Raw genomic sequence first — 57,671 nt, forward strand, 5'->3', positions numbered from 1 at the left:
ATCATTCTCCATCCTTTTCACTTGAAATTATTTTTTCTTAAAATACCAAATGCTCCCACCGATAACGACAATTACTGCAAGTGTTACACCTGTTGGTACTGCCCAACTACTGTTATTTTCTTTTTTAGTTGTGGTTGCTTTTGCAGTTACCTTTGCTTTTTTAGTCTTGTGGTTGCTTTTAGCTTCTTTTGTATCTTCAGAAGGTTGTTCTTCTTGCGAAACATCTTCTTTATTTTGTGTTGCTGATGCAGTTGCTTGTTTACTAGCTGCTTGCAGCGGCTTTGTTGCGACAACTTGATAAACATTATTTGTTGCTTGTGTATTTGTCTTGTTGTCTGTTCCTTTTGCAGGTTGTTTATTATCAATTGCTTGGTTGGAATTGTCTTGCGCTGCTTTTTTCACTAATTTTGCGATTGCATCTTGGATTAATGCTAATTGTTGCTTAATATCTTGTGCAGAACCATTTAGCAATAATTCTTTAGCCTTAGCAATTGCTGCTTGATATGCTTGATAAGATTGTGGCGTATACAAGTTAGCATCATATTTACCAAATTGCGCAATTGCATGTTGTAAGACACTAATATCAACCAAACCGTTATAACTAGTTTGTAATGCACTAATTAATTGATCGTAGCCTTGTGGTTGCATATCTTGAGCCGTAATGGCTTTTTGTAATGCTGCTAAGGCATTTTGATATGCTTGGTAAGAAGCTTGCGTATAGTTATCCTTGTTGATTTGCAAATCTGCTTGAACATCTAACAAGAGTTGTGCATCTTCTTTTAATAGACTTGAATACTTCAAGTTTGTCTTAGCTGTAGTCAAAGCGCTAATCAATGTTTGAGTTTGTGTGGCATCCAAGTTATCTTTATCTTGATATGCATTGTTTAAATCATCATAAGCATCTAAATAATCTTGATAAGAAGCTGCGGTATAATATCCCTTAGAATTATCAATCTTATTAGCTAACAACTCTGCAATCTCTTTTCCACTATATTTTTCAATATGTTGGTCGACTGCATTTTTTAAAGAATCATATGCTAAATCGATGGTTGCTTGTGAAGCATACTCATTAGCAACTACTTGTTTAGCCACACTTAACGCTGCGTTAAATGTACTTTGTGAATCTTTGGTCCATGAGCTCGTATCCGTTGTGCTTACTTGAGCTACATAAGCGCTTAATTTTTGATTATCTGGTTTTTGATAATCTTTGCCAGTGCTTATTTCTAAGATTTCTGGAATCGTGTCTTTCCATGAAACTTTAACTTGTTTTAACGTATAGTCTTCAGGTAAAACAAATTCCGTGATCGTTTGATTAAGCGTTCCTAAGTCAATTTCTTTAGTATCTTGGCTCTTAGCTTTTGTATAAACAACCGCACTCACTTGGGCGTTGCTGATTTGTCCCATCTGTACAATTCATAAGCTTCTTACTCCTGTTGGTTTAGACAGTGTATATACAAAGTTACTGTTAGTTGCAGAAGATTTATACGATGTCGTATAATCACCATCAATCATGTTTAATGGAATCTTGCTTGGTTCTTCAATATCTTTACTTTGAATATCTTGGTGACTTTCTGTAGATACGTATTCACCACCATTGATTTGAATTTCACCAAAGGTTACAAATCTAAAGTTGCAACTAGCGGTGAAGCGAACCCGTAAATAACGACCTTTAGCAGGCGTTGTAACACTACCTTCTTTGTACATATTGCCCGGATTCTTTTCATCATGTGTCAACTCACCATATTCTTTAGCAGTTGAATCATCCCAAGTATTCTTATCTTGACCATTACCAATTGTTAAGATTGGTGTCCATGTTTTGGCATCTGGACTATCTGCTACTTCAAAGACCGCATCACGAATGTAATTTTGATTGGTTTCATTGATGTAATATCTTAACTTATTGATAGTTCTTGTTTGCCCTAAATCAAATAAGATACAACTTCCCTTGGTTGGATATCCATTGATACTTGCCGTTGTAGTCAAATCACCATCAAAGGCAGCACCAGCATTATTCATGTTACGCATGTCACCACTAGCATAACTTGGATTAATTGCGATATCTGAATCTACTAAATCCGGACTGGTAATCTTTTCATAAGTTGCACTAAATTTATTTAGCGTTACTGTTGTCGCTTGTGAATTGGATATAATTCATATTTAGTTGTCTCTTTAGTTGCTTTGGCTTTTGCTTGAACTTGAGTTGGTCTACCTATCACAGAAGCCGTAGCTAGGATAGCGAACAAAATAAACATAGCCGTAAAAAACTTCTTAAACTCCATCAAATTTTCTCTCAATCTACATTTATTTTCTACAATACTCTCTTATTTTTGATAAACACTCTTACCATCCAAGTAAGTTTCATATAAGTTAACTTCATCATCGACAACCAAGAAATCAGCTGCATGTCCTGCAATGATTCCACCACAGCGATCGTCAATACCTACACTGACAGCTGGAACATAACTAGCCATCTTAAATGCATCATAAAGGCTAGCTTTACCCCATTTAATAATATTTTTAACCCCATCAATTAATTCCAAAATACTGCCGGCTAAACTACCTGAATCTTTCAAGCGAGCTGCACCATCTTTAACAACTACTGGGAACTCACCTAAGAAGTAATTATCACCTTCTGGCATTCCACCAGCCCGCATACAATCGGTAATCATGACGATTTTTTCCGATGATTTAGCTCTAATCAACGCATTTGCCGCTGCTGGTGCAACATGATGTCCATCACAAATTAACTCACCAAAAGTTTCTGGTGTATCCATCGCAGCTCCAACCATACCTGGTTCACGATGATTCAAACCACTCATTCCGTTATAGGTATGCACAAAGATGTCTGCTCCGGCAAAGACTACCTCACGTGCTTGATCATAAGTTGCAGAGCTATGTCCTAAAGCGACATGAACTCCTTCTTGTGTAACTTTTTGTGTAAATTCAACTGCACCATTTCTTTCTGGAGCAATCGCAATTTTCTTAATCAAGCCACCGGCTAATTTTTGCCAATTTTCAAAAGTATCATAGTTAGGATCGCCCATATAAATTGGGTTTTGTGCGCCTTTATGTTCTTCTGTAAAGAATGGACCTTCAAAGAAAATCCCTTGAATCTTAGCGCCTTTAACTTCTTGATAATGATCCCCAATCAATTTAGCCACATTGTTTAAAGATTCAGTACTTGATGTTAATGTTGTTGGTAAAAATGAAGTAACACCACAACTTAACAATCCTTGCGAAATAACTTTTAAGCCTTCCAAATCACAGTCCATCACATCATGATTTTTAAAACCATGAATATGTGTATCAACCAAACCAGGAGCAATCACTTTACCGCTGTAATCTAAGATTTCAACATCATCTGGTTTAGTCTTGGTATAACGTCCAAATTTACCATCGCAAACTTCTAAATAACCGCCATATTCGACACCAGACCGTAATAAAAATTTATCGGCATGAACATAATAATGCATTGTTTGTTCCTTCTTTCTGCTTTATGCCGGCAAAATTTCAACTCATTTTGTCGCAATTTTTGCTTAATCATCAAAAATAATAAAAAGCGGCTATAAATCAGCACTAACTGTTGAATTATAGCCGCTAAACTTGTTAACTTTTTTGACCGTCACTTTGTCGTTTTTGAGAAAATCTCAATTTTAGCAGCTAAAATCGTGAATGATAACCCCTTTAACAACACGGTTAACCGTTCCTGTTGGAGATGGTGTATCCGGTGTGTTGCCAATTTTAACCGCCGCTAGTAATGCGATTGTTTGGGCAAACATTACGTCTGCTAAAGCTAGATAGCCATCAGGTAACTTAGAGGCATCTTCACTAAAGAAGAATTTTTCACCACTAAAATCAGGCGTACCTGGTTGACCGATTGCTACAACATGTTTAGCTATTTGGTCACCCTTAATTTCTTCTAAAACATCAATATCGTATTGGCGGGTATATTCATCGTTGTTAACAAAATCAAAAACTAATGCCTTTTCATTGACAAAAGATTTTGGACCATGTCTAAAGCCCATTGATGAATCAAAGACCGTCGCAACTTTACCGGCAGTTAACTCTAAAACTTTAAGTTGTGCTTCACGTGTCAAGCCACCTAAACTGCCTGATCCTAGATAAATAATGCGTTCGAAATCATCGGCTACAAGCGTTTGAATTTCTGTTTCTCGTTCAATCACTTGTTGACCTAACTTGGCTGCTGTAGCAACATAACTTGCTTTTTGTTTAGCATCTGTACTATCAAAAATTAATAAAGCTGCTAAAGTCATGCATGAGAAACTACCAGTCATCGCAAAACCAGCATCATTAGAACGTGCAGGCATCAACAATACATAACTGTTTGCCTTATCCTTTTCGTTTTGTGCTAATTTTCCTTCTGGTGCACAGGTAATCACCAAGTGGTAGATGTTTTTAACCGCCTTGTTGGCAATCGCAATTGCCGCCACACTTTCAGGACTGTTACCACTACGCGCAAATGAAACAAGTAACGTTGGTTCATCTGGTTGTAAAAATTCTAATGGCCGTGAAACAATGTCGGTTGTTCCGAGACTTTCAAATTTATAGCGCTTAGAGTCACCATGAGCTCGCAAATAAGGTAAAATCGTATCTCCTACATATTGTGAGGTCCCTGCTCCAGTAAAGACTACACGTAATTTTTCATGTCCATCCAATTCAATTTTTGCCAAAAATTCAGCAATCTTTGTTTGATGTTGTTGCCAAATTTCCAAGGTTTCATGCCACAATTCAGGTTGTTGCTTGATTTCACGCGTTGTAATCTCAGCACCCATTTGTGTCAATTCTTCTTTTGTTAAACTAAACATCTTCTCATCCTCCAACTTAACGCTTCGTTTGACTATTCATCATCATCGTCATCGTCTTGATTCAACATGTCATTTACACATTGGATTCCTTTACGTCCACCGTCAATTAGGTTTGGTGTTGTGCCTAATAAACCTGAATTAAGATATTCGATGACCATTGCCATATTCATTCCAGCATAAAGTTCAAAATTTGCTTTACCTGCCACAAGTTGCTTAAACATCACATTGCAAGGTGTTCCACCATACAAATCTGCCAAGACCGTATAGTCAGCTAAATCTGCTACGGTTTCTTTGACCTTCGCTAAATATTCTTCTGGTCCTTCATTTGGTAACAAAGGTACAGCATAGATGTCATCTTGTGGTCCCATGATCATTTCGACACTTTTCTTTAGTTCTACACATAAGTTACCATGACTCACTAAAATCAACGGTTTCATTTAAACGACTCCTCTCGACTCACTCGATAAATTATTAGCCTTTAGCGATAACGCCTAATGCAGATAATACTACAGAAACAATTAATACGATGAAGATTGCCTTTGTAGATGTCATGTTCTTCTTACCTAACATCCAGTAAATTGCACCAACGATTGCTGCTGGAACTAGTTTTGGTAAGATCATGTCTAAACTGTTTTGGATACTTAAAGTAACTTCACCTAACTTAGGTACAAATGCGATATGAACACTAACCATGGTTGCTACTAAAGCCCCAACCATGAATGTACCCAATAAGGTAGCAGCATCTGTCAAAGCAGATAAGCGGTGTTGCATGGTTGTTACCAAGCTAACCCCTTCTTTGTAAGCCAATTCCAATTGACTCCAACGGAAGTACATAACAAAGATATTAGCTACAACCCAGATAAATACGCCGGCTGGGTTACCATTTGAAGCCATGTTTGCTGCCAAAGCCCCAAAGATTGTTGGTACTAAAGAACCAAAGATTGAGTCCCCGATTGCAGCGAAAGGTCCCATTAAACCTGTCTTCAAACCAGAAACAGTATCTTTGGAATCAACACCTTGTTCTTCTTCTAAGGCCAAATCAATCCCAGTAACGATGGTATTAAAGAAGTTAGAAGTATTGAAAAATTGTGTATGAACCTTCATCATTTCTTTTAATTCTGGTGTATCATCGCCATAAATCTTGCGTAATTGTGGCAAGATTGTGTATAAATAACCTGAAGCTTGCATTCTTTCATAGTTCCAACCTAATTGGAAACCAAATAAACTTCTACGGTTAATTTGTCTAAAATCTTCTTTGGTTAATTTATAATTAGAGTTCGTCATCGTCAACTTCCCCCTCATCATTGGATTGTGTTTGGTTATTTACTGGACCACGTGGTGCTTCGATTGTGCGCTTGTAGCTAATAACTGCAAAGCCTAAACCGATTAAAGCGATTGCAAGCATTGGTAATGAGTTAAATGTACCTGCAAAGTCTTTAGCCACACCTGCAACACCTGCACCTAATGTTTGGATATTTGTGAAGACAGTTGTCATCAAAGCTGTAATCACAAAACCTAAAATCAAGTATGGGAAATGTTTCTTGACTGGTAAGTAACGAAGTAAGATAGCAAAACCAACAGCAGGTAAAACTGCACCAGCAACTGTTAAGCCATCGCCCAACCATTTGAGCGGACCATTCAACCAATCAACAACCGTTGTTACGACACCGCTACCAAATGCAAGTGCTAAGAACACTGGAAGCATACGGGATAATGCCCAAGAAACGGAACCTAATAAGAAATGTCTTTCAATTGCTTTGTAGTTGAATTTTTCAATATCAGCATCGATACGATGCGCAAAGTAAGTGTTTGCAAAACGACCTAAAATATCTGTATAAATCATCAAAGCAGCTACAGGAACAGCGATGGCTGCGATAGCTTGTTCTGGATCCATACCAATAGCAACAGAAAAGGCAGTTGCTAAGATTGTCCCGGAGTTAGCATCGATACGAGAAGCTCCCCCGAAAGTACCAACACCTAAGATAGTTAACTGCATACTACCACCGATAATCAAACCAGCTTTCAAATCTCCCATGATTAAACCAGAGATAAAACCAGCGAAAACAGCGGAACCTGCACTAGAGTTGATTTGCAATTCATCTAAAATTTGATAACCTGAATACAATGTTAGTAGTAAAATTTGCCACCATGCGATATCCATGGAAAAAACCCCCTTTGGTTTATTTATTCAAAAGACTCATAAAGTCATCTGCTGTGTCACTTGGTGTCATTTGTGCGATTAAATGTACACCTTTAGCATTCAAAGCATTGAATTCTTCAACATCTTGGTCAACCACATTAATTGAGCGTGTGATTGAACGCGTTTGATCTGTTTGTGACATGTTTCCAACATTAATTTCTTTAATTGGAACACCAGCTTCAACTAATTTCAAAAGATAATGTGGTGTCTTAGCTACAATTAAAAGTCGTTGACTGTCATATTTACCAGCCAAAATATTAGCAGCCGCTTTTTCATAAGGTAATACACTTAATTTAACGCCTGCTGGTGTAGCAAGTTTCAAACCACTTTTTTCGATATCATTTTTGGAAACTTCATCATCAACAACCATAATACGTGAAATTTGCAACTTGGTTGTCCATAAGTTTGCAACTTGACCGTGGATTAAACGGCCATCAATTCTTACACCAATAATCATCTTCGTGCCTCCTATAATTACTCAATAACCTTGTGTCTAACTAAATTGATCTTGTCTTGATAAATTCCTTCTGTTTCAAAAATAATAATTTCATTTTCACCTAAATTAAATAATCCATGCGGAATATATAAAGACTTGATCGGCCCTTTGTTCCAAAAACGTCCAATATTAAACCCGTTTACAAATACAAGTCCTTTGCCAAAGCCACTTAAATCTAAGTTTGAATCTAAAGTTTCATTCAACTCGAATTTATATTTGTAAAAACCAGGTACACCCTCCTTCCATGCGTGATTAAATTCAATGGCTCCGATTCGTTCAAAATCAAGAGCATATTGACTCCAATTTAAAACAAAATGAATATCGCTCATCACACCGGTTCTAATCCCTTTTTCTTGTGTATCAGCTAAAAGTTTAGCCCCATAGTTTACACGACCCATGTTTTCCATTAAGATGGAAACTTCATTTGTTTCAAACGGTTGTTTAACCAAGATTTCCTCACCAATTTCTTCTTGATACTGCGTTGCTTGTAATTCTTGATTCAAGAAGAATTGTGCTCGGTCGCGACCGTCAATAATCCGATATTTTTCTTCGACGATATCGCGTTTAGTTGTCGTTTGATAAAGCATATAACCATAAGATTGTCCCGCTTTATCCATCGAAACAGGATATTTGAAAGTTTGCTTATCGGCGATTTGATCAATCACCTCAAATAAACTAACTTTATCGACTAACTCGATATCACTCACTTGCATGCTTTCTTTAATCCACGGTTGTTCTTGTTTGATTTCTGGGAATAAACGATGAATCATTGCTTGGATTTTGTAGTAGCCTTCAGTCGGATTTCCTTGCTCATCTAGTGGTGCTCCATAATCATATGAAGTAATCTGATGTAAATCATGCGTTCCTCGTGCAGAACAACCATTCATAAAACCAAAATTGGTACCGCCATGAAACATGTATAAGTTAACACTAGCTTGTTTAACAACTTCTTCTAGTGCTTCTACCATCTCATCTTGGTCCCGTGTCACTATCGGCTCACCCCAGCGGTTAAACCATCCATCCCAAAATTCCATACACATTAAAGGTTGACTAACACCCTTTTCTTTTTGGAATGCTAAGATGTTTTCAAAATTTTCAGTAGCTTTGGAACCAAAATTTCCGGTTTCAAGAATGCCTTCTTCAACTAAACTACCCGCTTCCAAAGTTGCATGCCATGCACCATCGGATGTAAAAAGCGCAACATCGACACCGTTGTCTTTCATCATCTTAGCTAATGCTTTTAGATAATCTTTATCTTCACCATATGATCCATATTCATTTTCGACTTGCATCATTAAAATCGGTCCGCCGTTAGTAATTTGTAGTGGACATAATAGTTTAAATAAATGCTGATAATAACGACTGACATATTCTAGATACCTAGGATCACTTGAACGAACCCGACAATCTTTTTGTAAAAGCCAAGCTGGAAGTCCACCTAATTCCCATTCCGCACAAATATAAGGGGAAGGTCTAACAATCACAAATAATCCTTCTTCTTGAGCTGTCTGGATGAACTTGACTACATCCAACCCTTCTCTAAAATTAAAATCGTTTTCAATTTTCTCGTGCATATTCCAGGGAATATAAGTTTCAACAGTATTGAATCCTAAAGCCTTAAGATTATGCAGTGAATGCCGCCAATCGGCTGGATGGATTCTGAAATAATGAACCGCTCCAGATAAGATTTTAAATGGCTTTTCATCCAAATAAAAATCCTTTTCTTTGACTGCAAAAGTGTGCATAATTTTTTGCTCCTTTCTTTTTTGCTTTTTACACTTATTATGTTAATATAATAACTGTTAGATGTCAACGTTTACAATACACTTTTTTGATTTTATTACACTCATTGTCTATACCAATATACTCTGTTTTGCTTTTTTGGTTGACTTTATTAAAGAAAATCGCTATCTTTTACTTTGTACGTCTTTTTACTTATAATATTTTTTTACTAGACCTATATGTAGAAAGGAGGAAAAAAATGAACCTACCTAAACATCAAATTGTCAAAAATGATTTGAAAAGTCGCATTACTTCGGGACAATTTTCAAGCGGTGACAAATTTTACAGTGAAGCCGAACTCGTTAAAATGTACAATGTTAGTTCTATTACTGTCATTCGGGCGGTGAAAGACTTAGTTAAAGAAGGATATTTAGTCCGTTATCAAGGTAAAGGGACGTTTGTTTCGCGTAAACGCGTCCAACGTCAAGTTAAATTTACCGATAAGGAAATTTTTTCTACTAGTGAGGATTTTGTTAAAGTTCTTTCTATTACTCGTGAAAATGATCCGCAGATTCTTAAAAAAATGCATCTCACAGAAGCTGATTTTTATTATGTAATTGTGCGGTTACGAACTGCTAAAGACGTTCCTTATATTTATCATCATTCCTATATTCCAGAACGCTTTATCAAGTATCCACAAAAACTAGACTACTACAATTCAATCTATCATCGCTTCCGTAGTGATTTTAATATCAATTTAAACGACGAACCTTCGCATGAAATAAATCGGATTGTCATGCCACCAAAGGATGTCGTTTCGGCTTTACAATTAGAACAAGGACAACCTGCTGTCTTCCAAGAAAAAACAACTTGGTTAGCCAATGATAATAGTGTTGCTGAATATATTATTACTTATAAGCGTTGGGAATTTTTCGAAATTGAAATTACCACAGATTAATCTTGACCTCACTTTATTTCAACGAATAAAGTGAGGTTTTTTAATTAAAAAAAGCCAGCAATCTTGATCATTCCACGCTTTTAGCAAATTATGGACGAGCAAGACAACTGCCTTTTCAAAAAAATAAACGCCCCTAACAAGTTAGGCGCGTTTATATACATTTTAATCTTCAGCAACGAATGGTAACAAGCCCATGATACGTGCACGCTTGATTGCAACAGTAATCTTACGTTGGTTCTTAGCACTTGTACCAGTTACACGACGAGGTAAAATCTTACCACGTTCGGAGATAAAACGTTTCAATAAATCTGTGTCTTTGTAATCGATGTATTCGATATGGTTAGCCGCGATAAAGTCAACTTTACGACGACGACGGCTACCTCTACGTTGTTGAGCCATGTAAATTCCCTCCTCGAATTAGAATGGTAAATCGTCATCTGAGATGTCGATTTTTTGCCCATTATCGGTAAATGGATCTGGCGTATTGCCCATAGCTGGACTTTCTGTACCAAAGTTTGGTGTGTCCACTGATCCTGCACCGTATGGATTTTGCATCTGTGCGTCAGGCATTGGATTTGCATTAAAGCCTGCGCTTGGAGCGGAAGGATGTTGTTGCCGATATTGTTCTGATTGTGAACGTGATTCAAGCAATGAGAAATTATCAACTACAATCTCGGTAACATATACACGTTGTCCTTGTTGATTATCATATGAGCGTGTTTGAATACGACCTTCGATTCCGACTAATGAACCTTTATGGGTAAAATTAGCGAAATTTTCTGCCGGCTTACGCCAAATCACACAATTAATGAAATCAGCCTCACGTTCACCTTGTTGATTCGTAAACTGACGGTTTACAGCTAGTGTAAAACTAGCCACTGCTGAACCTGATGAGGTGTAACGTAATTCGGGATCTCTTGTTAATCTACCGATCAAGATAGCTTTATTAATCATTTCCGCTCCTCCTTTGTTTTTTCTAAAAATTAAGCTTCACGTTTTACGATCATGTGACGCAAAATGCCGTCATTGATCTTTGCAAGACGATCAAATTCGTTGATTGCATCCGCGTTTGTAGCCTTAACGTTTACGATATGGTATACACCTTCTGTGAAACCACCGATTTCGTAAGCAAAACGACGCTTGGACCAATCCTTAGAATCTACAACTTCAGCACCATCATTTTTCAAAATGTTGTCGAAACGTTCTACTAATTCGTTTTTAGCAGCTTCGTCAAGAGCTGGGCTGATAATATAAGTAATTTCGTAGTTTGTCATGCTGTTTGCACCTCCTTATGGACTATTGGTTCCCCACCCCCATCGATGGGGAACAAGGATTACGTAAGTACCCACAGCTGGATACCCACAGATTAAAATTATATCACTTCATTTGGTAGATTGCAATAAGAAATCCCGCATTACGTTACGTTATTAAATACGTAATGTAGCGGGATTATTTTTTTATTTTATAATTTTATTCATTTTCTTCTTCAGGATCAACCTTAGCCATCGTTGAAACAAATGCATCTTCTTCAAGATTAATCAAATGAACACCTAGTGTTGCTCGACCCGTTTGCGAAACACCAGCAACATTGAAACGAATCAAGACACCCTTGTTGGTAATAACCATAATGTCTTCATCGCCATTAACCGTTGTTAAACCAGCTAATGCACCATTTTTCGCAGTAATATTAGAAGTTTTAACCCCTTTTCCACCACGACCTTTAATCGGATATTCACTAGCTAAAGTTTGCTTGCCATAACCTTTTTCAGAAATTACCAAGACTTTACTATCGGGTTCTAAAACATCGGCACCAACTACATAATCATCAGTCCGTAAGGTAATGCCTCGAACACCAGAGGCAGCACGTCCCATCGTTCTAACCGTTGTTTCGGCAAATGATACCGCATAGCCACCGTGTGTACCGATAATGATATTTTTATTTCCATCGGTGATAGAAACCTTAATCAATTCATCACCTTCACGTAAGGTCAAAGCTTTCAAGCCGTTTTTGCGAATATTGGCAAATTCCGCTACCGCAGTCCGTTTTACTACCCCGTTACGTGTTGTAAAGAAGAGATATTGTTCTTTATCCTTGGCATTATTGGTATTTAAGACCGTTGCAATCTTTTCACCTTGTTCAAGGTTCAATAAATTAATCACAGGAATTCCTTTAGCTGTGCGCCCATATTCAGGAATTTCATAGCCTTTCATACTAAAGACCTTACCAGTTGTAGTAAAGAACATTAATTCATCGTGTGTTGAAGTAGATAAAAGATGTTCGATAAAGTCATCATCATGAACACCCATACCTTGTACTCCGCGACCACCACGTTTTTGAGCTTTAAAATCACTAGTTGGTAATCGCTTAATGTAGCCATTATGTGTTAAAGCAACTACTACAGATTCTTCTTCAATCAAATCTTCGTCTTCAATATTAGTTACTTCTCCAACCATTAACTCTGTGCGGCGCTCATCACCATATTTTTCTTGAATTTCCAAGAGCTCTTGGTAAATAATTTCATGCACACGTTGTGGTTTAGCCAAAATATCTTCATAATCGGCAATCGCTTCAATTGTCTTTTGATATTCACTTTCGACTTTTTCGCGTTCCAATCCTGTCAAACGTACCAAACGCATATCTAAAATAGCTTGTGCTTGCTTATCGCTTAAGTGATATTCACTCATCAAACGATCTTTAGCCACATCACCACTTGGAGATTTACGAATGATTTCGATAATCGCTTCAATATGATCTAAAGCAATCCGTAAACCTTCTAAAATATGTGCACGTGCCTTAGCTTTACGCAATTCAAATTCGGTACGGCGTCTGATCACCGTTTCTTGGTGACTCAAATAATATTGCAAAATTTGTTTTAAGCTCAATACTTTTGGCGTACCATCGACAATTGCCAACATATTAAATCCAAACGAACTTTGCATTAATGTTAATTTATATAAATTATTCAAAACAACTGAAGCGCTGATATCACGTCTAATATCGATTGTAACGCGCATTCCTTCACGGTCTGATTCATCTTTAATATCAGTGATACCTTCAATCTTCTTTTCACGTGCTAATTCAGCAATTCGTTCAATCAAGCGTGCTTTATTAACCATGTATGGCAATTCATGAATTACAATTTGTTCACGTCCGCCCTTAGATTCTTCAATTTCAACCTTAGCACGTAGCGTCACTGTACCACGTCCAGTTTCATAAGCGCGTCTAATTCCTGATTTTCCCATCACGATTCCACCAGTTGGAAAATCAGGGCCAGGGATTGCTTCCATCAAATCTGCGGTCGTAGCATCTGGATTATTCATCAAAATATGCAATGCAGAAATAACTTCTGCCAAATTATGTGGCGGAATATTAGTTGTCATCCCAACCGCAATACCGGTTGCTCCGTTTACCAAAAGATTTGGGAAACGTGCCGGTAAAATCTTTGGTTCGCGTTCAGTACCATCATAGTTATCTTGAAAATCAATCGTATCTTTGTTGATGTCACGCAACATTTCAGTTGCAATCTTAGACATCCTAGCCTCGGTATAACGCATCGCAGCAGCACCGTCACCATCGACCGAGCCAAAGTTACCATGGCCATCAACTAACATGTAACGATAACTAAAATCTTGTGCCATACGGACCATCGATTCATAGATGGCTAAGTCCCCGTGTGGATGGAACTTACCCATGACTTCTCCGACAATACGAGCTGATTTTTTATATGGTTTGTCCGGTGTCACGCCTAATTCATTCATTCCATATAAAATACGGCGATGAACCGGCTTTAATCCGTCACGCACATCAGGTAAGGCCCGCGCAACGATGACACTCATCGCGTAGTCCAAAAATGATGTCTGCATGACTTTGGACAAGTCAACGTCTTTAATTCGATTAGGTAACTCTACCAAAATCTTTGCCTCCCCTATCTATTTTTACTCATACCGGTTATTTCCCGGGAAATACTATCAAACATCTAAATTATCAACAAATGTCGCGTTGTCTTCGATAAATTGACGTCGTGGTCCAACCTGGTCACCCATCAACATTTCAAAGATTTCGTTAGCTTCTTGTGCATCACGTAATTCAACCCGCAACAAACGTCTTCTTTCAGGATCCATCGTGGTTTCCCAAAGTTGTTCAGCATCCATTTCCCCTAAACCTTTATAGCGTTGAATAGCTGGTTTAGGTGTCGGCGCCAATTGACCTAAAAATTCATTAAGTTCTTCATCTGAATCGATATAACGAATCATCTTACCTTGACGCACTTGATATAAAGGCGGTTGGGCAATATAAACATATCCTGCATCAATCATTGGTCGCATGAAACGATAGAAAAGCGTCAACAATAAGGTACGAATATGCGCGCCATCGACATCGGCATCGGTCATGATGATTAATTTATGATAATTAGCTTTTGTAACATCAAATTCTTTACCAAAGCCTGTACCTAATGCAGTAAACAATGAACGAATTTCTTCGTTGGCCAAGATACGGTCAAGGCTAGCCTTTTCTACGTTTAAGATTTTACCGCGAATTGGTAAAATCGCTTGGGTTAAACGAGAACGCCCTTGTTTAGCAGAACCACCCGCAGAATCCCCTTCGACGATGAACAATTCTGAAATTGCTGGATCTTTGCTCGTATTATCCGCTAATTTTCCTGGTAAATTGGAGATTTCTAAACCATTTTTCTTACGTGTTACTTCACGTGCACGTTTAGCAGCAATACGTGCCTTAGCTGCAATCAAACCTTTTTCAACGATTTTTCTTGCAACCGTTGGATTTTCCAACATGAATTTAGTGAACGTTTCACTAAACATCTTATCGGTTACCGCTCTAGCATCAGAATTTCCTAATTTAGTCTTAGTTTGCCCTTCAAATTGCGGATTTGGATGTTTAATAGATACGACCGCTGTCAAGCCTTCGCGAACATCTTCTCCCGATAAGTTAGCTTCATTTTCCTTAAGCATCCCATTTTTACGTGCATAATCATTTATAACCCGGGTTAAGGCTGTCTTAAAACCTGATTCATGGGTCCCACCTTCATAAGTGTGAATATTGTTAGTAAAAGTTAATAAATTTGAATGGAAATCATTAGTATATTGTAATGCCACTTCTACTGCGATTCCTTTTTGTTCACCTTCAACATAAATCGGTTCATCGAAAATAACTTCTTTACCGCTGTTCAAATATTCAACATAATGCTTAATCCCACCTGCATAATGGAATTCTTCATAGGTTGGTTCTGCTTTGCGCTTATCGGTAATCGTAATTTTTAATCCTTTGTTTAAGAAAGCTAATTCACGAATTCGAGTAGTTAAAACACCGATATCAAAGACTGTAGTTTCCGTAAAGATATCTGGATCAGGAGTAAAATGTACTGTTGTTCCATGAGCATTTTCAGCAGCTTGACCTACAACATGCATTGGCGTTTTGACCTTACCTAAGACAAAGTCCATGCCATAAATGTTAGGATCACCATCACGAGTAACCTCAACATCTAAGCTCGTTGATAAAGCATTAACAACCGAAGCACCCACACCATGAAGTCCACCAGAAACTTTGTAACCGCCACCGCCAAATTTCCCACCGGCGTGTAAAACAGTAAAGACCGTTTCTAATGCAGGACGTCCTGTTTTTTCTTGAATATCAACAGGAATTCCTCGACCATTATCTTTAACCGTAATACTATTATCTGCTTGGACAGTTACATTTATCTCGTTAGCAAAACCGGCTAAGGCTTCGTCAATCCCATTATCGATGATTTCCCATACCAAATGGTGTAAACCTTGTGAACTTGTTGAACCAATATACATCCCAGGACGCTTTCTAACGGCTTCTAAGCCTTCAAGCACCTGAATTTGGCTAGCATTATATTCTTTGGCTTGTTGTGCCTTTGATTTTGCTTGTGTTTGCTCTTGCATCTCAGTCACGCTATATTTCCTCCTTAATCTCTTGTTGCGCGGTCGTTTTAGGTGTGATTTGACCGTTGTTTATCTTAAAAATCTTGGGTTCGTTAATCAGTTGCTTGGCAACATCATTTAATGCTGGTGTTGTCAAAAAAGTCTGGACCTTATCTTGAATTGCCTTTAACAGATGCGTTTGGCGATTTCCATCTAATTCCGATAAAACATCATCTAACAATAAAATTGGATATTCACCGGTTTTTTCATGCATAACCTCGATTTCAGCTAATTTGACAGATAAAGCAACCGTGCGTTGTTGACCTTGTGAACCATAGACTTGCACGTCTTTTTGATTGATAAAAAAACTGACATCGTCACGATGAGGTCCCACCAATGTTGTTCCTTGAAAAATTTCTTTAGCTTCTATTTGCGCATATTTTTCTTGCAATTGTTGACTGATTTGACTAGCATCCAGTTGTCCTATGTCTTTAAGCGTTGTTTGATAATGCAACGTTAATTTCTCTTTACCTTGCGTGATTTGTGCATGTAAATCTGTTGCATACTTTTCTAACTGGGCTAAAAACGCCATACGTTTTGCGATAATCTTTCCGCCATGTTGTGCTAGTTGTTCAGACAAAATTTGCAAATATAATTTGTCATTAGCTTGTTTGGTTTGAAGCTGTTTTAAATATAAATTACGCTGTTTTAAAACAGTACGATATTGACTCAATTCGTATAAGTAACTCGGTGCAATTTGACCGAACTCCATGTCAATAAAGCGACGTCTAACTGCCGGTGACCCTTTAACCAAGGCTAAATCTTCGGGCGCAAATAAAATCACGTTACACTTTCCGACATAATTTGATAAGCGACTTGAATCTAAATGATTCACGCGTCCTTTTTTGCCATTCTTTGTGATACTTAATTCTAACGGTAAATTCCCCGTCTTTTTTTGCAAGATCCCTTTAAGTTGCGCATGATCGCTTCCAAAACGTAATAATTCTTTATCATTGCTTGTACGGTGACTCCTAGTCAATGCCAAAACATAAATCGCTTCTAACAGATTTGTTTTTCCTTGAGCATTTTGTCCGAGTAAAACGTTAATTTTGGCAGAAAAATCCAGCAACGCATTTTCATAATTACGAAAATTATGCAGTTCTAATTTTTCAAGATACATCTTATTTTCCGGCTTTCATAATGAAAGTGCCAAATTCTTGAATTTCTACGACATCGTCTGGATAAAGTTTACGGCCACGCCGTTGATCTACTTGGCCATTTATCACAACTTGATAGTCCGCTAAAAAATATTTAGCCTGACCACCAGAAGAAATAATATCTGCGATTTTCAAGAGTTGACCTAACGTAATGTAAGGCGTAGTTAAATAAATCGTTTTTTCCAAAAGACTTTTTCCTTTCTCTAACCCAATATGATACCTCTTAATTATATCCTTTTTTCGAGACAAAAACAATTTTATTCGCGTTTTTAGCCTATTTAAGCGATGTTAGATTCTTTTAGACTTAATATACTTTTTAAAGCTTATTACGCTTAAATCAAAATCTATCGGTCAAAAATTCGATTTCATACTTTTACAAACAAAAAAACCCTGTTAAAAACAAGGCTTTTTGTTTTGGAATTAATTTTTAAATGTTACTAGCTATTTTAAGCCGTCCGTACTGGTGTAATCAATTGTAACATAGTGGTGTCACCTTCGCTAGGTAACACGACAAACGGACGAAGTGGTTGCGTCATTTCAAGCTTGATTTGGCTTTGACCAAATGAGCGCAAGGCATCTTTCATGTAATCTGGGTTAAATGAAATTTGGATTCCTTCACCAGTCAAACTATTGAAACTTAATCTTTCTTCAACATTTCCTACTTCAGGCGAATTTCCAGATAAGATCGCACTTTGATTTGCTGTATCTAATGTCAATTTAACGATATTGTTACGCCCTTCATGCGATAACAATGAGGCACGTTCAATCGCACGTAGGAATTCAGCTGAATTAAACTCAATTTGTGTTGAACTATTTTGTGGAATCAAGCGATCTGTTTCTGGATAATTTCCTTCCAACAAACGTGAGTAAAAGTATGTTTGCCCCAAGATGAAAAGTACTTGATTTTCAGAAATTTGGACATTAACTTGTCCTGGATAATCGCTTAACATTTTTGCTAATTCATTCATTGATTTTCCTGGGATTGTCAAATTATAATCAATTGCTTGATCAACTTGTAAGGCTAATTGCCGGCGACTTAAACGATGTGAGTCGGTGGCAACTGCTACTAGTTGATCGGATTTTAAAGTCAAATGAATTCCCGTTAAAATGGGACGATTTTCTTGATTTGAAACAGAAATAATTGTTTGTTCAATCACACGTTTTAAAATGTCTGCTTCTAAATTGATTTGTGTTTTAATTTCAATTTCTGGTAAATGTGGGTATTCGTTTGGATCAAGACCATTGATTGTAAAAGCTGCTTGTCCTGAAGTAATTGTTACTTGATATTTAGCATCAATGTTAATATTAACTTCATTTTCAGGCAAACGTTTGATGATATCAACAAACATTCTAGCTGGAACAACAATACTTCCTGTTTCTAAAACACTTAATCCAGCTTCTTCATCATTTTCAGCTAAGGTTGTTTCAATTGAAATATCACCATTGCTTGCTGTTAATTTCAATTCTTCATTTGTTAAATCTAATTTGATTCCGTTTAAAATATCTAAGGCAGTTTTGGCAGAGATTGCACGAGTAACTGTATTTAAATATTTAATAAATGGATTTCGTTGAATCGAAAATTTCATGTGAACCTCCAATATATTATTATTATTATTATTTTTTTAGTAATAGTAGTAGAACATGTGATTGTTGTGGATAACTAAAAAATAGCACAATTTTATTGGTTATAAACATGTGGATAAAGTTGTGTATTAAATTTTCAGTTTTCCACAACTAACCTTTGATTTCTGATTTGAGTATGGCGATTTCTGTTTGTAATTTTTGATCGCTCATCAAAGATTCTTCAATTTTTTCGCAAGCATGAATCACGGTGGTGTGATCTTTACCACCAAATTCTTGTCCGATTCGAGGTAAAGAAGCATCAGTAAGCTGACGTGATAAATACATTGCAATTTGCCGCGGCATTACGATAGACTTAACACGTTTTTTACCTTTCAGTTCGGAAACCGTTACTTGATAATATTTAGAAACTTTTGCTTGAATCAAAGGAATTGTAATTTCTGGTGTTCCATCATGAAGTTTGAGGTTTTTCAAGGCTTCAGCAACTAAATCAGTTGTGATAGGACGTCCATTTGTTGTAGCAAATGCCTGAACTCGCATTAAGGCTCCTTCCAATTCACGAATATTAGAATCGATTTGACCGGCGATATAGCTTAAGGCTTCATCTGGAATTGCGAGATGTTCGGTTTCAGCTTTATTACGTAAAATAGCAATTCTTGTTTCAAAATCAGGTGGGGTAATATCAACAGATAAGCCCCCTTTAAATCTAGAAACAAGGCGTTCTTCTAGTTTAGGAATTTCGTTAGGTAAACGATCAGATGATAGCACAATTTGTTTTTTTTCATTATGCAAAGCATTAAAAGTATGGAAAAACTCTTCTTGGGTACCGACTTTTTCTGCAAAAAATTGGATGTCATCAACTAAAAGCAAATCGACATTACGATATTCTTGGCGAAATTCTTCTTGGCGTTTGTTTTGAATAGAATTGATAAAATCGTTGGCAAAAGATTCGCTTGTAACATATTTGACTTTAGCATTGGGATTATTGGCTAACATCTGATGACCAATAGCATGCATCAAATGCGTTTTTCCAAGTCCAACACCACCATAAAAGAATAATGGATTATACCCACCAGATGGGCCGCCTGGTTCTTCGGCAACTGCTAAAGCGGCTGCGTGGGCCATTTGATTACCTTTACCAACAATAAATGTATCAAAAGTAAACTTTTCGTTGAGCTGCGAATTTTGCATGAAATTTTTTTGTGTTATTGCCGGAGCCGGCTTGGTTTCTGGTATCGCTAATGGATTAGCTTGTTCAGGCGTTTTTACCAAGACCGTAATGTCGGCATTTGATTCGGCCTTTAAAATTTCGCTAATTTTAGGTGCGATATTTTGAGTCCAGTAATCACGATGCAAAACTGAAGGCACCTCAATAACTAAGGTGTTGTCAGTAAATTGAATGGGTTTAGCGGTAGCAATCCAAGTCTTATAGGTGATTGTGGCGAAAGATTCTTCAAACTTATTGCAAAGAAATTGCCATAAAGTTGCAAGATCTAGCACTGGACTTCCCTCCTTTTATTAAAATATACCTTTTTAATTGTAGCATTTAATTAAATAGTTTTCCACAGATTTAAGAAAATAAAAAAAGAAAAACACAGCCTGTTAAAAACGTTATCCACATCCTGTTGATAAAACTGTGAAAAAGTCTGATTTCATCGCTTATCCACAAGCTGGATTTGAGATTTTTTCTTGGTTTAATGCATGTTTCACAAGTTTTCCACAAGAAGATAAACAAATGCACACTTGCTAATTAACAATATGTTAATTGTGAATTTATTTGCGCAAAAAGATGTGGAAATAAAAATTACCATCTACAAGGGTGTGCATAAAAAAAGCACGCTTGTGGATAAAATGCAAGGTTTTTTTGACAATAAGTCCTTTATTTTTAATGAAAGATATGATAGGATAAAAAAGTAAGTCTGAAGTTGACAATCATTTTACTTTCATAGTAATATGTTAAGTAACATTGCAAATAAGAGAGGGGTGCAAACGCCGATGAAGAGAACTTACCAACCAAAGAAACGCCATCGTCAACGCGTACATGGTTTCCGTAAACGTATGAGTACAAGTAACGGTCGTAATGTGTTAGCACGTAGACGCCGTAAAGGTAGAAAAGTATTGTCTGCATAGATCACTGGACCGTCAGTGGTCTTTTTTTGTTATGTAGCATGCAAAATTTTGGAGATGGATTATGAGAAAGTCATACCGCGTCAAAAAAGAAGCGGAATTCCAAAGAGTCTTTACCCAAGGCAAATCATGTGCTAACCGTCAGTTTGTGGTTTACATGATTGAAAAGCCCAACCAGCCCCATTTTCGTGTCGGCATTTCTGTCGGTAAAAAAATTGGTAATGCGGTTCAGCGCAATTGGGTCAAACGTCGAATTCGCCAAAGTTTGACTGAATTAAAACCACAATTAAAACAAGATTGCGATTTTATCGTAATCGCTCGTCCTAGTGTCACTGACATGGCGATGGCAGATATAAAAAAGCATTTATTGCATGTTTTAAAATTGGCACATGTTTTAGAGGAAGAAAATAATTAATATCAAAAAGTGAGGAAATAAGCATTGAAAAGAGGGAAACGTTTTGCCGCTCTTCTAGCTGCTGTATCCTTGATGTTAGTTCTAGCCGGTTGTAGCACGGCACCGATTGATGCCCAAAGTACAGGCTTTTGGGATCATTATATTGTTTGGAACTTTGTCAAGGCAATTCAAGCACTGAGCAACATCTTTGGCCATAATTATGGTTGGGGGATTGTCGTTTTCACGATTATTGTTCGAATCGTGATTTTACCATTAATGATTTATCAGATGAACACATCGCGCAAGACGATGGAGTTGCAACCACAAATCAAAGCGTTGCAACAAAAGTATTCTGCACGTGATACTGAAACAATGCGTAAATTACAAGCAGAAACACAAAAGCTTTATTCTAAAGCAGGTGTTCATCCGATGGCTTCGATGTTACCGTTAATTGTGCAAATGCCAATTATGATTGCCTTGTACCAAGCAATTTTCCGTTCAGAAACCTTGAAGGTCGGACAATTCTTCTGGATGCAATTAGGCGATAAGGATCCGTATTATGTGATGCCGATTTTGGCGGCTATCTTTACGTATTTAACTTCTAAGTTGAGTATGATGGCACAACCAGAATCAAATGCAATGATGACGGTGATGACATATGCCATGCCGGTATTTATCTTCTTTATCGGGTTAAACGTGCCTGCTGCGTTGTCTTTATACTGGATGATTACCAATGCCTTTTCTGTGGCTCAAACATGGTTTTTCAATAATCCATATAAGATTAACCGTGAGCGTGAAGAAAAGCAACGGGCTGAAAAACAAAAGCAACGTCAGCTTGAAAAAGCTAAGCGTAAAGCTTTGAAGAATAAGAAAAAATAATACAAACGAAAAGCTTACAGAGAATGTTTCTGTGTTATAGCAAATTATTTAAAAGCAGCAAAGCTAGTGTGATGAACTGGCAATGTTGCTTTTTTCTTTGTCAAATTAGGATGATAAAGTAGCTGCTAAAGATTAAATTTACTAACTTGGAGTTTGAAGCACTCTTTAGGAGAGGATTTTTGCCTTATTTTAGTAGAAAGTTTATTTAAATTTAAAAAAACAAATTTTAGTAAGTGTTTCAGAGCTACAGGCTATAAAATCAAAAAAATTGACTAACGAAACACTAAGAAAAGAATAAAAATTCTCTTAACCGTTTACATTTGCTAAAAAGTACTCTAATATGGAAGTGACCGTTTTCTTTTAGTATAGGAGTGAATTTTAAATGGAAAAAACAATTGTTATTAACTCAGGAAGCTCGAGTTTAAAATTTAAGTTATTTGCAATACCAGATGAAGAAGTTTTGGCTAGTGGTTTAATTGAACGAATCGGTATTGAAGGCTCAGCAATTACCATCAAGTATGGTGCAGGCGAAAAGTTTACTAGTCAGGAAGATGTCAGTGATCATAAGATTGCTGTTGATAGATTGTTGGCATTGTTAGAAGAATTAGGAATTGTAAATGATTTAAATGAAATCACAGCTGTTGGTCATCGTGTGGTAGCTGGGGGCGAATATTTCAAGACTTCCGCTGTTATTGACGATAAAGTCATTGAACAAATTGATGAAATTGCTGATTTTGCGCCATTGCATAACCCAGCTAATTTAATGGGAATTAAGGCCTTTAAAAAGGTCTTACCAGATGCGTTTAGTTTGGCAGCTTTTGATACTTCATTTCATCAAAGCATTCCTGAAGAAAACTTCTTGTATAGCATACCTTATGAATGGTATGAACAATATGGGGTACGCCGTTATGGTGCACATGGCACAAGTCATCGCTATGTTGCCCAAGAAGCTGCAAAATTCTTAGGAAAACCACTTGAAGAATTGAAATTAATTACTTGTCATTTAGGTGCAGGTTCTTCAATTTGTGCTGTTAAAGATGGCAAATCATTTGATACATCAATGGGCTTTACACCATTAACTGGGGTAACGATGGCGACACGTTCGGGTGATATCGATGTGGCATTGTTGAACTATGTGATGGATAAATTAGGCATCAAATCACTTGATGAAATGCTTTATATTTTAAATAACAAGTCTGGTTTGTTAGGAATTTCAGGTGTTTCACCAGATATGCGTGATATTTTAGCGGCTAAAAATGATAATAAACGTGCTAAATTAGCTTTAGATATCTTCGTGAAAAATGTTGTCAAATATATCGGTGAATACGTAGCTGAAATGGGTGGTGTTGATGGAATCATCTTTACAGCTGGTATTGGTGAAAATTCGGTGCCTGTAAGACAAATGGTAATGCAACGCCTAGCATATTTGGGTATTACCTGTGATGATGCGGCTAACGCAGCTAATGAAGATGGCTACATTGCAACCAAAGATTCTAAAGTTGCAGTCTTGAAGATATCAACTGATGAAGAATTGATGATTGCTAGAGATGTAGAAGCCTTTAGAAATAAATAAAATGAAATTAATCCTTCTTAACTAATAAAATAGTTTGGAAGGATTTTTTTATTGGTTGTTTTTTAACAAAAATTTCCCCCAAAAGTGGAACGTACCAATTTTTATAATGGTTGACATTTTTAAGATAGAGCGTTATCATGTGAGTGTAGAAAATAAAACGAACAAAGGAGTCTAGCTCACATGACAGTAGATTACTCATCCAAGCAATATTTAGATAAACTTGATGCATATTGGCGCGCTGCTAATTACGTTTCTGTAGGGCAACTTTATTTGAAAGATAATCCACTTTTACGTCGTCCACTACAAGCTAGTGATGTAAAGATTAAACCAATCGGCCATTGGGGCACAATTTCAGGGCAAAACTTTATTTATGCTCATTTAAACCGTGTCATCAACAAATATGACTTGAACATGTTTTATGTTGAAGGTCCAGGACATGGTGGCCAAGTGATGGTTTCAAACTCTTATCTTGACGGTAGTTATACTGAAATTTATCCAGAGATCACGCAAGATGAACAAGGGATGCAAAAATTATTCAAGCGTTTCTCATTCCCAGGTGGGGTGGCTTCACATGCGGCACCTGAAACACCAGGTTCGATTCATGAAGGTGGCGAATTAGGTTATTCCATCTCCCATGCTGTCGGGGCAATCTTAGATAATCCTGATTTGATTGTCGTACCAGTTGTTGGTGATGGGGAAGCAGAAACTGGTCCATTGGCAACTTCATGGCAATCTAACAAGTTCATCAACCCAATCAATGACGGGGCCATCTTGCCAATCTTAGATATCAACGGCTTTAAGATTTCTAACCCAACAATCATGTCACGTGAATCTGATGAAACTCTACAAAAATTCTTTGAAGGGATGGGTTGGCATCCAATCTTTGTCGAAGGTGACGATCCAGCAGTGATGCATCCAGCGATGGCTAAAGCATTAGATGAAGCAATCGAAGAAATCAAGACAATCCAAAAGCATGCGCGTGAAAATAACGATGCAAGCTTACCAACTTGGCCAATGATTGTCTTGCGGACACCAAAAGGTTGGACAGGTCCTAAATTCTGGGATAACAAGCCAATCGAAAACTCCTTTAGAGCACACCAAGTGCCACTTCCAGTTGATCAAAATCATATGGAACATGCCGATGCTTTGGAAGAATGGTTAAAGAGCTATCGCCCAGAAGAATTATTCGATGAAAATGGGGCTTTGAAAGCCGAGATCGCAGAAATTGCGCCAAAAGGTGACAAGCGCATGGCGGCTAACCCACATACTAACCCAGGTAAATTAATTCGTGATTTAAACAAACCTGATTTTCGCAAATTTGCTGTTGATACTACTACGCCAGGGCAAACCGTGGCGCAAGATATGAGTATCTTAGGTAAATATTTAGAAGCTGTTTTAGCTGAAAATGAGGCAAACAAGAACTTTAGAATTTTTGGACCAGACGAAACAATGTCCAATCGTTTGGCACCAATCTTTGAACAAACGAACCGTCAATGGTTACCAGCTATCAAAGAACCAAACGATGAATTCTTAGCACCAAGTGGTCGTGTAATTGATTCACAATTATCCGAACATCAAGCAGAAGGTTTCTTAGAAGGTTATGTCTTGACTGGTCGTCATGGTTTCTTTGCAAGTTATGAAGCATTCTTGCGTGTTGTTGATTCGATGTTAACGCAACACTTCAAATGGTTAAGAAAAGCTAAGGAACAACCTTGGAGAACTTCTGTGCCATCATTAAACGTTGTAGCTACTTCAACTGTGTTCCAACAAGATCACAACGGCTACACACACCAAGATCCAGGTTTATTAGCACATTTAGCCGACAAGAAACCTGAATTCATCCGTGAATACTTGCCAGCTGATGCAAATACTTTATTAGCAGTCTTTGATAAAGTTTTAAATGATCGTGATAAGATCAACTTGATTGTTTCATCCAAGCACCCACGTCAACAATTCTACTCGGCTGCCGAAGCTAAAGAATTAGTCGACAATGGGCTTAAGATTATTGATTGGGCTTCAACTGATCAAAATGCTGAACCTGATTTGGTAATTGCTGCAGCTGGGACCGAACCAAACTTGGAAGCTTTAGCTGCAATTTCAATCTTGCATGAAAAATTACCAGAATTGAAGATTCGTTTTATCAATGTGGTTGATTTATTGAAACTACGCAGTCCAAAAGTTGACCCACGTGGCTTAAGCGATGAAGAATTTGACTTCTATTTCACCAAAGATAAACCAGTTATCTTTGCTTTCCATGGTTATGAAGGTTTGATTCGTGACATCTTCTTTGATCGTCACAACCATAACTTATATATCCATGGTTACCGTGAAAACGGCGATATCACAACACCATTTGATATGCGTGTTGTTAACCAAATGGATCGCTTCGACTTGGTTAAAGATGCCTTGTTAAGCCAACCAAACGCACAACAATACGGACAAATCATTGCTGAAATGGATAGCATTATCGCTAAACACCATCAATATATCCGTGATGAAGGTACCGATTTACCAGAAGTTGAAAACTGGGAATGGAAACCATTAAAATAAGAGGCTGAAAAAACCACAGCTTCAATAAAAAAAGAAGGCTCACGTCAATTTTGAACGTGAGCCTTTTTGTTAATCCATCGTGCTACTTTGAATAAAGAAGCGAGAATTTTGATAATTATAGGTCGTAAACGAATAGTCAAACGGTAATCCGGAAGCAAGGTAATAGATTTCGTGGACTTCTAAGGTTGGAGCCTTGGGAGCTAAACTTAATAAAGTAGCTTCGGAGTCACTTAATTCACGGATACGCATGTACTTATCGGAAAAACTGATGTGATGGCCTAATTCGTGAATATAGGCAAACATCGAGCCTTGGGCGATTTGTTCGTTGACAAATGGCACAATGCTTTTTCTAAAATAAGATTCTTCAATACATAATGGTCGTCCATTGATGTAACGAATACGTTTAATATGATAAAAATCCTCAGCGCCACATTTAAAAGCACTTTGAATCTCTTTAGGAGCGGTGATGACCTCTAATTCGATGACCTTGGCAGCTGAAGTGTGCTTGGATAGATCGCTAGTAAAGCCGTTACTTTCCAAAAAGTTAACGTAACCATCGCGTTTCGGGCGACGAACAAATGTCCCGCTGCCTTGGACTTGATAGATTAGCCCCCGTTTTTGTAAAATTTCAAAGGCTTTGACGAGTGTGCTTTTACTGATTTGATATTTGGCTAAAAGTTCATTGAAAATAGGTAGTTTAGCGCCTTGTTCGAGCTCGTTATCGATGATATATTGCTCGAGTTTTTGGGCGATTTCGATATATTTAGGCAAAATTTTACCCTCCTTATTAAAATGTTGCTTCTAAATAATATTATAAACTAATGGAAGCGTTCTTGACAAATTGTGAATATTGTTTTAAAATTGTGAATGCAAAAAATAGGAATGAGGAAGTTTTGATTTACGTCAGTGTAGACACGGTCAAATTAAACGAAGCAACGTTCAAATATGTAGTTTCGGCCAAGCAAGACGTAAAATGCAGCCTCATATAAAGCACAAAATAAAAAAGTTGGCGGAAAAGACGTTATTTTAGAATTAAACTAGGAGGATAACGATGAAAAAAGATTTCTTATGGGGTGGCGCAGTTGCTGCTCATCAATTTGAAGGTGGTTGGAATGCTGATGGGAAAGGACCAAGCGTAATCGACGTGATGACGGCCGGAGCGCATGGTGTAGCACGTGAAATCACGCAAGAAATTGAACCAGATAAGTTTTATCCAAATCACGAAGCAATCGACTTTTATCATCGCTATAAAGAAGATATAGCGTTATTTGGTGAAATGGGACTCAAGTGTTTTAGAACTTCGATTGCGTGGACCCGTATTTTCCCTAAAGGTGATGAACAAGAACCAAATGAAGCAGGTTTGAAATTTTATGATGAGATGTTTGATGAATTGTTAAAACATGGCATCGAACCAGTGATCACCTTGTCGCACTTTGAAATGCCGCTACATTTAGCGCGTGAATACGGTGGCTTTAGAAATCGCCAAGTGATTGATTTCTTTGTAAAATTTGCCCAAACCGTCTTTGAACGTTACAAAGATAAGGTTAAATATTGGATGACTTTCAATGAAATCAATAATCAAATGGATACTCATAATCCAATTTTCTTATGGACCAACTCTGGGGTAACATTGCAACCAGGTGAAAATCCACGTGAAGTTTTATTCCAAGTTGCGCATAACGAATTAGTGGCAAGTGCACGTGCCGTTAAGATTGGTAAACAAATTAATCCAAACTTCAAGATTGGTTGTATGATTTCACATGTGCCGGTTTATCCATATTCATGTAACCCGGACGATATTTTAGATGCACATTTGGCAATGCATGAACGTTTCTTCTTCTCTGACGTGCATGTACGTGGATATTATCCAGCTTATGCTTTAAAGGAATTTGAACGTGAGGGCTATAACTTAGAAATCACCGATCAAGATTTGAAAGATCTCAAAGAAGGTACAGTCGATTACATCGGCTTTAGTTACTACATGTCAACCGCAGTTAAAGCTGATGCACATAATGATAACTTAGAAAATGTTGTTAACGGTGGGATGGCTAATGCCGTTGAAAATCCTTATATCAAATCAAGTGACTGGGGATGGCCAATCGATCCAACCGGCTTACGTTACACTTTAAACAACTTGTATGAACGTTATCAAAAACCATTATTCATCGTTGAAAATGGTTTTGGTGCCGTCGATCAATTAGAAGCCGATGGCAGCATTCATGATCCAGGCCGGATCGATTATTTGACCAAACACATCCAAGCGATGCAAGCCGCAGTTGAACATGACGGGGTTGACTTGATGGGTTATACTCCTTGGGGCATCATCGATTTAGTTTCCTTTACAACAGGAGAAATGAAGAAGCGTTATGGCATGATTTATGTCGATCGTGATAACGAAGGTCATGGTAGCATGAAACGTTACAAGAAAGATTCATTTGACTGGTATCGCCAAGTAATCGCCAATAACGGCATTCATTAATTTTAAAGGACCATTTTAAGTGGTCCTTTTTTGTTTGGGGAAAAGTTATTTAAGAAACAATTTTAAAAAATGTTGCATAAAAAATAAACTTAGAGTTGCTTCAACCTTATTAAATCAACAATTGTCAGTGGTTTATACAAATGTTAATGCAAAAAATAACTTATTGGTACTTAAAAAATAGGTCGGTCCAAAATATAATAAAATCATAGAAAGTGTTTTCTTGCATGGATATTGAAGTTTTCTTAGCGCGCAATTTACCATTAGATCCACATAAAAATATGATGGCAACACTTTTGGGAAAGAATTGGACAGATTGGTTTAATATTCCATATAACCTATCAATGGGGATCATGACGGTTTATGTCATGTTAGGGATTGCTAAAAGTTTATCCAAATATTACAAAATAGACTCTTTAGCAACACAAATCATGTCGTTTGTTACTTTGTTTATCTTAACACCAGTAACTACAACTAAAGATGGCTTGATGTTTTTACCAATGGATAACTTGAGTGCTTCAGGACTTTTTTAAGGCATGTTTGTCACCATTGGAACGGTAGAAATCATGCGCTGGGTTTTGAGTCGTGGTTGGAAGATTAGAATGCCTGATTCAGTGCCAGAAAATGTTAGCCGTTCATTTGAAGCATTGATTCCTGGTTTATTTGTCTTTGTGATCTTTGATGTGATTCGTTTTATCTTTACGGTGATACCATTTGATTCAGCGCAAGCCTTTATCTTTAAATTCTTACAAACACCATTGACGTCTTTAGGAGCTTCTTACCCAGCAACTTTAGTTATTGAAGTTTTTGCGACAATTCTTTTTTCTTTTGGTTTGCATGGGCCAAACATTATCGGTGGGGTAATGAATCCAATTTGGTTATCTTTAACCGCCCAAAATGCTGCCGCTTATGCAGCTGGTAAGACTTTACCTAACATCGTTAACGGACAATTTGATGCAAATTATGTTAAATTAGGTGGTTGTGGTTGTACGATTGGTTTAGCAATTATTGCAGCTTTCATGGCTAAATCTGATCAATATAAGACCTTAGGACGTTTAGGAATCGTACCAGGTTTCTTTAATATCAATGAACCATTAATCTTTGGGATTCCAATCGTGTTAAATCCAATCATGATGATTCCATTTATCTTATCACCGGTGATTTTTGTTTCATTATCTTATTTTGTAATGAAAATTGGCTTGGTACCGATTGCAAATGGGGTTAATATTCCATGGACGACACCACCAATCATCGCTGGTTTTTTGATTAGTGGTTGGAAGGGTGCACTTTTCCAATTAGTTGAAATCGTCGTTTCGATGGCTTGGTGGTATCCATTCTTTAAGATTGTTGATAAACAAGCGCTTGAACAAGAACAAAAACAAGCTTAAAATTAAATGTTTTGACAAGAAATAACCGTCAGCGGTGCTAATAAAAATTAAAGTCCTCTTTACTGAAATTTCTGGTAAAGAGGTTTTTTGTTTGGCAGCCAATAGATTGTAAGTTAGTTAAAATAAGGGGAGTGTTTTAGCGAGTTAAATAATATTAATAAATTAAGCTGTCTGCAACTTATTTAAATGGTATACTTTTGATGTAAATAAAGTGAGCGTTTTCTTTTTTGGGGAGGTATTTTAAATGGAAACAAAATCCACTATGCAAGAAAAATATATTATGGCTATCGATGAAGGTACGACCAGTACACGAACGATTATCTTTGATCATGCGGGACAAAAAGTGGCCGATGCGCAAAAGGAATTTCCGCAATATTTCCCAGAACCAGGTTGGGTGGAACATAATGCTAATGAAATCTGGAATGCGGTCTTATCGACGATTGCCAATGCCTTTATTAATTCGGGAATTCATCCAACACAAATCGCCGGAATTGGAATTACTAACCAACGAGAAACCACGGTTATTTGGGATAAGCAAACTGGTCTACCAATCTATAATGCAATTGTTTGGCAATCACGGCAAACCAATGAGATTGCGCAGCGTTTGATTGATGAAGGATATAGTGAAATGATCCATGCTAAAACAGGTTTATTGATCGATGCTTATTTTTCGGCAACCAAGATTCGTTGGATTTTAGATCATGTTGAAGGTGCTCAAGAAAGAGCTCAAAGAGGAGAATTACTTTTTGGTACAATCGATACGTGGTTGACTTGGAAATTAACCGGTGGGGCAGCACATGTGACCGATTATACCAATGCTAGTCGGACGATGTTATTTAACATTCATGATTTAACGTGGGATGAAGATATTTTGAAATTACTCAACATTCCCAAAAAAATCTTACCAGAAGTTAAGAGTAATTCAGAAATTTATGGTCATACGGCTTCGTATCATTTCTATGGTAGTAGTGCTCCAATTGCTGGTTTAGTCGGTGATCAACAAGCAGCCTTATTTGGCCAGTTGGCCTTAGAAGATGGTACGGTAAAAAATACCTATGGGACCGGTTCGTTTATTGTGATGAATACGGGTGAAAAACCAGTCTTATCACAAAATAATCTTTTGACAACTGTCGGCTATGCGCTTGATGGCAAAGTTAATTACGCTTTAGAAGGCTCGGTCTTTGTTTCGGGCTCGGCGCTGCAATGGTTGCGTGATAGCATGGAAATCTTAGAAAGTGCGCCTGATTCAGAACAAGCAGCTTATAAATCTACGAGTCATGATGAAGTTTATGTGGTACCGGCCTTTACTGGTTTAGGGGCACCTTATTGGGATAGTGAAGCGCGTGGTGCGGTCTTTGGTTTGACACGTGGAACCACTAAAAACGACTTTATCAAAGCAACGTTACAATCACTAGCTTATCAAACTCGTGATGTGGTTGATACGATGGAAAAAGATACGGGGATCAAAATTCCAACTTTGCGTGTTGATGGTGGCGCGGCTAAGAATAACTACTTGTTGCAATTCCAAGCAGATATCTTAGATACCCCGATTGAACGTGCAGCTAATTTGGAAACAACAGCACTTGGAGCAGCCTTTTTAGCTGGTTTAGCTGTGGGGTATTGGCAAGATACGACCGAACTAAAAACTATTTTTGCAGTAGGACAAAGATTTGAACCACAAATGAGTGCAAAACGACGTGAAGACTCGTATGCAGGATGGCAAAATGCAGTTGCAGCTACCCGTATTTTTAAGCATCGAGCTAAATAAGTCAGCTATTTAAAAGTAACAAGCAAATGATTTAAACGACATATAAAAACAGCGACAAAAGGTTTCAGACTTTGGTTATAGCTGGGTACCGGTATTAGGACCAATCGTTGGAGGAACAATCGGGGGCATTACTTTTCAACTTATTACCTTAAAAATGACGACTAAGTTTTGGCAATCACTTTTTGTGGTTGCCTTTTTTAGTGCGCAAAAAAACACGCTTTACGGGCGTGTTTGAATTTCAAATGCAGGATTTAAGATTTTTAGATCGCTAGGTTTAAAGCCACTCAACCAGATCTTTTGGTCTTTAGTGACAAAGACTGCACCGTATAAATCAGCGTTGGTCCAGTTAGTTTGGGGGTGTCCGGCAAAAAAGAGGTTAGTTGTTTCAATCTCACCATCAAGTGAATATTTGGAAAAGACGGTGACACTGGCAAGGTCGTTTTCTTTCGGATATCCGCTAAGTGAATCTAAAATATGATGGTACGAATGGCCGTTATATTCGAAACGGCGTTCATAAATCCCACTAGTCACAATCGAGCAAGGTGGCATTTTGACAGCGGCGATTGCTTGGCCACGGGTGTTATTGGGATCTTGAATGCCAATGCGCCATAATTGATCGGGGTGGATAGGTTGAGATCCCATTAAAAGTAAATCACCGCCTAAATCGATGATACCATTGTGCAGATCATAAGCACGCCATAAATCTTGGATGCGATCAGCGATATAACCTTTAGCAATGCCACCTAAATCAAGTTCCATTCCTTTTAAAGGTAAATAGACACTTAAATTGGTCGGGTTGATTTGAATTTTTTGGGCATCAATAAGTTGTAATTTAGCTTCAATATCGGCTTTTTTCGGTAATTTAGCGCCAGCAAAGCCAATCTTCCACAATTTGACGAGCGGTCCGATCGCGGCGTTAAAACCACGATTTTGGCAGCTGACTTGCCAAGCTTTTTGAATCAAGTTAAAAGTTGGATAACTGACTTGAACGGGATGTTTGCCGGCAGCTTGATTGATTGCCATCACCTCGGAATTAGTGCGATTGACGGTCAACAGATCTTCATAAAACTGGATGAGCTCAAAAGCTTTATCGAGTTGACTTTCATAGGCTGTGCCAAATAAAGTTAAGTTGATCGTCGTCCCTAACGCACGATACGTTTTAGTAAGTCTACGTTGACTAAGCTGAGGGATAAATTCTGAGTGAATGTCTGGCCAAAGTAGTGTACTCATTTAAATATCTTCCCTTCGTGTTGGGTTTGAAAAATAGTTTGTAAAAATAATGCCATTTCTGCGACAAAAGGATCGGCATTTTTAGCATAGCTAATACCTAAATTAAGGTTAAGCATTTCTTTTGGAAAAAGCAAGATGTTAACGGGACTTTGTGGTGTTAAACAATGCTTGACGACTGGCAAAGAACTAACGGTTATACCTAAGCCTTTGGCTGCAGCTAAGGTAGTTGCTATTGAATTAGACAGACTCAGACAGTGCTTGATTTGAATTCCATGATCGCTAAAAAGATGGTCAATCATGTTTTGAAAAGAAGACGTGCCTGAAAGACGAATGAAATTTTGGCCACTTAACGCTTGAAGTTACGTGTAGGTTAAAGTTCGCAGGCGTTTATTTGGTTGATAAAGAGATGCATTTTCGGGCACAACTAAACAAAGTTGATCGTTTCGGAGATAAAGAACTTTAAGCGTAGGATCATTGATAATCCGACCAATGAAAAGATTAACCTGACTGTTAGCAAGTTGATTAGCGACACGATTGGTTGTTTCTTCGATGACTTTAAGGTTTAAATCAGGATATTGATATTGAACTTTTTGTAAAATATCTGGTAGATCGATAGCCGAAAATGGTTGGTTAATGGCTAAAGTTAAGTGTCCAGCTTGTGTTTTACTTAAAATTTCGAGTTGTTGCGTTAATTCTTGGCTAGTTTGGCGCATTTTTTGGAGCCCATTTAATAAGGTCTGCCCTGCTAGGGTTAGTGAGATTGGATTTTTTTGACGTTCAACGAGTTGAACTTGGTATTTTTCTTCGGCCTGTTTTAAGATGCGACTGACGTAAGGTTGACTGACATAAAGTTCTTGGGCAACCTTGGTTAACGTTTCAGCTTGCTTGACACTGGTAAGAAGTTTTTCTAAAAATTCAAGTTGTTCATTCATGATGCTCACCTCTTTTTTGTTATAACTAATTAGTTATGATGATGAAACTAAATAAGCATTTAACATTATTGATAAAAAGGTTGATAATTTAAGTGTAAACGTTTTATTTAGGGGATGTTAGCATGAAATTATTAGCAATTGTCGAAACTAATGCACCACTTTCTTATAATCGTAAGTTACTAATGTATATGCAAAAGCATTTTGCTAAACAGGCAACAATTGAGCTTGCAGAAGTTAAAGATATTCCTTTATTCAATGAGGAAATCGCCACCGATACGCCACCTGCAGTTGAAAAGATGCGTCAAAAGATTGAAGCTGCTGACGGTGTTATTTTCGGTGTACCAGAATATGATCACAGGATTCCAGCCGCCTTAAAGAGTGTGTTAGAATGGCTTTCTTATCAGCATCATCCTTTCAGAAGTAAACCATGTATGCTTGTGGGGGACTTCATTAGGAGTACAAGGAACTTCACGCGCACAAGATAACTTAAGAGTTATTTTAAGCTCACCAGGTGTGGAAGCAATCGTCTTACCAGCCAATGAATTTTTATTGAGTTTTGCACCTAAGGCTTTTGATGAACAAGGTGATTTGGTCGATGCTAAGACAATTTGTTTTTTAGAAGAATGTTTTAATAATTTTGTCCAGATGCTTAATACCATTAATGGTAATGCGCAAGCAAAGGTTGAATGGTCCGCAACTTATGATACGGTAGTCTTGGGCTTTGGAGTAGCGGGTGCGACCGCAGCCCGGTTTGCAGCAGATGCAGGTGCCCAAGTTTTATTAGTAGATGCTGCACCATATGGTCATGAAGGTGGTAATACCCGTTATGCCGGTCAAGTTGTTGGAACAGGCGATGATTTTGCTGAATTAAAGAAATATTATCAACAATTGACTTATCCAATGGATTTGCCAGAAGACATGGTTGATACCTATGTAGATGGAATGTGTAACATGCGCGATTATTATCGCAAATACTTAGATATCGAACCATTTAGTTTCAAGAAATCATTTGAAAAATCCAGCACCTTGATTAAAGTTGCCGATGTATGTTTTGAATATCCCGAATATGAAGGTGTATATTCTTATGATTTAACACTTGTTCATCAAACGGTTTTTGATGCTGCTTTGTGGAAAATCTTGCAACAAAAAGTTGCTGACAGAGCAGATAAGATCGATGTGTGGTTAGAATCACGTGCCATTCATTTGATTCAAGATCCAGTAACTAAGGTTGTGATAGGGGCTCAGATTTCACGTGGCGGTCAAGTGTATAATGTTCGTGCTAAAAATGGGGTTGTCTTAGCGACCGGTGGTTTTGAAAATAATAAAGAAATGGTGCAAAAATATCTAGGTGCTGATCACTTAGCTGTTTTAGGTAGTCTTTATAATACAGGTGATGGCATTAACATGGGCCTTGAAGTCGGGGCTAAGTTATGGCATATGGAAAACTATGAAGCATTAGCTTTGCAACATGGGTTATGTTTTGCCGAAGATGAAGGTAAGCGTGGCCGGACAATTCTAAATTGGTTTGAAACCTCTAGCGGTAGTCTGTTGACTGTTGGCGATGATGGCACTCGCTATTTCCGTGAAGATGAAGCCAATCGGCATGGGCATATCTACCAAAATGGCCAATGGCGGATGCCAATTCGGTGTGTTCATCCATATCTTATCTTTGATCAAACTAAACTTGACGAAATCATGCAAAAGCCATTACCGGTTGAAGATTTTAAAGAACGTTTGATTAGTGCACCAACGATTGCTGGTTTAGCTCAAAAGATTGGCGTTGATGCGGCTAAATTAGAACAAACGGTGGCCGATTTCAATCATTTCGCCCAAGTTGGTCGCGATTATGCCTTTAATCGTGCGCCTGAAACGATGCGTGCCTTTGACGATGGACCATATTATGCGATGAAGATGAGTAATACCGTCTTAAATACACAAGGTGGACCAAAACGCAATACCAAAGCTGAAGTTTTAGATACAAATGAACAACCAATACTACATTTGTATAGTGCTGGTGAATTAGGTGGTATCTCGGCTAACCAATATCAAGGTGGCAATAATTTAGCAGAATGCTTGATTTTTGGTAAGATTGCTGGTCAACAAGCGACTGCAACAAAAGATGATAGCGATCAAAGCTTAACCAGTACGTATCTTAATGGCATCAATGATTTATTAGATGCGCAAAAAGTTGCTGATATCACTTGCGGACCAAACCAATATCTTGGCTCATCGCAATCCGGTATCGGCGGCCAAGTGATGACACGCGTGACCTTTGCCAACGATAAGATTGAAGAAGTTGAAGTCGTAATGCATCATGAAAGCGAAGATGTTGGCTTACAAGCCATCCGTGAAATTCCGGAAAAAATTGTCGCTCAAAACAATGTCGATGTAATCATCGGTGCGTCGGCAACTAGCCGTGCTATCAAAGAAGCGGTAGCAGATGCATTAGGGAAAGTGAAATAAGAAAAAAGCCAGGGACTCTCCCTGGTTTTTTTAACTCAAAATAGGCGTATAATTAACTCAAACAATTAACGGAGGTGTTAAAATGAAGCAAATTTTATTGCGTGCAGACGATTTAGGCTATTCTAAAGCGGTAAATTATGGCATCTATGAAAGTGTGGTTCATGGGGTCATCAATAATGTTGGGGTGATGGTAAATATGCCAGCAACTCAGATGGGACTAGATTTACTGAAAGGACAAGCAATTGATTTGGGGTTACATACGGTGATTTGTGCAGGTAAACCACTTTTGCCAGCAAAGCAGGTGCCTTCATTAGTCGATGAGGCTGGTAATTTTAAGGTTTCACGGCTTTATCGGCAAAACCAAGGTGCAGATTTTGTAGTGCTAGACGAGGTGGTCGCCGAAATTGAGGCACAGTATCAGCGTTTTGTTGCATTAACAGGGCGGAAACCTGATTATTTTGAGGGGCATGCCGTTGCGAGTGAAAATTTTGCCAAAGGCTTAGCAATTGTGGCAAAACGCCATGACTTGCCTTTGCTTGCGATGCCTAAGCAGATAGGAGCGGCACAATCTTTCAAGCGGGCGACCAAGTTTAACTTCATAATGGAAAGTATGCAAGATGATTATGATCCGCTAGCGATGCTAAAACGGGCGGTGGTTTCAGAAACTACGGCCATTCCAATGCTTGTTTTTCATCCCGGGTATCTAGATCAAGAAATCTTGACACAATCCAGTTTAACAGTCAATCGAACCAAAGAAGTAGCAATGTTAACGAGTTTGGAAGTTAAGCAACTTTTACAAGATGTCGAGTGTTTGCGTTATAGTCAGTGTCACTAAGCTAGCAACGATTTTGGCTTAACACCTAGTAAAAATCCGCGTAAAATAAGAATATAATAATTAAACGAGGAAGCAGTCATGAAATATATTTTAGCGGTTGATATCGGGACAACCAATGCCAAAGTCGCTAGCTACACTTTTGATGGAAAACAAGTTACATTTGTGACAGCAGCATATGGTCAAACAGATATTACCTTACAAGATGCCAACGTTATTTTAGAGACAACATTGTGTTTATTGATTCAAACGTTAAATGAGTTAACGCAAAAAGATGCGGTACGAGAAATTGCCAAACTTGTCTTTTCAAGTGCGATGCATAGTGTTTTATTTTTAGATGAAAAATTTAATCCACTAAGTCCAGTTTATACGTGGGCCAATAATTATGGTCAAGAGTTTTTAGCGGATTTAAAAAAGCAACCAGTAGTGCAAGAATTGTATTTTAAAACTGGGACACCTTTGCATCCGATGGCACCATTCGTTAAATTATATGGCTTTAGGCAGACAAATCCTTGGTTGTTACAACAAAGTGCCTATATAGTTGGAATTAAAGAATATTTGTTATGGAATTTAACTGCGCAACTTAAAATGGATTGGGGAATTGCAAGTGCAACAGGGCTAATGATTGACTATCAGTGGAATGAGACTTTATTGGCTTGTGTTGGTCTAAGTAAAGAAAAGCTCCCCACATTAGTAGCTCCAACCTATGAGGCTAATTTAATGATAACGATGGCTAAAAAATTAGGATTACCAGCGACTACTAAGGTTGTTTGGGGCTCGAGTGATGGTGTTTTAGCCAATTTAGGCGTCAGCCAAAAAGAACAAGAGTTGGTGTTAACTTTAGGAACCAGTGGAGCGTTACGTGTGATATCCAACCAGCCTAATTATATGGCAAAAAGCAAATTATTTTGTTATGTAGTAGATGATAACCATTGGTTGATAGGGGGGCCTTCAAATAATGGTGGTAATGTGTTGGCCTGGTTTAAAGAAAATTTTGGCTGGCAAGATAGCAGTTATTCGCAGATGTTGGCACATTTAGATGATTCAACGTGTGGAGCTAATGGTTTGTTATTTTTGCCGTATTTGTATGGTGAACGCGCTCCTTTGTGGCAAAGTGATGCTAAGGCACAATTTATTGGTTTAACAGCCCAACATACACGTGAAGATTTGTTACGTGCGGTTGTTGAAGGTATATTGTTGAATATGGCTAGCATTGTTGATTTAATGCAACAACAGCTTGGCCAGAGTTTCACTAAAATTAAGGTTACGGGAGGCTTTTTTCAAACACCAATTTGTTGTCAATTACTAGCGGATATTTTGGATAAAGAAGTAGTAGTCATGCCTAAACAAGAAGGAAGTTGTTTAGGAGCATTAAAGTTAGTCATCCATGATTTAAGTTTACCGATTACTACTATTCGTTATTCACCTAAAGAACAAAATGTTCAATGTTATCGCAATGTCTTGGCGAATTTTAAGGATGCGCAGATCAAATGTTTCGCGTGAAACATTTATCTTTATTAAATCTTAGTAATTTGAAACAAAAACACTAAATTTTGGTCATAAAATCTTCACAATGTTAGGCTAATATATAATCATAGCCTGAAAGGACAGGCTGAACTACTTTCTCCCCTGAAAATAGTTATTAAATAAACGAAGTAGAAATCCCCTTAAACTTCGAAAACATAATACTCCTTTTTTTCCCGTGATTTTCCCCAATCACGGGTTTTTTGTATATAAAAAAAGCCAAAAAGAACAAGATTGTTCTTTTTGACCTTTATAGAATTATTTTGAAGCTTAGTGTTTCTTAAAGCCTAATACTGCTAGACCTGCTAAGAATAAGCCGGCTAGACTAGCAAGAATGGATACTTGCTCACCTGTTTGTGGAAGATTACCGTCTTTTTTAGTATTGGTATTCTTATTGGTGTTCTTATTGGTGTTCGTTGGCTTATCACTAGGCGTTTCAGGATTTTTATTAGTGTCTTCCGAATATACTGGAGCTGTCTTGGTACTAAAGTTTAACTCGCTTAAGACAACATTTTGGCTTCCCGGATCTAAAACGAGACGAATACCATCAAAACCAGTTGCTGCTTTATTTTTACTTTGAGAGTTAGTCAAACCAAATTCATTGATTTGTTTGCTACCATCGGTTTTACCTACTTTTTGCCAAGTGCCATTGCTACGAACATAAAGTGTTCCTTTAGCTTTACCAACTAAAACAAGTGAGTTAGCATTAGTTACTGGTGTATCGCTAACTTGCTCGATAGTTGCACTCTTGGATGTGTCATTTATTTTGGCTGTAAAGTCGGTAGTAAGTGAACCATCAAAGAGAGTTTGGATAGATTTACCATCAGAACTTGAAGAGTTTGTGAGTTTGAAATTAGAAGTTCCATAGACCGATAAATCACGTATTTTTAGCCAAGAAGATGAGTCACTATTTGCTACTATAAAGACGTATTGTCCAGTAACAGGGGTACTTAAATCAACTTGAGCTAAGCCGCTAGATGCAATATGGCCAACTGCTTGTTTGTCACTACCGTCTTCTTTGTTGCCAATATAAACAGTAGCATCTGTGAACATATCACCAGATGTTGCAGTATCAGTGTCACCTTGTTTTAATACGATACTTGCAATTTGTTGTGGTTTAGTTAGTTTTAATGTAATAGTATCGCCTTTAGCGGTGTTACGTGAGCTCCAAAATAGTGAAGTGTCACTGTCATCTGTTATGTTAGCAACACCATTATTTTGATAAACTGGAATTTGTGTGCTAGCCGTGCCCGTATATTTATTATTTGTGACTTTAAGTGGTGTAAAACCAAACCATGAATCTAAGTTGTTAAAATCACCATTGAGATTGGTTAACGTTTCAAAAACACCGTCACCAACGCTTGGAACAATCGCAGGTTCACTGCTATCTGTACGTCCATCTACAATAGCTTTAACTTTAGCTTGTGCGATCTCTGATTTTAGTGTAACCAAGTTTGAACCAAGTGTGTCAAGGTTGACTGGATTTGCGCTTTGAAGGGCCTCTGTAATTTCAATATTTGCTAAACTTGCTTTAGCCCAATGTGAAGCTGCATTAATCCAAGGTAAAGCATCGTTGTAAAAACCAGGTATTGCTAAGTGTTGTAATGTAACTGATGCTTGTGCAATCTTGGTAAGTTGAGCCTTGAGATTTGCCAAAGCTTGTGCATGTAAGTCGCTACCTGGAGAAGACTTTTGATAAGCCGTAACGAGACTTGAGAGAATTGGAGCTTTGGTTTGTTCATCGGCTGAGCCATGATCCCAATATTGGTTTAAATCAGCAAAGGCCTTTAAACTATCAAGGACTGTCGAATCGTTACCAGCAATTTCTGCTAAAACATTGTTTAGAGATGTTTGAGGATTATATGTCGATGAGTTCCACATATAATCAGCGTAACTACCAATACCAATCCAAGAGGCGTATGGTTCAATCATTGGATTAGAAGTGAATCCTTCGGTTGTTTGGTACAAATCATCAGCACGACCGACTACGGGATTGAGGTATAAGCGATCTTGATTAGAGTCGTTAACCGGGAAGTTATCCCAAATGAACAATTTATCTGTGTGATAAGTTTCTTTGGCCTTATTAATAGAGTCTGCTGTTATTTTATCTGAAAAGACGCCTTCACCTGTCCACTGAATATGGATATCTTTATCTAAGGCAAGTCCTTGTGCTTCTTTAAATGGATCTTGTGCCGAACCACTATAGTTGGTAGGCACTAACCATAAAGCCGGCAGATTATTTTTTTCAACATATTCTTGTTGAACCTTGTTTAAATAATAGGCTTGAGCATCGGCTAAAGGCGACCAACTATTGTTTGGATAGTTTGGTGTGCTATGAGCCGGGAAGACGGCGGCATCCGTGTCGTTGATGACTGGATTGATATCGTCTAAGGCGATATAAAATTGGGAAACACCAATTGAACGTAATTGGTCAAATTTATCAATTGTTGCTTGATAATCGGCTGTACTAGAGTAGGTAATATCATTACCTGGCGATAAGGCATAAACGAACTCTACGTGGTTTTTCTTAGCTTCATCTACGAGTTCCTTGATTTCATTTAACTTATCTTGTGGATATGGTTTACGCCAGTTTTCACGCAGATAAGTGTCATCTTTAGGTGAATAAATATAGGTGTTCATGCGATGTTGGCCCATGAATTTAAACATGTCTTTGCGGGCTTGATTAGACCAAGGTTGGCCATAAAAACCTTCGATAACACCGCGGATGCTCATTTGAGGAGATTCATAAACGGCTAGGTTGGTGACACTTTGTTTGTCGTTAATTGTCGTGATGACTTGGTTAAGTGCATAAAACAAACCGGTAGCATCCTTACCTTGAATTGCTAAGGCAGTTTGATTATTGATTGTACCAGATTTGATTAAATAACCGTTGTCTTTCAAATTGTTAACTGAGTTACCGTTTAACTGTCCAACCAAGTCACTGGTGGTTTGATCATCAGCTGTACCTATACTAATTTGGTTAAACGAGATATTATTTTCCTTTAGTAGGACTATAATTTTATTGGCTAACTCTTTATTGACAGCATCTAAACTACTTTGAATCGATACTGTTTGATCGGTATTCTTTGTGGCTAAGACACTTGGTGTAGAATGGTTGACATTATCAGCTTTGGCAGGATGTGTAGTGGCACCTAAAACTGTGACTAAACTGACTGTGGTAATCCCCATGAATACCCATTTTTTCCCTGATTTATACATTTTGTAATGTGTTTTTTTATTCTGCATAGTAAAGCCCCTTTCATCTGTAAATAAATACGTCTTTATTTTATTTTTAACCAGTTTGTTATGCAAGCGTTTTCTTTTGTGTTATATCAACTTTTGAAAGTTAATATAACAAATTTTTTGGTATAAAAAAACAGCACGAACTTAATGTTTGTGCTGTTTGCTGGTTAAATTAAGGTTCTTAAAATGGAGATTGCGCGTTAACTATTTTTCTAGGCATATTATGTTAGCTATTTGGATTTTTCCCCATAATTTTTTGACGAAGGAGAAACGGGTGCTTCTTTGAGGTAACTTAAGCTTTATAAAACCTGGTAAGCCAAGTTTTACTGATAGTTTTTTAAAACAAAAAACCGCCCTAAAAAGGACGGTTTCCTGCAGTTCCATATACGAAACTCTCTAGTTTATATCATGTTATTATTGTAACCGGTTAAATCATTTATTACAAGAGGATAATTGAATTTTTTATCCAAATACCGCAAATATGTGTGATTACCCATATGAGAGGTTTAAACTTTAGAAAGATGCTTTGACCTCTAAACTTGTAGAAGGGAGTAAAGTTACTTGAATACTGTTGTCTTCTTAGAAACTAAAATAAAATTTGCTATCAAAAAACAAAATAACCGAATGTAGTTACAACTCATAAAATTAATTATTCTAGAACTATTGAGAAATAAATCTGTTATAATCAGAAAAAAAGAAGCGCTAAAATGGTTTTAACAAGTTTTGATTAGTTTAGTTACTGGTACTATTAATAATAGTGCTTTTGCACATTCAGGTTACTGTAAGCTTGTATTAAATGGAGCCAATGTAATGATTGGATCAGGTGCAAGAAATTACTTTAATCCAAGATATAGGGGCGATTAGATGGCTAAAATAACAGAAAAAGAAATTATAGACGAGGTATATAATCTCATTTTAAACAAGAATGTCCAGCAAGACGAACGTGTAATTCTCGTGAATTTCAAAAACAATGTCGGGGCTAAGGCTGATTTCCAAAATGAATTGATGAAATTAGGTGGTGAATTACAACAGTTAGCAGTTAAAAATTTATCAAACAATAAAAAAATGAGTTTTGAAGTTAGCGAATTTAGTAAAAAGATCGCTTATTACGGAGAATTAAAATCAAACTGGGCTCGTGGATTGCTTATGATGAATATGATTTTCAGATAAAAAAGGACTTAGATAAGCAAAGTCTTTTTTTGCAACTTGTTACATGCCAAAAATGGCAAAGAAACATTAATATGTTAACGTTTTAGAGGCGATTTGGAATGCTAAAATTATAATAAAATGTAATTGGCGAAGATAAATGTTGCAGGATAATTAGTAATTTTTGGGGGAGTTGAATTTCAATGAAAGTAATTAACTTTAAGATAGTTCAGACGTTATTAGCGGTGATTTTTATGTTCAGTGTACCTTTTAATATATCTTGGCTAAGTTATATTATGGGATTTTTTCTTATAATAGCAATCTGGATACCGACAAAGAAAACAGACTTTTAAATGGTGACTACTTTAAAAAGCAAAATGGCCGTTTATAGAGCAACTTTTCCGAAGAAGAGTTGCTCTGTTTTTTGTATGGATTCCCGAAAAATGAAATTAGCTATTCATAATTGACGCATACGAAAAATCAACCTAGTGTGAGATTTCTAATTAATTAGAAAAATTCGCCACTGCATATTGAAAAAACTACGAAAGCCATAGTTAAGCCAGTTTAATGTTTTAATATTCATGTTTTTACTTTTTATTAAAAATATGAATTGACTTTAATTTCACTTAGCGGTAAGTTTGAGATATTAAAAGCAAAGTTAGGTAAGTTATCATGGGGAATTTAATGGAACGTTTACGACTCAACTCGACACGTTTTATCTTTATTTTAAAAGGTCTATTTGTTGGAAGTTTAGTCGGGATTGTTGTTAGTATCTTTAGGTTTGTGATTGAAAAAAGTCTAATTTTAGTTAAAGGCTTATATCAGCAGATGCATACGCAGCCTTGGTTACTTGGTGTTTGGCTAGTGGTGATGCTTTTGTGCTGTTATTTATGTGGTTTATTGATCAAAAGTGATCCAAATATCAAAGGCTCAGGTATTCCACAAGTTGAAGGGCAACTTGAAGGTTCACTCGAAGTTAATTGGTGGAGTGTTTTTTGGAAAAAATTTGTTGGTGGAATTTTAGCGATTGGGTCCGGCTTGTTTTTAGGGCGTGAAGGTCCTTCTATCCAATTAGGAGCGATGCTTGGTCAAGGTGTGGCTCAAGTTACTAAGCAACAAGGTACTGGCCAGCGAGTTTTGTTAGCCGGGGGTGCATCTGCTGGATTAGCAGCCGCATTTAATGCACCGATTGCAGCTACATTATTTGTTTTAGAAGAAGTTTACCATAACTTTTCACCACTTGTATGGACGACAGCCTTAAGTTCAGCGCTAGCAGCCAGTTGGGTTTCTTCAAATTTTTTTGGATTAGACCCAATTTTAGATTTAACAGCTAGCCATGTTTTTCCAGTTCAGTATTATCCATATTTGATTTTACTGGGACTTGTTTTAGGACTATTGGGCTATTTGTATCAATATTTAACACTTAATATGCCGAGTTTTTATCAACGGTTAAACTTCTTAAAGGAACCTTATTATTCAGTTGTTCCGTTTGTTTTGGTGATTTTTGTTGGCTATTTTTGGCCACAAACTTTGGGGGGAGGCAATAGTTTAATTGTTCTAACTGCCCATAGTTCATGGACGTTAAAAGTTATCTTAGGTTATTTTGTTTTACGCTTGCTTTTTTCGACTTTATCTTATGGTTCAGGCTTACCTGGGGGTATCTTTTTGCCAATCTTAACTTTGGGGGCCTTACTAGGAGCTTTAGTCTTTAATGGTCTAAATCTTTGGCAGCTAATGCCAGCTTATTTGCTGGTTAATTTTATTATCTATGCGATGGCAGGTTATTTTGCAGGAATTGGGAAAGCGCCATTTACAGCCATCTTATTGGTGACAGAAATGGTCGGTTCACTTAAACACTTATTACCTTTAGCAGTTGTTTCACTAGTTGCTTATGCCGTGGTTGATTTGCTTGATGGCGAACCAATTTATGAAGCTATGCTCCAAAAATTACGACCACAGGTTAAACAATGTGTCGGAACTTATCATGATCGCCTTGAAGTTCCGGTCTTTGTTGATTCATATCTCCAAGATAAGCAAGTTCGTGATATTGCTTGGCCTAAAGAGTGTTTATTAGTGGCAATTCGGCGTGGTGAAAATGAACAATTACCACATGGTGATACGGTAATTCGCAGTGGTGATACCTTAGTTTTTGCAATTGCCCATGAAAATCGAGCTTGGTTAAAAAATGAAATTGAAAAATTAAAATAAAAATACCCCACTAGTTTTTTTGATGCGTACCCAGTTTTCTGGACACGTTAAAATTTAATAAATTATCCTATGGATGCTTCCCTGTATTTTACAGGAGGCATCCATTTTACTTTGGATTGAATCCTTTGATTGTTATAGTAATCGATATATTTACTAATAATTAAATGAGCTGTGATCTTTTTCATATCCATAAAAGACCTCATTTTTAAGCCTTCCAAAGAAAGTCTCCATGACACAATTATCATAACAGTTGCCTTTCCGTGACATCGATTGAATAATCCTTTTAAGGTATTTCTGAAATACGCGTGCTGATACTGCCATCCTTGATCAGAATGCAATATTAGTCCTTCTATAGATGGGAATTTTTTAAAGGCCATATCAAGCATTCGTTTAATTTGTTCTAAGTTTGGATTTAACGACAAATCATAGGAAATAATCTCATTTGTATTCATATCTAGAATTGGAGAAATATAACACTTTCCCCATGAAAAACTAAACTGCGATACATCTGTAGCCCATTTTTGTAATGGTGCAGGTGTGCTGAAATCTCTATCTACGATATTATCTGTGCTTTTTCCGACTTTACCTTTATAAGAATGATAACTACGTTTTGGTGTTTTTCCTAACAAGTTCATATTATGCATAAGACGTTGAACTCGTTTATGATTTACATTATATCCACAATTCACTAGTTTTTTGTGCACTCTACGCACGTCATATCTACTTTTGTTGCGTTCAAATATTTCTTGAATCTTAGCCATCAATCCCTTGTTTCTAACTTTTACAACATCAACTTTATTTATCTCAAAATAATAGGTAGATCTAGCCATTCGCATGGCTTTTAAAAGATACTTTAATTGATATCCTTCTTCCCGGAGTTCTTTGATGAGCGCTGCTTTTTGGCCTTGAGTTGCGCAGCCCACTTTTCGTGCCTCAAGGCGATCCTTTTTTTATCACTGCAATTTTGGTCTTAATATATTCATTTTCGGCTCTTAACCGAATGAGCTCTTCATATTCGCTTTTTTCAAGTTTTCTTGGTTTTTGCATATCTCTTTTTTTCATAGTTGGGCTCCTGGATTTTCGACCTTTCTTTTAAAGATGAGTATGTTACGCATTTAATCACCGATAAGGCACTCGCTTATTTGGATGAATTTACTGATGGGCAACCACATTATTTAAATGTGACCTATACGGCACCACACTCACCTTGGGAAAAAGAGCAACATCCGGCTAAATATCGTGATTTATATGCGGATTGTCCGTTTGAATCAACCCCAGATTTACCAAATCATCCATGGCAAGTTGCTTCTTGTCCGGTTCCAAGCGACGAACAAAAACGCCGTGAATATTTGACTGGTTATTATGCAGCAATTAGTGCAATGGATGAAGGGATCGGTAAAATCATTGCTAAGTTAAAACAATTAGGTGTTTATGAAGATACCTTGGAAATAATCGTAGTCACTATGATATTTTTCCAACGCTAGTAGACTATTTACAATTACCAACAACTAAGTTACAAGATAAAGATTTACCAGGTAAATCTTTACGGCTAGTAATCGAAAATGATGTTGTCTGCGATGAACCCGAAGATACGATTATCTTTGATGAATATGGGGCAACACGTATGATTAGAAATGAACGCTTTAAGTTAGTCAAACGTTTCCCTTATGGTCCAGATGAATTCTATGATCTAAGTAGTGATCCACAAGAAGAAGTTAACTTGATTGATGCTAAGCAATATCAAGCAGAAATTAAAACCTTATATCAAAAAATGATTGCTTGGTTCAACCGTTACGCCGATCCAGCAATCGATGGAACACGTGAAGCGGTTAGTGGCTCAGGTCAATTAAAACTAGCCGGCGCTAAAGGCGATGGCCAAAATGTGTATCGCCCGATTAAACAGCATATGTTTGAATAAAAGCGGCTATTTGTCATATCGGATTGATGAAGTAGTCACCCAAGATTAAAGTTATTAATTTTGATTTTTGAGCTCTCTTTACTGAGTTTTCCAGTGAAGAGAGCTTTTTTTGTTTTTTTATAAAAAATTAGGACCAATAGAAATTCTATCAGTCCTAAAAATTATAGAGCCCGAAAAGACCCACGCCAAATTTTTTTGACGTGGGCCTTTATTATGTCTTTAGACCTAGTTGAGCACGAGCATCGTGCGAAACAAAAACCCACCTGCTATGCGGGGGGAATTATTATACAAAAAATCTCTTCTTTTACATTACAATATAGGTGTTCAGGCCATATTATAAATGAAAGGAAGAGATTAAAGCGGCAAATAAAACAAATAGTTTATCCCAAACAAAATGGATGTGTAAATATCACATCATCTTTGCTCCTAAATATAGAAGAAAAATTATTTATAATCAATATCGAGGAAGCTTAATTGAAATCTTTCGAAGATTATGTAGTTATAAAGGAGTAGAGATAATTGAAGGACATTTGATGCCAGATCATGTTCATATCTTAGTAAGTATTCCACTAAAACTTAGTGTGCCTCAATTTATGGGATATTCAAGAGCATAAAAAACATGATATGGTGATAGATAAATTGATAACTAATGACCCTTTTAAGGGTTAGAAAGTGATACAAACACCTCTGAGACGCTGGCTAGTAATAGAGGCTTATAGCCTCAATGCAAACCACCAGTTTGACGGGTGGTTTGCATTGAAGCTTATTTTTTCACCCCCTTTATTTATGTTGATTTCTAACAGCATAGGCATCTAAAAAGATTCTAACCATAACTTGTAGAGGTAACCGTGAAGAGACTTCAAATTCTGGAAAATAATTTTTTTTTGATTTATAGCCTAAAAATAAAAAATCAGCAAAGTTTACTAAGGTCCCAGTATTATTAGTTGTAAAAATAATTTTTGGAATATCTTTTTTTTCTAAATTCTTTGCAGCATATAATAACTCCTTAGTTTCACCATTAAGAGAGATAAAAATAACAAGACAATCATGAGTTATTTTTTTAGATAATATTTTAATAATATTGGGATCATCGTAAAGTTCGGTATATTTCCCCATTAATTGTAATTTAATTTGCAGTTCTCGTGCCAAGGATGTAGAAAGTCCTCTAGCGAAGACATAAACTAAAGATGCTTGTTTTACAGCTAAAATACTATCTTCAATTGTTCCATAATCTAGATTTTTTAGAGTATTTCGTAATTCAATTTCGTTTTTTAAAATTACATTTTTGATTTGTTTGTCTGCATCGTTCAATACATTATATGTAAAACTATGACCAATATTTTGCCGAACTTGTTCTCTATAAGCTGTATAACCAGAGTATCCCATTTTTTTTAATGTCCGAACAATAGTTGCGGTTGAAACATTTGCAAATTGGCTAAGTTGAATGATTGACATATCAGCAACTAATTTTGGATTATCTTCTACTATTTGCCATAGATGGAGTTCGGCAGTACTTAAATTAGTGTTCATTAAATAAAATCTCCTTTGTGTGATAATATGTAAAGCCTTTACATAAAAAGAGGAATAAAAGGGATGATTTGTAAAATCGTTACATAAAAAAACGTATACAATTATAGATGTAAAATAAAGCTAAAGGACTTGATAATATGATTTATACGGTTACTTTAAATCCCGCAATCGACTTATTTATTAATACAAATACATTATACAAAGATGTAGTTAATAGAACAACTAGTTATGATATTCAACCAAATGGTAAAGGAGTTAATGTTTCTTTTGTACTTAATAAATTAGGAGTCCCGACAACAGCTTTGGGAATAGGAGCAGGCTTTACATTAAAGTATATTGAAGATGAGTTAACTAAGAGAAATATAGAAAATAAATTTATAGAAACTAATGGAATTACTAGGATTAACGTATTTACAAATGTTGTGTCTAATGGGGCGGAATATAAATTAGTAAATCCTGGACCAGTTGTTAATCAAGACTCCCAAATTAAATTTCTAAAATTATTAGAATCTGTTAATGAAAAAGATATAGTTTGCATCTCTGGAAGTTTTTCTAAGGGAATATCTGAAAATTTTTTAGAAGATATTGCTAAAACTGTTACGAGAAGAAATGCAGAATTAATAGTAGATACCAGTTATCATTCTGTATTAAATATCTTGAAATATCATCCTTTGCTTATTAAGCCTAATGATGAAGAATTAAAATCTTGGTTTGATATTGGTAAAGAAATTACTCGAGATGAGTTAATTAATTTAGCACAGGAACTTGTTTTTCGTGGGGCTAAGAATGTTTTGTTGAGTCTAGGTTCCCAAGGGGCAGTGTTTATTTCGAAAGATAAAATATACTATGGAAATGCACCGAAGATAGTACCGTTAAATACAGCAGGAGCAGGAGATACATTACTTGCAACTTTTATTGCTGGAATGGTAGAGAAAAAACCAATTTTAAGTAACTTAAAATATAGTATTGCTGCTGGAAGTGATACTGCAACGCAAGAATGGTTAACAGATTTTAAGAATTTAGAAAATTTAGAGAAGCAAATAGAAATTTTAAGGAGCTGAAAAATATGAAATATTATGATCTTATTGCCGCAACTGGATGTGCAACTGGAGTAGCGCATACTTATATGGCGCAAGAAGCACTAGAAAAAGCTGCCCAGGATGAAGGATTAACTATAAAAGTTGAAACACATGGTCAAACAGGAATTGAAAATACATTATCTGATGAAGAGATTAAACAGGCAAAAGCAGTTATTGTTGCTGCTGATATTGATGTAGATATAGATAGATTTTCTGGTAAAAAAGTGGTGATAGTTCCAGTTGCTAAGGCTATAAAAGATGCGAAAGCTTTAATTGTTGAGGCCTTAGATGCTAATACGCCGATTTTTAAAAGTTCTATAACTAATCAAGAAGTTGTGACGAAAGAAGAAGAAAAAAATAATAATCAGTCAATAATTAATAAAATATATACTTCTTTAATGAATGGTGTTTCACATATGTTACCTCTTGTTGTTGCTGGTGGTGTATTAGTTGCAATCTCCTTTTTCTGGGGAATTTACTCAGCGGATCCAAAGAGTGACCAATATAATCAACTAGCTTATATGTTAAATACCATTGGCTCAACAACAATGAATTTAATGGTTCCAGTATTAGCCGCATATATTGGTGAGGCTATTGCTAAAAGATCGGGTTTAGTTGTTGGATTTGCAGCAGGAATGTTGGCATATAATGGTGGTGCAGGATTTTTGGGAGCAATTGTTGGTGGCTACATTGCAGGCGGAGTTGTTCTTGTATTACAAAAAATATTGGCACCATTACCTGATAAAGAATTTAGAGGATTAAAGGCAATCTTTTTATATCCAGTATTGGGTGTATTAATTGCGGGTATGTTAATGTTATTGATTACTACTCCAATGAAAGCTTTAAATTTAGGTATGATGGATTTTTTGAAAAATATGCAAGATGCAAGTCCAGTTGTCCTAGGTATTATTGTAGGAGCAATGTGTGCGTTTGACTTTGGTGGTCCAATTAATAAAGCTGCTTATTTAACAGGTACAGCTTTATTGGCACAAGGAAACTATTATTTTATGGCTGGTGTATCTGCAGCATGTATTGCACCACCTTTGGCTACAGGATTTGCTGTATTGTTAAAGCCTAAAGCATATACAAAAGATGAACGTAGTGCTGGATATGTTAATTTTCTTTTAGGTTCAACTCATATTACAGAAGGAGCAATTCCTTTTGCAGCTAAAAATCCATTATTAAATATTCCAGCTTTTATGGTTGGTTCAGCGGTAGCTTCTGTACTAACTTATATATCAAAAATTGAAGTTCCAGCCCCTCATGGAGGATTTATAATTCTTCCATTAGTAAATCATCCATTTTTATGGGTAGTTTATATTCTAATTGGTGCATTTATATCTGGAATTTTATTGGCAATAATTGCTAATCGCAAGTTGAAGAAAGAGTATAAGAATGAGAATACTATTCAAAATGAAGATAACACACAAATAAAAGAAAATATACAATCATTTGAACCAACAAGTATTTTAGAAGAAAATAATATTTTTGTTGATGTTGATTTAAAAGATAAAGATGATGTATTAAAGTATTTAGCTAATTTATCTGTCGAAAATGGGATAGCTAATAATGCTGAAAAAGTATATGAAAAATATATCATTAGAGAAAAAGAAAGCTCAACAGGAATGGAGCAAGGAATTGCAATTCCACATGCACAAGATGAAACTATCAAAGATGCAAAAATATTGATTGTAAAATTAAATCACCCAATTAAATGGGATTCTCTAGATGGCTCACTCGTAGATACAATAATTTCTTTTTTAATTCCTGAAAATGGAAGTAAAGATCATTTAAAATATTTATCAAATATGGCTAAGCTTCTAATGAATCAAAATTTTGTAACAGAGTTAAAACATGCGCACACGAGTAATGAAATTAAAAAATTATTTTTCAAATATTCAAGATAACTGGAGTGAGAATTATGTCAAACAAAATTGAAGCTTTAAAGAAAATGTCAAATGAAAATGGAGTTATCGCAGCTTTAGCGATTGACCAACGTGGCTCTCTAAAGAAAATGTTAGCGGCAGCTGCTAACAAGGAAGCAAACGAAGAAGATATCGTTGAATTTAAAAAAGTAATTTCACGTGAATTGACACCATATGCTTCTGCAATCTTACTTGATCCAGAATATGGCTTGCCAGCAGCAGCGATTCGCCATGAAAATTGTGGCTTATTAGCAGCATATGAAAAGACAGGTTATGATGTGACCGAACCAGGACGCATGCCTGATTTGTTGGCTGATTGGTCAGTAAAACGTCTTAAAGAAGCCGGTGCTGATGCGATTAAATTCATGTTGTATTATGATGTGGATGAAGATGCTAAAATCAACGAACGCAAACAAGCCTTTGTTGAACGCATTGGAGATGAATGTTTGGCAGAAGACATTCCATTCTTCTTGGAATTAATGTCATATGACACAGAAATCGAAGATACCAAGAGCAAAGAATATGCCAAAGTAAAACCACACAAGGTTAATGAAATGGTTAAAGAATTTGCCAAAGACCGCTACAATGTTGATGTGTTGAAGGTAGAAGTGCCGGTTAACATGGAATATGTGGAAGGCTTCAATGGCGAAAATGAAGTAGTTTACAGCCGCCAAGAAGCGCTTGATTACTTCAAAGCTCAAGATGAAGCAACTAACAACGTACCATTTATCTTCTTGAGTGCAGGGGTTTCAGCAAAATTATTCCAAGACACCTTATTATTTGCGGCTGAAGCAGGCTCAAGCTTCAATGGAGTATTATGTGGTCGTGCAACCTGGCGTCATAGTATCGAACCATTCGCAACTAAAGGTGAACAAGCAGCTATCGAATGGTGCCAAACACAAGGTAAGGCCAACATTGAAGAATTAAATACAGTCTTAGAAAAGACAGCTCATTCATGGTTAGATAAAAGTGGCTCTTTGTCAAATCGGATCGATGAAGTAGTCACCCAAGATTAAAGTTATTAATTTTGATTTTTGAGCTCTCTTTACTGGGTTTTCCAGTGAGGAGAGCTTTTTTTGTTTTTTACAAAAAAATTAGGACCAATAAAGATTCCATCAGTTCTAAAAATTATAGAGCCCGAAAAGACCCACGCCAAATTTTTTTGACGTGGGTCTTTATTTTATATTGAAGCTGATTTTTCAGCCTCTTTTATGGATGGATGAGTAAGTTAGTTTTTATTATTTATTTTGGTCTAAAAAGTTGTAAGCCGCGCCTAGTAAGTTGGCATCGTTTTGATAATAACAACAAACGATTTCTGGCATGACTTCAGGAATTAATTCTTGTTCTAATGTTTGCTTGAGGTAACCCCGAATTTTTTCAGGAAGTTCACTGCGAGCAGAGACGCCACCACCTAAAATAATAATTTCTGGATCAAGACTAACTTGCAGGTTGTAAATCAAGTTAGCAATATTTTGATACATTTCTTCTAAAACTTCATGAGCTAAAGTATCGCCGTTAGCTTCAAGTTCAAATAACTCGATACCTGAAACTTCCCGCCCACTAAGATTGGCATATTTAGCGGCCGCCTTAACAACTGTTCCGTTGCCACTTAAATTAGTTTCTTGGCGGTTTTTCATCAAGCCAAATTCGCCACCAAAAAGATGTGAGCCTTTATAGATTTGACCGTTGATAAAGACGGCTCCACCTACACCGGTCCCTAAGACGACAAAGGCCGCGTTTTGATAGCCTTGACCAGCCCCACTTTTCATTTCACAAATTCCGGCACAATTGGCATCATTTTCGATGGCAACCGGTAAACCAAAGGCTGCTTCAAATTCATCAAAAATTGGTCGTTGATGAATATAAGGAACGGCACTTAGTCCTTCAATAACACGTTTTTTGGCGTTGACAGTCCCAGGAGCACTTAAAGCTACTCCGGTGATAGTTTCATCATAGCTGTCAAGGACACTTTTCATTTGACTAAGCATTTCTTCAAAAGTTTTAGGCGTTGGAAATTTAGCTTGATGACTGATCTTTCCGTCATCAAATAATCCACATTTGACAAAAGTTCCACCAATATCAAAAACAGCTAACATATTAGATTCCTCCTTTAATTAAAAACCATTGTTATGTGCGACTTCTTTAAACCATAAGCCACTCTTTTTGATGCTGCGTTCAAAATTGTTATCTAAATCAACGCGATAAAAGCCGTAGCGATTGCGATAACCGTTTAACCAAGACCAACAATCGACAAAAGTCCAACTGTGGTAACCAAAACAGTTACTGCCGGCTTGAATACCTTTGTACAAATATTCCAGGTGGTCTTGCATAAATTCGATGCGATAATCATCTTCAATCATGCCATCTGCATTTAAGAAGCGTTCTTCATCGGCCACGCCCATCCCATTTTCGCTGACATACCAAGGAATGTTGTTGTATTGTTCTTTCATCATGATGGCCACGTCATAAATGGCTTGTGGATAGATTTCCCAACCACGGTATGGGTTGATTTTCTTTTCTGGCCAATCATAAGGTTCATATAAGTTTTCGGGCATCTTAGCAGGTGTTAGTGGCTGACTAGGTGCCTTGACACGGCGGGGTTGATAGTAGTTTAAGCCGATAAAATCAACGGTATATGCCTTGATCAAGGCCTTATCTTCGGGTAAAACTTGTGGCGTTAATTCATGGAGTTTGACCAAATCAATCAATTCTTGTGGAATCTCACCTTTGACAGCAGGGTCTAAGAAACTTTGAGTGTTTAATAAATCAGCGGCTTGTTTAGCTGCCAAATCTTGGGGGCTGTCACTGCGCGCATAAGCAGGTGAAATATTTAAGATAATGCCAATTTGTCCATCGGTAATTGTTTGGCGAAAGGCTTTAACTGCACAAACATGGGCCATTAAAGTGTGATAGCCAACTTGGACTGCTTTTTTAAAGTCAACGATGGCAGGATAGTGGAATTGATACAAGTAACCACATTCGACATGGACCATGGGCTCGTTAAAAGTTGTCCACATTTTGACTAAATCACCAAATTGTTCAAAGGCTGTCTTAGCATAAAAAGCAAAGGCATCAACTGCTTTGCGACTTTCCCAACCACCTTTTTGCATCAGCCACATTGGCATATCAAAGTGGAAAAGATTGATGATAGGCTTAACGCCATGATCTAACATACAAGTAAAGTAGTCACGGTAAAACTTGACCGCTTCTTGGTTTAAGTTTTTGCCATCAGGTAAAAGGCGTGTCCAAGAAATCGATGTTCTCAGGGAATTTAAACCAATATCTTGCATTCTTTGACAATCTTGGCGATACATTTCATAAACATTAGATGTATCTTTGGGACCTTGATTTTCGTTGAATTTTTCTGGCGCAATTTCAAACCAATAATCCCAAGTTGAAGCGGATTTGCCGTTTAATAAGCTATGACCTTCTGTTTGAGGGGCAGAAGTAGCTGCACCCCACAAGAAGTTTTTAGGAAATGTTTTTGTCATAAAAAGACCTTCTTTCATGGATTAAAGTTGACGATGAACGTCTAAGACGAATTTAGAGTGATCGTTGATAAAGTAAGATTTTGAATATTCAAACGGGCGGCCCGTTTGATCATAAGCCGTTTGTTCGATGACAAGCACCGGACTATTAGGCGCGATATTTAACGCCGCCGCAACTTCTGGGCTAGCGCCTTGGGCATAAACGATGCGCCGCGCATCGGTTAGCTGTAATTTGGCCACACTACCTAAGTAATCATAAAGTGAGCCTTTGAGAATCTCCTTATCAAGTGGCGCAATCTCGGTTGGCATCAAGGTATGCTCATAGCTGTAATATTCTTGATTGATAAAGCGGACACGCTTGATTTCATAAACAGGTTGAGTCTTATTGATGTTAAGGTTTCTTTGTTCGGTTTCATCGGGTAAACGAGCATCAAAATGCAAGATCTTACTTTTGATATCTTGATCGCGATGAGAATAAACAACCCCTACTGGTGAATCAAGGGGTAACATTTCATCGGTAGCATCTCCAAGCCGCACTCTAACATATGTCCCAGCCCCTTGTTTACTGTAAATTAGTCCTTCATTGCTCAGGAGCTGGAGGGCTTTTTTAAGTGTCAATCGGCTGACATTATATTTGGCAATCAGTTCTTCTTGAGTGGGTAAGGGCTGACCGGAACGATAGTGATTAGTTAAGATATCTTTTCTAATGTCCGAATAAATTTCGCGATAACGGTACATATCAGTCATCCTTTCTAAATTATAACGTCTAAACAAATTATACCACACTGTCAAAATTTGTATTATCATTTTATAAAAAAGACTTTACAAATTTTCGAGATATGCGTATAATGCCAAATGTAAGAAAGCGTTTGATTACAAAAAATTGTTTTAGGAGAGTTTTACATGAATATTAACAAACTTCAAGCACCATTGTTGAAAGCATCGACATGGGTTCAAAACAACTTAATTTTACAAGCGATAAAAAATGCTTTTGTGCGTACAATTCCGTTTACAGTAGTTGGATCTTTTTCCAATCTTATCAAGATGCAACTAGATGCACTTATTAAAGCTAAAGACATTCAAAATGCCTGGGTAATCAATACTAGCAATTTATTTGGTTATATCGGAACTGCGACATTAGGAATCGTTGGTTTAATTGTTGTTTTATCTTCAGCTTATTCATATGCAGTAGAATTAAAACGAAAAGATAAGAATAAAAATTTAAATCCTATCATTGCAACTTTATTAGCTTTATCAGCTTATTTTGTAATGGTGCCAAACAATGTTAATTATTTAGACAATAAAGCCAAGGTAATTGAAGGATTTGCGACAAGTTTCTTTAGTTATGAAGGAATGTTTACAGCCTTAATCGTTGGAATGATTGCGGTAGCTTTATTTGCAGCATTTAGTCGTTCTAAATTTACGTTTAAAATGCCAGATAGCGTGCCACAAAATGTTTTTGATTCATTTTTTGCTTTGATTCCAATCGCTGAAGTACTATTGATTTTTGGTGTGATTCGTATCATCATTCAATCTTTAGGCTATGCTTCTTTGATTCAAATGATTTCTAAGATTTTAATTGATCCTTTATTGGTAGTCGGAACGGGCTTGCCTGCAATCATTGTTGTCATTTTAATTGAACAAATTTTATGGTTCTTAGGTTTACATGGTTTTAATATCGTATGGGGCGTAATGTCAGCCTTTTGGTTACCATTGTTCTTGCAAAATGTCTCTAAATTTGCGGAAACACAAAGTTTTGCCGGTATCTCAATTTCACCTAATACAATGACTAATGTTTATGCGATGATAGGTGGTTCGGGTGCTACATTTGGTTTGATTATTGCGATGTTAATCTTCACTAAAAAAGGCGAAAAAGAACGAGAAATTGCTAAATTAGCCTTGGTTCCAGGATGTTTTGGTATCAATGAACCTGTTATCTTTGGGTTACCAATTGTGCTAAATCCAATTATGTTTATTCCTTGGATTGTTGTTCCGTTGTTAAATGCGATTATCGCTTATGTTGTTACTTCTATTGGTTGGGTTGTTCCATTGGTTGTTTTGAATTCAGGAAATGAACCAATTTTCTTGAGTACA

At 36.9% G+C, this 57,671-nt stretch carries 50 protein-coding genes and 2 pseudogenes (1 of these 52 running past the window's edge); 23 read left to right on the plus strand and 29 right to left on the minus strand.

What is annotated here, in order from left to right; translation table 11 throughout:
• Positions 1 to 27: 27 nt before the first annotated feature.
• The 10 genes from QM017_RS00005 to QM017_RS00050 form a co-directional block, all read right to left on the minus strand.
• Entirely contained in the window at positions 28 to 1,404 is a 1,377-nt protein-coding gene (locus QM017_RS00005) for a hypothetical protein (protein WP_282708396.1), read from the minus strand.
• A gap of 9 nt (positions 1,405 to 1,413) precedes the next feature.
• Positions 1,414 to 2,016 (minus strand): discoidin domain-containing protein, encoded by a 603-nt coding sequence (locus QM017_RS00010; RefSeq protein ID WP_282708397.1) that lies wholly within the window; start codon positions 2,014 to 2,016, stop codon positions 1,414 to 1,416.
• 104 nt (positions 2,017 to 2,120) lie between these two features.
• Positions 2,121 to 2,279 (minus strand): hypothetical protein, encoded by a 159-nt coding sequence (locus QM017_RS00015; RefSeq protein WP_282708399.1) that lies wholly within the window; start codon positions 2,277 to 2,279, stop codon positions 2,121 to 2,123.
• A 42-nt stretch (positions 2,280 to 2,321) separates the two neighbouring features.
• Complete coding sequence (gene nagA / locus QM017_RS00020; RefSeq protein ID WP_178196800.1) at positions 2,322 to 3,473, minus strand: N-acetylglucosamine-6-phosphate deacetylase; 1,152 nt, start codon at positions 3,471 to 3,473, stop codon at positions 2,322 to 2,324.
• Positions 3,474 to 3,653: 180 nt separating this feature from the next.
• The gene (locus QM017_RS00025; protein WP_282708401.1) at positions 3,654 to 4,826 is read right to left on the minus strand and encodes an SIS domain-containing protein; all 1,173 of its coding nucleotides are present in this window, start codon (positions 4,824 to 4,826) and stop codon (positions 3,654 to 3,656) included.
• A 32-nt stretch (positions 4,827 to 4,858) separates the two neighbouring features.
• Complete coding sequence (locus QM017_RS00030) at positions 4,859 to 5,263, minus strand: PTS sugar transporter subunit IIA (protein ID WP_282708402.1); 405 nt, start codon at positions 5,261 to 5,263, stop codon at positions 4,859 to 4,861.
• Positions 5,264 to 5,297: 34 nt separating this feature from the next.
• A complete protein-coding gene (locus QM017_RS00035) occupies positions 5,298 to 6,110 on the minus strand; it encodes a PTS system mannose/fructose/sorbose family transporter subunit IID (RefSeq protein ID WP_282708403.1) in 813 nt (270 codons plus the stop codon).
• A complete protein-coding gene (locus tag QM017_RS00040; protein WP_282708404.1) occupies positions 6,097 to 6,987 on the minus strand; it encodes a PTS sugar transporter subunit IIC in 891 nt (296 codons plus the stop codon). The genes QM017_RS00035 and QM017_RS00040 overlap by 14 nt, the downstream gene beginning before the upstream one ends.
• Positions 6,988 to 7,006: 19 nt before the next feature.
• Positions 7,007 to 7,483: a PTS sugar transporter subunit IIB gene (locus QM017_RS00045; RefSeq protein WP_178196790.1), complete on the minus strand. Its 477-nt coding sequence runs from the start codon at positions 7,481 to 7,483 to the stop codon at positions 7,007 to 7,009.
• Positions 7,484 to 7,500: 17 nt separating this feature from the next.
• Positions 7,501 to 9,267 (minus strand): beta-galactosidase family protein, encoded by a 1,767-nt coding sequence (locus QM017_RS00050; protein WP_282708406.1) that lies wholly within the window; start codon positions 9,265 to 9,267, stop codon positions 7,501 to 7,503.
• Between the two features lie 236 nt (positions 9,268 to 9,503).
• On the opposite strand from QM017_RS00050, the gene QM017_RS00055 reads away from it, so the two are divergent.
• Entirely contained in the window at positions 9,504 to 10,202 is a 699-nt protein-coding gene (locus tag QM017_RS00055) for a GntR family transcriptional regulator (RefSeq protein WP_178196786.1), read from the plus strand.
• Positions 10,203 to 10,364: 162 nt separating this feature from the next.
• On the opposite strand, the gene rpsR is transcribed toward QM017_RS00055, so the two are convergent.
• The 9 genes from rpsR to dnaA all read right to left on the minus strand — a co-directional run bounded on the left by rpsR (position 10,365) and on the right by dnaA (position 20,404).
• A complete protein-coding gene (gene rpsR / locus QM017_RS00060; protein WP_178196784.1) occupies positions 10,365 to 10,601 on the minus strand; it encodes a 30S ribosomal protein S18 in 237 nt (78 codons plus the stop codon).
• Positions 10,602 to 10,619: 18 nt separating this feature from the next.
• Entirely contained in the window at positions 10,620 to 11,156 is a 537-nt protein-coding gene (ssb, locus tag QM017_RS00065) for a single-stranded DNA-binding protein (protein WP_178196782.1), read from the minus strand.
• 29 nt (positions 11,157 to 11,185) lie between these two features.
• Positions 11,186 to 11,476 carry a 30S ribosomal protein S6 gene (rpsF, locus tag QM017_RS00070; protein ID WP_178196780.1) on the minus strand — a complete coding sequence of 97 codons (291 nt, stop codon included), beginning with the start codon at positions 11,474 to 11,476 and terminating at the stop codon, positions 11,186 to 11,188.
• Positions 11,477 to 11,672: 196 nt separating this feature from the next.
• Positions 11,673 to 14,114 carry a DNA gyrase subunit A gene (gene gyrA, locus QM017_RS00075; protein ID WP_178196778.1) on the minus strand — a complete coding sequence of 814 codons (2,442 nt, stop codon included), beginning with the start codon at positions 14,112 to 14,114 and terminating at the stop codon, positions 11,673 to 11,675.
• A 57-nt stretch (positions 14,115 to 14,171) separates the two neighbouring features.
• Positions 14,172 to 16,127, minus strand: coding sequence for a DNA topoisomerase (ATP-hydrolyzing) subunit B (gene gyrB, locus QM017_RS00080; RefSeq protein WP_178196818.1), 1,956 nt, complete (start codon positions 16,125 to 16,127; stop codon positions 14,172 to 14,174).
• A gap of 10 nt (positions 16,128 to 16,137) precedes the next feature.
• Positions 16,138 to 17,286, minus strand: coding sequence for a DNA replication/repair protein RecF (gene recF / locus QM017_RS00085; RefSeq protein WP_282708407.1), 1,149 nt, complete (start codon positions 17,284 to 17,286; stop codon positions 16,138 to 16,140).
• Position 17,287: 1 nt separating this feature from the next.
• On the minus strand, positions 17,288 to 17,509 hold the full coding sequence (gene yaaA / locus QM017_RS00090) for a S4 domain-containing protein YaaA (protein WP_178196774.1): 222 nt from the start codon (positions 17,507 to 17,509) through the stop codon (positions 17,288 to 17,290).
• Positions 17,510 to 17,769: 260 nt separating this feature from the next.
• Positions 17,770 to 18,909: a DNA polymerase III subunit beta gene (gene dnaN / locus QM017_RS00095; RefSeq protein ID WP_178196772.1), complete on the minus strand. Its 1,140-nt coding sequence runs from the start codon at positions 18,907 to 18,909 to the stop codon at positions 17,770 to 17,772.
• A gap of 148 nt (positions 18,910 to 19,057) precedes the next feature.
• On the minus strand, positions 19,058 to 20,404 hold the full coding sequence (gene dnaA, locus QM017_RS00100) for a chromosomal replication initiator protein DnaA (RefSeq protein WP_178196770.1): 1,347 nt from the start codon (positions 20,402 to 20,404) through the stop codon (positions 19,058 to 19,060).
• Between the two features lie 495 nt (positions 20,405 to 20,899).
• Between dnaA and rpmH the strand changes: the two genes are divergently transcribed.
• The 5 genes from rpmH (at position 20,900) to QM017_RS00125 (ending at position 26,427) form a co-directional block, all read left to right on the plus strand.
• Positions 20,900 to 21,034 carry a 50S ribosomal protein L34 gene (gene rpmH, locus QM017_RS00105; RefSeq protein WP_003701411.1) on the plus strand — a complete coding sequence of 45 codons (135 nt, stop codon included), beginning with the start codon at positions 20,900 to 20,902 and terminating at the stop codon, positions 21,032 to 21,034.
• A gap of 61 nt (positions 21,035 to 21,095) precedes the next feature.
• Entirely contained in the window at positions 21,096 to 21,446 is a 351-nt protein-coding gene (rnpA, locus tag QM017_RS00110) for a ribonuclease P protein component (RefSeq protein ID WP_282708415.1), read from the plus strand.
• Between the two features lie 24 nt (positions 21,447 to 21,470).
• Positions 21,471 to 22,304 (plus strand): membrane protein insertase YidC, encoded by an 834-nt coding sequence (gene yidC, locus QM017_RS00115; RefSeq protein WP_282708416.1) that lies wholly within the window; start codon positions 21,471 to 21,473, stop codon positions 22,302 to 22,304.
• A gap of 382 nt (positions 22,305 to 22,686) precedes the next feature.
• Positions 22,687 to 23,877, plus strand: coding sequence for an acetate kinase (locus tag QM017_RS00120; RefSeq protein WP_282708418.1), 1,191 nt, complete (start codon positions 22,687 to 22,689; stop codon positions 23,875 to 23,877).
• 180 nt (positions 23,878 to 24,057) lie between these two features.
• Entirely contained in the window at positions 24,058 to 26,427 is a 2,370-nt protein-coding gene (locus tag QM017_RS00125; protein ID WP_178196764.1) for a phosphoketolase family protein, read from the plus strand.
• Positions 26,428 to 26,496: 69 nt separating this feature from the next.
• Here the strand turns inward: QM017_RS00125 and QM017_RS00130 are convergent, their stop codons facing one another.
• Positions 26,497 to 27,198 (minus strand): GntR family transcriptional regulator, encoded by a 702-nt coding sequence (locus QM017_RS00130; RefSeq protein WP_282708420.1) that lies wholly within the window; start codon positions 27,196 to 27,198, stop codon positions 26,497 to 26,499.
• Positions 27,199 to 27,478: 280 nt separating this feature from the next.
• Here QM017_RS00130 and QM017_RS00135 point away from each other — a divergent pair, with 280 nt between their 5' ends.
• The 4 genes from QM017_RS00135 (at position 27,479) to glpK (ending at position 32,059) form a co-directional block, all read left to right on the plus strand.
• Positions 27,479 to 28,906, plus strand: coding sequence for a 6-phospho-beta-glucosidase (locus QM017_RS00135; RefSeq protein ID WP_282708421.1), 1,428 nt, complete (start codon positions 27,479 to 27,481; stop codon positions 28,904 to 28,906).
• A 224-nt stretch (positions 28,907 to 29,130) separates the two neighbouring features.
• Complete coding sequence (locus QM017_RS00140) at positions 29,131 to 29,436, plus strand: hypothetical protein (protein ID WP_282708422.1); 306 nt, start codon at positions 29,131 to 29,133, stop codon at positions 29,434 to 29,436.
• 3 nt (positions 29,437 to 29,439) lie between these two features.
• Entirely contained in the window at positions 29,440 to 30,291 is an 852-nt protein-coding gene (locus QM017_RS00145; protein ID WP_282708424.1) for a PTS transporter subunit EIIC, read from the plus strand.
• 262 nt (positions 30,292 to 30,553) lie between these two features.
• On the plus strand, positions 30,554 to 32,059 hold the full coding sequence (gene glpK / locus QM017_RS00150) for a glycerol kinase GlpK (RefSeq protein ID WP_282709537.1): 1,506 nt from the start codon (positions 30,554 to 30,556) through the stop codon (positions 32,057 to 32,059).
• 219 nt (positions 32,060 to 32,278) lie between these two features.
• On the opposite strand, the gene QM017_RS00155 is transcribed toward glpK, so the two are convergent.
• Together QM017_RS00155 and QM017_RS09205 are read right to left on the minus strand one after the other, a co-directional pair.
• Complete coding sequence (locus QM017_RS00155; RefSeq protein ID WP_282708425.1) at positions 32,279 to 33,289, minus strand: FAD:protein FMN transferase; 1,011 nt, start codon at positions 33,287 to 33,289, stop codon at positions 32,279 to 32,281.
• Positions 33,286 to 34,221, minus strand: a pseudogene (locus tag QM017_RS09205) (LysR family transcriptional regulator). The gene QM017_RS00155 and the pseudogene QM017_RS09205 overlap by 4 nt, the downstream one beginning before the upstream one ends.
• A gap of 122 nt (positions 34,222 to 34,343) precedes the next feature.
• Between QM017_RS09205 and QM017_RS00170 the strand changes: the two are divergent.
• The 4 genes from QM017_RS00170 to QM017_RS00185 all read left to right on the plus strand — a co-directional run bounded on the left by QM017_RS00170 (position 34,344) and on the right by QM017_RS00185 (position 39,019).
• Entirely contained in the window at positions 34,344 to 34,706 is a 363-nt protein-coding gene (locus tag QM017_RS00170; RefSeq protein WP_282708428.1) for an NADPH-dependent FMN reductase, read from the plus strand.
• Positions 34,707 to 34,866: 160 nt separating this feature from the next.
• Positions 34,867 to 36,684 carry an FAD-binding protein gene (locus tag QM017_RS00175; RefSeq protein WP_282709538.1) on the plus strand — a complete coding sequence of 606 codons (1,818 nt, stop codon included), beginning with the start codon at positions 34,867 to 34,869 and terminating at the stop codon, positions 36,682 to 36,684.
• 82 nt (positions 36,685 to 36,766) lie between these two features.
• On the plus strand, positions 36,767 to 37,519 hold the full coding sequence (locus QM017_RS00180) for a ChbG/HpnK family deacetylase (protein ID WP_282708429.1): 753 nt from the start codon (positions 36,767 to 36,769) through the stop codon (positions 37,517 to 37,519).
• Between the two features lie 78 nt (positions 37,520 to 37,597).
• A complete protein-coding gene (locus QM017_RS00185) occupies positions 37,598 to 39,019 on the plus strand; it encodes a gluconokinase (protein ID WP_282708430.1) in 1,422 nt (473 codons plus the stop codon).
• Positions 39,020 to 39,310: 291 nt separating this feature from the next.
• Here the strand turns inward: QM017_RS00185 and QM017_RS00190 are convergent, their stop codons facing one another.
• The gene (locus QM017_RS00190; protein ID WP_282708431.1) at positions 39,311 to 42,286 is read right to left on the minus strand and encodes a beta-N-acetylglucosaminidase domain-containing protein; all 2,976 of its coding nucleotides are present in this window, start codon (positions 42,284 to 42,286) and stop codon (positions 39,311 to 39,313) included.
• Between the two features lie 861 nt (positions 42,287 to 43,147).
• Between QM017_RS00190 and QM017_RS00195 the strand changes: the two genes are divergently transcribed.
• Both QM017_RS00195 and QM017_RS00200 read left to right on the plus strand, forming a co-directional pair.
• Entirely contained in the window at positions 43,148 to 43,453 is a 306-nt protein-coding gene (locus QM017_RS00195; protein ID WP_282708432.1) for a bacteriocin immunity protein, read from the plus strand.
• 660 nt (positions 43,454 to 44,113) lie between these two features.
• On the plus strand, positions 44,114 to 45,637 hold the full coding sequence (locus QM017_RS00200) for a ClC family H(+)/Cl(-) exchange transporter (protein ID WP_282708433.1): 1,524 nt from the start codon (positions 44,114 to 44,116) through the stop codon (positions 45,635 to 45,637).
• Between the two features lie 62 nt (positions 45,638 to 45,699).
• On the opposite strand, the gene QM017_RS00205 is transcribed toward QM017_RS00200, so the two are convergent.
• Positions 45,700 to 46,560 (minus strand): IS3 family transposase, encoded by an 861-nt coding sequence (locus QM017_RS00205; RefSeq protein ID WP_282708435.1) that lies wholly within the window; start codon positions 46,558 to 46,560, stop codon positions 45,700 to 45,702.
• Positions 46,561 to 46,570: 10 nt separating this feature from the next.
• Positions 46,571 to 46,699 (minus strand): hypothetical protein, encoded by a 129-nt coding sequence (locus QM017_RS00210; protein WP_282708436.1) that lies wholly within the window; start codon positions 46,697 to 46,699, stop codon positions 46,571 to 46,573.
• Positions 46,700 to 46,701: 2 nt separating this feature from the next.
• Between QM017_RS00210 and QM017_RS00215 the strand changes: the two genes are divergently transcribed.
• From QM017_RS00215 to tnpA, 3 genes and pseudogenes are all read left to right on the plus strand, one after another.
• The gene (locus QM017_RS00215; RefSeq protein ID WP_282708437.1) at positions 46,702 to 47,121 is read left to right on the plus strand and encodes a sulfatase-like hydrolase/transferase; all 420 of its coding nucleotides are present in this window, start codon (positions 46,702 to 46,704) and stop codon (positions 47,119 to 47,121) included.
• Between the two features lie 140 nt (positions 47,122 to 47,261).
• On the plus strand, positions 47,262 to 47,555 hold the full coding sequence (locus tag QM017_RS00220) for a hypothetical protein (protein WP_282708438.1): 294 nt from the start codon (positions 47,262 to 47,264) through the stop codon (positions 47,553 to 47,555).
• A gap of 398 nt (positions 47,556 to 47,953) precedes the next feature.
• Positions 47,954 to 48,163, plus strand: a pseudogene (tnpA, locus tag QM017_RS00225) (IS200/IS605 family transposase); the annotation flags it as partial.
• A gap of 172 nt (positions 48,164 to 48,335) precedes the next feature.
• Here tnpA and QM017_RS00230 read toward each other — a convergent pair.
• The gene (locus QM017_RS00230; RefSeq protein ID WP_282708439.1) at positions 48,336 to 49,085 is read right to left on the minus strand and encodes a MurR/RpiR family transcriptional regulator; all 750 of its coding nucleotides are present in this window, start codon (positions 49,083 to 49,085) and stop codon (positions 48,336 to 48,338) included.
• A gap of 137 nt (positions 49,086 to 49,222) precedes the next feature.
• On the opposite strand from QM017_RS00230, the gene pfkB reads away from it, so the two are divergent.
• The 3 genes from pfkB to lacD are packed head-to-tail and all read left to right on the plus strand — an operon-like array spanning position 49,223 to position 53,105.
• Positions 49,223 to 50,146 (plus strand): 1-phosphofructokinase, encoded by a 924-nt coding sequence (gene pfkB / locus QM017_RS00235; protein ID WP_282708441.1) that lies wholly within the window; start codon positions 49,223 to 49,225, stop codon positions 50,144 to 50,146.
• Between the two features lie 5 nt (positions 50,147 to 50,151).
• Positions 50,152 to 52,071: a fructose-specific PTS transporter subunit EIIC gene (locus tag QM017_RS00240; protein WP_282708442.1), complete on the plus strand. Its 1,920-nt coding sequence runs from the start codon at positions 50,152 to 50,154 to the stop codon at positions 52,069 to 52,071.
• 14 nt (positions 52,072 to 52,085) lie between these two features.
• On the plus strand, positions 52,086 to 53,105 hold the full coding sequence (gene lacD, locus QM017_RS00245) for a tagatose-bisphosphate aldolase (RefSeq protein WP_282708444.1): 1,020 nt from the start codon (positions 52,086 to 52,088) through the stop codon (positions 53,103 to 53,105).
• A gap of 222 nt (positions 53,106 to 53,327) precedes the next feature.
• Here the strand turns inward: lacD and QM017_RS00250 are convergent, their stop codons facing one another.
• Genes QM017_RS00250 through QM017_RS00260 form a run of 3 tightly spaced genes read right to left on the minus strand, consistent with a single transcriptional unit; the run spans position 53,328 to position 56,315 of the window.
• Positions 53,328 to 54,185: an ROK family protein gene (locus QM017_RS00250; RefSeq protein ID WP_282708446.1), complete on the minus strand. Its 858-nt coding sequence runs from the start codon at positions 54,183 to 54,185 to the stop codon at positions 53,328 to 53,330.
• Between the two features lie 18 nt (positions 54,186 to 54,203).
• Positions 54,204 to 55,580: a glycoside hydrolase family 1 protein gene (locus tag QM017_RS00255; RefSeq protein ID WP_282708448.1), complete on the minus strand. Its 1,377-nt coding sequence runs from the start codon at positions 55,578 to 55,580 to the stop codon at positions 54,204 to 54,206.
• A 21-nt stretch (positions 55,581 to 55,601) separates the two neighbouring features.
• The gene (locus tag QM017_RS00260) at positions 55,602 to 56,315 is read right to left on the minus strand and encodes a GntR family transcriptional regulator (protein WP_282708449.1); all 714 of its coding nucleotides are present in this window, start codon (positions 56,313 to 56,315) and stop codon (positions 55,602 to 55,604) included.
• Positions 56,316 to 56,480: 165 nt separating this feature from the next.
• On the opposite strand from QM017_RS00260, the gene QM017_RS00265 reads away from it, so the two are divergent.
• A protein-coding gene (locus QM017_RS00265; RefSeq protein ID WP_282708450.1) for a PTS transporter subunit EIIC crosses the window boundary here: on the plus strand, positions 56,481 to 57,671 show its 5' portion. The gene runs 141 nt beyond the window's last position; the window shows 1,191 of its 1,332 coding nt (coding positions 1-1,191); it begins with the start codon at positions 56,481 to 56,483; its stop codon lies off the right edge, out of view.

Source organism: Ligilactobacillus sp. Marseille-Q7487 (genome assembly GCF_949152225.1).
Taxonomy (GTDB): Bacteria; Bacillota; Bacilli; order Lactobacillales; family Lactobacillaceae; genus Ligilactobacillus.

Excerpts from the sequence above, each read along its gene's own strand:
- QM017_RS00005 (WP_282708396.1), bottom strand. The coding sequence starts at position 1,404 with ATGGGACAAATCAGCAACGCCCAAGTGAGTGCGGTTGTTTATACAAAA.
- QM017_RS00010 (WP_282708397.1), bottom strand. The coding sequence starts at position 2,016 with ATGAATAATGCTGGTGCTGCCTTTGATGGTGATTTGACTACAACGGCA.
- QM017_RS00015 (WP_282708399.1), bottom strand. The coding sequence starts at position 2,279 with ATGGAGTTTAAGAAGTTTTTTACGGCTATGTTTATTTTGTTCGCTATC.
- nagA (WP_178196800.1), bottom strand. The coding sequence starts at position 3,473 with ATGCATTATTATGTTCATGCCGATAAATTTTTATTACGGTCTGGTGTC.
- QM017_RS00025 (WP_282708401.1), bottom strand. The coding sequence starts at position 4,826 with ATGTTTAGTTTAACAAAAGAAGAATTGACACAAATGGGTGCTGAGATT.
- QM017_RS00030 (WP_282708402.1), bottom strand. The coding sequence starts at position 5,263 with ATGAAACCGTTGATTTTAGTGAGTCATGGTAACTTATGTGTAGAACTA.
- QM017_RS00035 (WP_282708403.1), bottom strand. The coding sequence starts at position 6,110 with ATGACGAACTCTAATTATAAATTAACCAAAGAAGATTTTAGACAAATT.
- QM017_RS00040 (WP_282708404.1), bottom strand. The coding sequence starts at position 6,987 with ATGGATATCGCATGGTGGCAAATTTTACTACTAACATTGTATTCAGGT.
- QM017_RS00045 (WP_178196790.1), bottom strand. The coding sequence starts at position 7,483 with ATGATTATTGGTGTAAGAATTGATGGCCGTTTAATCCACGGTCAAGTT.
- QM017_RS00050 (WP_282708406.1), bottom strand. The coding sequence starts at position 9,267 with ATGCACACTTTTGCAGTCAAAGAAAAGGATTTTTATTTGGATGAAAAG.
- QM017_RS00055 (WP_178196786.1), top strand. The coding sequence starts at position 9,504 with ATGAACCTACCTAAACATCAAATTGTCAAAAATGATTTGAAAAGTCGC.
- rpsR (WP_178196784.1), bottom strand. The coding sequence starts at position 10,601 with ATGGCTCAACAACGTAGAGGTAGCCGTCGTCGTCGTAAAGTTGACTTT.
- ssb (WP_178196782.1), bottom strand. The coding sequence starts at position 11,156 with ATGATTAATAAAGCTATCTTGATCGGTAGATTAACAAGAGATCCCGAA.
- rpsF (WP_178196780.1), bottom strand. The coding sequence starts at position 11,476 with ATGACAAACTACGAAATTACTTATATTATCAGCCCAGCTCTTGACGAA.
- gyrB (WP_178196818.1), bottom strand. The coding sequence starts at position 16,127 with ATGCAAGAGCAAACACAAGCAAAATCAAAGGCACAACAAGCCAAAGAA.
- recF (WP_282708407.1), bottom strand. The coding sequence starts at position 17,286 with ATGTATCTTGAAAAATTAGAACTGCATAATTTTCGTAATTATGAAAAT.
- dnaN (WP_178196772.1), bottom strand. The coding sequence starts at position 18,909 with ATGAAATTTTCGATTCAACGAAATCCATTTATTAAATATTTAAATACA.
- rpmH (WP_003701411.1), top strand. The coding sequence starts at position 20,900 with ATGAAGAGAACTTACCAACCAAAGAAACGCCATCGTCAACGCGTACAT.
- rnpA (WP_282708415.1), top strand. The coding sequence starts at position 21,096 with ATGAGAAAGTCATACCGCGTCAAAAAAGAAGCGGAATTCCAAAGAGTC.
- QM017_RS00120 (WP_282708418.1), top strand. The coding sequence starts at position 22,687 with ATGGAAAAAACAATTGTTATTAACTCAGGAAGCTCGAGTTTAAAATTT.
- QM017_RS00125 (WP_178196764.1), top strand. The coding sequence starts at position 24,058 with ATGACAGTAGATTACTCATCCAAGCAATATTTAGATAAACTTGATGCA.
- QM017_RS00135 (WP_282708421.1), top strand. The coding sequence starts at position 27,479 with ATGAAAAAAGATTTCTTATGGGGTGGCGCAGTTGCTGCTCATCAATTT.
- QM017_RS00140 (WP_282708422.1), top strand. The coding sequence starts at position 29,131 with ATGGATATTGAAGTTTTCTTAGCGCGCAATTTACCATTAGATCCACAT.
- QM017_RS00145 (WP_282708424.1), top strand. The coding sequence starts at position 29,440 with ATGTTTGTCACCATTGGAACGGTAGAAATCATGCGCTGGGTTTTGAGT.
- glpK (WP_282709537.1), top strand. The coding sequence starts at position 30,554 with ATGCAAGAAAAATATATTATGGCTATCGATGAAGGTACGACCAGTACA.
- QM017_RS00155 (WP_282708425.1), bottom strand. The coding sequence starts at position 33,289 with ATGAGTACACTACTTTGGCCAGACATTCACTCAGAATTTATCCCTCAG.
- QM017_RS00170 (WP_282708428.1), top strand. The coding sequence starts at position 34,344 with ATGAAATTATTAGCAATTGTCGAAACTAATGCACCACTTTCTTATAAT.
- QM017_RS00175 (WP_282709538.1), top strand. The coding sequence starts at position 34,867 with ATGCTTAATACCATTAATGGTAATGCGCAAGCAAAGGTTGAATGGTCC.
- QM017_RS00180 (WP_282708429.1), top strand. The coding sequence starts at position 36,767 with ATGAAGCAAATTTTATTGCGTGCAGACGATTTAGGCTATTCTAAAGCG.
- QM017_RS00185 (WP_282708430.1), top strand. The coding sequence starts at position 37,598 with ATGAAATATATTTTAGCGGTTGATATCGGGACAACCAATGCCAAAGTC.
- QM017_RS00190 (WP_282708431.1), bottom strand. The coding sequence starts at position 42,286 with ATGCAGAATAAAAAAACACATTACAAAATGTATAAATCAGGGAAAAAA.
- QM017_RS00195 (WP_282708432.1), top strand. The coding sequence starts at position 43,148 with ATGGCTAAAATAACAGAAAAAGAAATTATAGACGAGGTATATAATCTC.
- QM017_RS00200 (WP_282708433.1), top strand. The coding sequence starts at position 44,114 with ATGGAACGTTTACGACTCAACTCGACACGTTTTATCTTTATTTTAAAA.
- QM017_RS00210 (WP_282708436.1), bottom strand. The coding sequence starts at position 46,699 with ATGAAAAAAAGAGATATGCAAAAACCAAGAAAACTTGAAAAAAGCGAA.
- QM017_RS00220 (WP_282708438.1), top strand. The coding sequence starts at position 47,262 with ATGATTAGAAATGAACGCTTTAAGTTAGTCAAACGTTTCCCTTATGGT.
- QM017_RS00230 (WP_282708439.1), bottom strand. The coding sequence starts at position 49,085 with ATGAACACTAATTTAAGTACTGCCGAACTCCATCTATGGCAAATAGTA.
- pfkB (WP_282708441.1), top strand. The coding sequence starts at position 49,223 with ATGATTTATACGGTTACTTTAAATCCCGCAATCGACTTATTTATTAAT.
- QM017_RS00240 (WP_282708442.1), top strand. The coding sequence starts at position 50,152 with ATGAAATATTATGATCTTATTGCCGCAACTGGATGTGCAACTGGAGTA.
- lacD (WP_282708444.1), top strand. The coding sequence starts at position 52,086 with ATGTCAAACAAAATTGAAGCTTTAAAGAAAATGTCAAATGAAAATGGA.
- QM017_RS00250 (WP_282708446.1), bottom strand. The coding sequence starts at position 54,185 with ATGTTAGCTGTTTTTGATATTGGTGGAACTTTTGTCAAATGTGGATTA.
- QM017_RS00255 (WP_282708448.1), bottom strand. The coding sequence starts at position 55,580 with ATGACAAAAACATTTCCTAAAAACTTCTTGTGGGGTGCAGCTACTTCT.
- QM017_RS00260 (WP_282708449.1), bottom strand. The coding sequence starts at position 56,315 with ATGTACCGTTATCGCGAAATTTATTCGGACATTAGAAAAGATATCTTA.